General features: G+C 56.3%; 48 protein-coding genes and 1 pseudogene (2 of these 49 only partly in view). 14 read left to right on the plus strand and 35 right to left on the minus strand.

Going from position 1 to position 57,671, the window contains the following annotated elements; genetic code table 11:
- The 28 genes from K5I40_RS02235 to K5I40_RS02370 form a co-directional block, all read right to left on the minus strand.
- A protein-coding gene (locus tag K5I40_RS02235) for a hypothetical protein (protein WP_251929499.1) crosses the window boundary here: on the minus strand, positions 1 to 115 show its beginning. 662 nt of this gene lie to the left of the window's left edge; 115 of the gene's 777 nt are visible here — the first part of the coding sequence; it begins with the start codon at positions 113 to 115; its stop codon lies beyond the left edge, outside the window.
- A gap of 89 nt (positions 116 to 204) precedes the next feature.
- Complete coding sequence (locus K5I40_RS02240) at positions 205 to 462, minus strand: hypothetical protein (RefSeq protein WP_251929498.1); 258 nt, start codon at positions 460 to 462, stop codon at positions 205 to 207.
- Complete coding sequence (gene wzx / locus K5I40_RS02245; protein ID WP_223073791.1) at positions 449 to 1,792, minus strand: O-unit flippase-like protein; 1,344 nt, start codon at positions 1,790 to 1,792, stop codon at positions 449 to 451. The genes K5I40_RS02240 and wzx overlap by 14 nt, the downstream gene beginning before the upstream one ends.
- A gap of 82 nt (positions 1,793 to 1,874) precedes the next feature.
- Positions 1,875 to 2,618, minus strand: a complete 744-nt coding sequence (locus K5I40_RS02250) for an NAD(P)-dependent oxidoreductase (protein WP_251930994.1) — start codon at positions 2,616 to 2,618, stop codon at positions 1,875 to 1,877.
- The gene (gene rfbC / locus K5I40_RS02255) at positions 2,619 to 3,170 is read right to left on the minus strand and encodes a dTDP-4-dehydrorhamnose 3,5-epimerase (RefSeq protein WP_223073789.1); all 552 of its coding nucleotides are present in this window, start codon (positions 3,168 to 3,170) and stop codon (positions 2,619 to 2,621) included.
- A gap of 15 nt (positions 3,171 to 3,185) precedes the next feature.
- Positions 3,186 to 4,049 carry a glucose-1-phosphate thymidylyltransferase RfbA gene (gene rfbA, locus K5I40_RS02260; RefSeq protein ID WP_223073788.1) on the minus strand — a complete coding sequence of 288 codons (864 nt, stop codon included), beginning with the start codon at positions 4,047 to 4,049 and terminating at the stop codon, positions 3,186 to 3,188.
- A complete protein-coding gene (gene rfbB, locus K5I40_RS02265; RefSeq protein WP_223073787.1) occupies positions 4,046 to 5,134 on the minus strand; it encodes a dTDP-glucose 4,6-dehydratase in 1,089 nt (362 codons plus the stop codon). The genes rfbA and rfbB overlap by 4 nt, the downstream gene beginning before the upstream one ends.
- 370 nt (positions 5,135 to 5,504) lie before the next feature.
- Entirely contained in the window at positions 5,505 to 6,401 is an 897-nt protein-coding gene (galF, locus tag K5I40_RS02270; protein ID WP_039030253.1) for a UTP--glucose-1-phosphate uridylyltransferase GalF, read from the minus strand.
- A gap of 178 nt (positions 6,402 to 6,579) precedes the next feature.
- The gene (gene wcaM, locus K5I40_RS02275; protein WP_223073786.1) at positions 6,580 to 7,965 is read right to left on the minus strand and encodes a colanic acid biosynthesis protein WcaM; all 1,386 of its coding nucleotides are present in this window, start codon (positions 7,963 to 7,965) and stop codon (positions 6,580 to 6,582) included.
- Between the two features lie 11 nt (positions 7,966 to 7,976).
- Complete coding sequence (gene wcaL / locus K5I40_RS02280; RefSeq protein ID WP_223073785.1) at positions 7,977 to 9,197, minus strand: colanic acid biosynthesis glycosyltransferase WcaL; 1,221 nt, start codon at positions 9,195 to 9,197, stop codon at positions 7,977 to 7,979.
- Complete coding sequence (gene wcaK, locus K5I40_RS02285) at positions 9,194 to 10,474, minus strand: colanic acid biosynthesis pyruvyl transferase WcaK (RefSeq protein WP_223073784.1); 1,281 nt, start codon at positions 10,472 to 10,474, stop codon at positions 9,194 to 9,196. The genes wcaL and wcaK overlap by 4 nt, the downstream gene beginning before the upstream one ends.
- Positions 10,475 to 10,525: 51 nt before the next feature.
- Positions 10,526 to 12,004, minus strand: a complete 1,479-nt coding sequence (gene wzxC / locus K5I40_RS02290) for a colanic acid undecaprenyl disphosphate flippase WzxC (RefSeq protein WP_039030257.1) — start codon at positions 12,002 to 12,004, stop codon at positions 10,526 to 10,528.
- Between the two features lies 1 nt (position 12,005).
- Positions 12,006 to 13,400, minus strand: a complete 1,395-nt coding sequence (gene wcaJ, locus K5I40_RS02295) for an undecaprenyl-phosphate glucose phosphotransferase (RefSeq protein ID WP_039030258.1) — start codon at positions 13,398 to 13,400, stop codon at positions 12,006 to 12,008.
- Between the two features lie 49 nt (positions 13,401 to 13,449).
- A complete protein-coding gene (gene cpsG / locus K5I40_RS02300; RefSeq protein WP_223073783.1) occupies positions 13,450 to 14,820 on the minus strand; it encodes a colanic acid biosynthesis phosphomannomutase CpsG in 1,371 nt (456 codons plus the stop codon).
- A 109-nt stretch (positions 14,821 to 14,929) separates the two neighbouring features.
- Positions 14,930 to 16,366 carry a mannose-1-phosphate guanyltransferase gene (gene cpsB / locus K5I40_RS02305; RefSeq protein WP_223073782.1) on the minus strand — a complete coding sequence of 479 codons (1,437 nt, stop codon included), beginning with the start codon at positions 16,364 to 16,366 and terminating at the stop codon, positions 14,930 to 14,932.
- A gap of 3 nt (positions 16,367 to 16,369) precedes the next feature.
- Entirely contained in the window at positions 16,370 to 17,593 is a 1,224-nt protein-coding gene (gene wcaI / locus K5I40_RS02310) for a colanic acid biosynthesis fucosyltransferase WcaI (RefSeq protein ID WP_223073781.1), read from the minus strand.
- The gene (locus tag K5I40_RS02315) at positions 17,590 to 18,063 is read right to left on the minus strand and encodes a GDP-mannose mannosyl hydrolase (protein WP_223073780.1); all 474 of its coding nucleotides are present in this window, start codon (positions 18,061 to 18,063) and stop codon (positions 17,590 to 17,592) included. The genes wcaI and K5I40_RS02315 overlap by 4 nt, the downstream gene beginning before the upstream one ends.
- A 2-nt stretch (positions 18,064 to 18,065) precedes the next feature.
- Complete coding sequence (locus K5I40_RS02320) at positions 18,066 to 19,031, minus strand: GDP-L-fucose synthase (protein ID WP_138369961.1); 966 nt, start codon at positions 19,029 to 19,031, stop codon at positions 18,066 to 18,068.
- A 2-nt stretch (positions 19,032 to 19,033) separates the two neighbouring features.
- Positions 19,034 to 20,155 carry a GDP-mannose 4,6-dehydratase gene (gmd, locus tag K5I40_RS02325; protein WP_139563218.1) on the minus strand — a complete coding sequence of 374 codons (1,122 nt, stop codon included), beginning with the start codon at positions 20,153 to 20,155 and terminating at the stop codon, positions 19,034 to 19,036.
- Positions 20,156 to 20,182: 27 nt separating this feature from the next.
- Positions 20,183 to 20,731, minus strand: coding sequence for a colanic acid biosynthesis acetyltransferase WcaF (gene wcaF, locus K5I40_RS02330; protein ID WP_138369959.1), 549 nt, complete (start codon positions 20,729 to 20,731; stop codon positions 20,183 to 20,185).
- Between the two features lie 15 nt (positions 20,732 to 20,746).
- Complete coding sequence (gene wcaE, locus K5I40_RS02335; RefSeq protein ID WP_138369958.1) at positions 20,747 to 21,493, minus strand: colanic acid biosynthesis glycosyltransferase WcaE; 747 nt, start codon at positions 21,491 to 21,493, stop codon at positions 20,747 to 20,749.
- 11 nt (positions 21,494 to 21,504) lie between these two features.
- Complete coding sequence (wcaD, locus tag K5I40_RS02340; protein ID WP_138369957.1) at positions 21,505 to 22,725, minus strand: colanic acid polymerase WcaD; 1,221 nt, start codon at positions 22,723 to 22,725, stop codon at positions 21,505 to 21,507.
- Positions 22,700 to 23,917, minus strand: a complete 1,218-nt coding sequence (gene wcaC / locus K5I40_RS02345; protein WP_223073779.1) for a colanic acid biosynthesis glycosyltransferase WcaC — start codon at positions 23,915 to 23,917, stop codon at positions 22,700 to 22,702. Before wcaC ends, wcaD begins: the two co-directional genes overlap by 26 nt.
- Positions 23,914 to 24,402: a colanic acid biosynthesis acetyltransferase WcaB gene (wcaB, locus tag K5I40_RS02350; RefSeq protein ID WP_103792230.1), complete on the minus strand. Its 489-nt coding sequence runs from the start codon at positions 24,400 to 24,402 to the stop codon at positions 23,914 to 23,916. The genes wcaC and wcaB overlap by 4 nt, the downstream gene beginning before the upstream one ends.
- A gap of 2 nt (positions 24,403 to 24,404) precedes the next feature.
- Positions 24,405 to 25,244, minus strand: coding sequence for a colanic acid biosynthesis glycosyltransferase WcaA (gene wcaA, locus K5I40_RS02355; RefSeq protein ID WP_039030281.1), 840 nt, complete (start codon positions 25,242 to 25,244; stop codon positions 24,405 to 24,407).
- 20 nt (positions 25,245 to 25,264) lie between these two features.
- Positions 25,265 to 27,427, minus strand: coding sequence for a tyrosine-protein kinase Wzc (wzc, locus tag K5I40_RS02360; protein WP_039030269.1), 2,163 nt, complete (start codon positions 27,425 to 27,427; stop codon positions 25,265 to 25,267).
- A 2-nt stretch (positions 27,428 to 27,429) separates the two neighbouring features.
- Positions 27,430 to 27,873, minus strand: coding sequence for a low molecular weight protein-tyrosine-phosphatase Wzb (gene wzb / locus K5I40_RS02365; protein WP_039030270.1), 444 nt, complete (start codon positions 27,871 to 27,873; stop codon positions 27,430 to 27,432).
- Positions 27,874 to 27,878: 5 nt separating this feature from the next.
- On the minus strand, positions 27,879 to 29,015 hold the full coding sequence (locus tag K5I40_RS02370; RefSeq protein ID WP_138369955.1) for a polysaccharide export protein: 1,137 nt from the start codon (positions 29,013 to 29,015) through the stop codon (positions 27,879 to 27,881).
- A 690-nt stretch (positions 29,016 to 29,705) separates the two neighbouring features.
- Between K5I40_RS02370 and K5I40_RS02375 the strand changes: the two genes are divergently transcribed.
- Positions 29,706 to 31,289, plus strand: a complete 1,584-nt coding sequence (locus K5I40_RS02375) for a TerC family protein (protein WP_039030272.1) — start codon at positions 29,706 to 29,708, stop codon at positions 31,287 to 31,289.
- 153 nt (positions 31,290 to 31,442) lie between these two features.
- Here K5I40_RS02375 and asmA read toward each other — a convergent pair whose 3' ends face one another.
- The 3 genes from asmA to udk all read right to left on the minus strand — a co-directional run bounded on the left by asmA (position 31,443) and on the right by udk (position 34,635).
- Positions 31,443 to 33,296: an outer membrane assembly protein AsmA gene (asmA, locus tag K5I40_RS02380; RefSeq protein ID WP_138369954.1), complete on the minus strand. Its 1,854-nt coding sequence runs from the start codon at positions 33,294 to 33,296 to the stop codon at positions 31,443 to 31,445.
- Positions 33,297 to 33,322: 26 nt separating this feature from the next.
- On the minus strand, positions 33,323 to 33,904 hold the full coding sequence (gene dcd, locus K5I40_RS02385) for a dCTP deaminase (protein ID WP_039030274.1): 582 nt from the start codon (positions 33,902 to 33,904) through the stop codon (positions 33,323 to 33,325).
- An 89-nt stretch (positions 33,905 to 33,993) separates the two neighbouring features.
- A complete protein-coding gene (gene udk, locus K5I40_RS02390) occupies positions 33,994 to 34,635 on the minus strand; it encodes a uridine kinase (protein WP_032612454.1) in 642 nt (213 codons plus the stop codon).
- 344 nt (positions 34,636 to 34,979) lie between these two features.
- Here udk and K5I40_RS02395 point away from each other — a divergent pair, with 344 nt between their 5' ends.
- The gene (locus tag K5I40_RS02395; protein WP_223073991.1) at positions 34,980 to 38,309 is read left to right on the plus strand and encodes a diguanylate cyclase; all 3,330 of its coding nucleotides are present in this window, start codon (positions 34,980 to 34,982) and stop codon (positions 38,307 to 38,309) included.
- Here the strand turns inward: K5I40_RS02395 and alkA are convergent.
- Entirely contained in the window at positions 38,277 to 39,143 is an 867-nt protein-coding gene (alkA, locus tag K5I40_RS02400) for a DNA-3-methyladenine glycosylase 2 (RefSeq protein ID WP_223073778.1), read from the minus strand. The genes K5I40_RS02395 and alkA overlap by 33 nt on opposite strands.
- Before the next feature lie 133 nt (positions 39,144 to 39,276).
- Between alkA and yegD the strand changes: the two genes are divergently transcribed.
- The gene (gene yegD / locus K5I40_RS02405; RefSeq protein WP_223073777.1) at positions 39,277 to 40,629 is read left to right on the plus strand and encodes a molecular chaperone; all 1,353 of its coding nucleotides are present in this window, start codon (positions 39,277 to 39,279) and stop codon (positions 40,627 to 40,629) included.
- Here the strand turns inward: yegD and K5I40_RS02410 are convergent.
- Positions 40,622 to 40,774, minus strand: coding sequence for a hypothetical protein (locus tag K5I40_RS02410; RefSeq protein WP_223073776.1), 153 nt, complete (start codon positions 40,772 to 40,774; stop codon positions 40,622 to 40,624). The two genes, yegD and K5I40_RS02410, sit on opposite strands and share 8 nt — an antisense overlap.
- Before the next feature lie 80 nt (positions 40,775 to 40,854).
- On the opposite strand from K5I40_RS02410, the gene K5I40_RS02415 reads away from it, so the two are divergent.
- From K5I40_RS02415 to baeR, 6 genes and pseudogenes are all read left to right on the plus strand, one after another.
- A complete protein-coding gene (locus K5I40_RS02415) occupies positions 40,855 to 42,087 on the plus strand; it encodes an MdtA/MuxA family multidrug efflux RND transporter periplasmic adaptor subunit (RefSeq protein ID WP_139563223.1) in 1,233 nt (410 codons plus the stop codon).
- A pseudogene (locus K5I40_RS02420) lies at positions 42,087 to 45,211 on the plus strand (MdtB/MuxB family multidrug efflux RND transporter permease subunit). The gene K5I40_RS02415 and the pseudogene K5I40_RS02420 overlap by 1 nt, the downstream one beginning before the upstream one ends.
- Entirely contained in the window at positions 45,212 to 48,292 is a 3,081-nt protein-coding gene (gene mdtC, locus K5I40_RS02425) for a multidrug efflux RND transporter permease subunit MdtC (protein ID WP_223073775.1), read from the plus strand.
- The gene (locus tag K5I40_RS02430) at positions 48,289 to 49,704 is read left to right on the plus strand and encodes an MFS transporter (RefSeq protein ID WP_223073774.1); all 1,416 of its coding nucleotides are present in this window, start codon (positions 48,289 to 48,291) and stop codon (positions 49,702 to 49,704) included. The genes mdtC and K5I40_RS02430 overlap by 4 nt, the downstream gene beginning before the upstream one ends.
- Positions 49,701 to 51,104 (plus strand): two-component system sensor histidine kinase BaeS, encoded by a 1,404-nt coding sequence (gene baeS / locus K5I40_RS02435; protein ID WP_039031111.1) that lies wholly within the window; start codon positions 49,701 to 49,703, stop codon positions 51,102 to 51,104. The genes K5I40_RS02430 and baeS overlap by 4 nt, the downstream gene beginning before the upstream one ends.
- Positions 51,101 to 51,826, plus strand: a complete 726-nt coding sequence (baeR, locus tag K5I40_RS02440) for a two-component system response regulator BaeR (RefSeq protein WP_039031110.1) — start codon at positions 51,101 to 51,103, stop codon at positions 51,824 to 51,826. Before baeS ends, baeR begins: the two co-directional genes overlap by 4 nt.
- 36 nt (positions 51,827 to 51,862) lie before the next feature.
- Here the strand turns inward: baeR and K5I40_RS02445 are convergent, their stop codons facing one another.
- Both K5I40_RS02445 and K5I40_RS02450 read right to left on the minus strand, forming a co-directional pair.
- A complete protein-coding gene (locus K5I40_RS02445; RefSeq protein ID WP_223073773.1) occupies positions 51,863 to 52,606 on the minus strand; it encodes a MerR family transcriptional regulator in 744 nt (247 codons plus the stop codon).
- Between the two features lie 108 nt (positions 52,607 to 52,714).
- Positions 52,715 to 53,941, minus strand: a complete 1,227-nt coding sequence (locus K5I40_RS02450; protein ID WP_223073772.1) for a diguanylate phosphodiesterase — start codon at positions 53,939 to 53,941, stop codon at positions 52,715 to 52,717.
- Between the two features lie 303 nt (positions 53,942 to 54,244).
- Here K5I40_RS02450 and ycgZ point away from each other — a divergent pair, with 303 nt between their 5' ends.
- The 5 genes from ycgZ to yegS all read left to right on the plus strand — a co-directional run.
- A complete protein-coding gene (gene ycgZ, locus K5I40_RS02455) occupies positions 54,245 to 54,484 on the plus strand; it encodes a regulatory protein YcgZ (RefSeq protein ID WP_223073771.1) in 240 nt (79 codons plus the stop codon).
- A gap of 136 nt (positions 54,485 to 54,620) precedes the next feature.
- Positions 54,621 to 54,971: a hypothetical protein gene (locus K5I40_RS02460; RefSeq protein ID WP_251930995.1), complete on the plus strand. Its 351-nt coding sequence runs from the start codon at positions 54,621 to 54,623 to the stop codon at positions 54,969 to 54,971.
- A gap of 4 nt (positions 54,972 to 54,975) precedes the next feature.
- Positions 54,976 to 55,254, plus strand: a complete 279-nt coding sequence (locus K5I40_RS02465) for a biofilm development regulator YmgB/AriR family protein (RefSeq protein WP_072036700.1) — start codon at positions 54,976 to 54,978, stop codon at positions 55,252 to 55,254.
- Between the two features lie 173 nt (positions 55,255 to 55,427).
- Positions 55,428 to 56,789, plus strand: coding sequence for a tRNA 5-hydroxyuridine modification protein YegQ (gene yegQ / locus K5I40_RS02470; protein ID WP_139563228.1), 1,362 nt, complete (start codon positions 55,428 to 55,430; stop codon positions 56,787 to 56,789).
- Between the two features lie 830 nt (positions 56,790 to 57,619).
- On the plus strand, positions 57,620 to 57,671 hold the 5' end (the start) of the coding sequence (gene yegS / locus K5I40_RS02475; protein ID WP_138369942.1) for a lipid kinase YegS. The gene runs 848 nt beyond the window's last position; the window shows 52 of its 900 coding nt (coding positions 1-52); the start codon lies at positions 57,620 to 57,622; the stop codon falls past the right edge of the window.

Raw genomic sequence — 57,671 nt, forward strand, 5'->3', positions numbered from 1 at the left:
AACTAATACAAATAAATTTTACATTACCAAAGCTAAAACCCAATTTAATAAAAAGCCTTCCTAATTTCTGTCCATAGCCAAATGGTGTTTTTAAATAACCAAGCTCTCCGTGCATATAAAGAAAAATCTTTGGCCTTATAATTAAGCTCAAAACACTTAATATAGTGTATTGAAGAGGCGTAGCAGACAATATAAAAACTGAACTTATTTTTTAGGCAACTTAAATAAAATGATTGCCAGATGAAAAGTTGAATATAGCCAGAAGTATAATTTAGTTCTCATGACGTTAATTTTATTGACTTTAACATCTGATTTTAATTCGTCAATTAATGTTGCATCATCAGATAACCAAACAGTAGTCTTATTTACTTCACTAATAGCTTTAATTGTTAAAGAGTTAAAAACATAATGCTCTTCATTCTTTCTAAGCAAATCAATAATTGCAACTTCAGCTGTTGACATTTCTTAGGTCCTGATAAACAGTTAGAGGCCATTTCCAGTTATTATAAAGTGACTGCACAAATAATTGTGATAATATCACGCCTAACAACCCCGCCTTTACATAATAAGTAGCCACAAAAGAAAGCAAAATAATTGATATTCCAGTTATTATCATGCTTTTAACAAATGGAATCTGGTTTTTTGTTGTTAAATATGAAGTACATAGGGAGTAATTCATTTCTAGTAAACCGCAAACCAAATATAATACCAGCATTTCTGTAGGCAAAAACTGTGTTTGCTGTGTTATATATTTTAAAAGAAAATTACCAAGTAAAACCAGTGAAAAAGCTGAAATGATATAAATAACATTAGCTGTCAATAATGATTTTTTAAATAAACGCTTAACAGATGAATACTTCTGTAATGCCTGTTCAGAAGTCATGCGAGGTAAATTAAGACCAAACAACATAGAGGCGACAATGACTATTACCATTGTTACTTGTACCGTCAATCCATAAGCGGCAGCAGCTTTCAATCCAATGAAGCTTGAGACAATGAGGACACTACCTCTGACACACAGGAAGTTGCCTAATTGAACTATTCCCATGTCTTTGGCACTTTGCCAGACAATTTTTTTTAATTCTTTTGATACTTCAATAGGAATATAATTTTTAACAATGTAATGATCATTGTTGTAGACACACTTGGTTATAATCCATCTATCGATGATTACTGCGAAGACCGACCCTATTGCAAGGGATATCAATCCCTGACCACTTATTAACAAGGGGATGCTGACAGCCAGAAGTACAGACTTCGTTAATACTATAACTTTATTTAAAACTGTTTGATCGCCTCTTCCTTTTAAAATTGAATTATAATATCCAAAATATAATTGAATACATATACTTATACCATATAGAGTCCAACAACTCATTACGTAGATATAATCAAGAGTTGTGTGCAAGGTATACAAATATATATTCCCAAATAGCAAAATCCCAACAAGCGCGAGACCTGTTATTTTAAAATAAATTTGTCTCGCCGCTATTATTAAATTATTTAGAAGCTCAGGATTTATCTGTTCATCTGTGCATTTTGGTGTTTTATTATAACTTATATCTTTGGCACCAGAATATACATAAGAGATAAATCTTGAAACAGTAGGTAATAGACCGAACTCTAAAAGCTGCACGAGACCCGCAAGAGCAACAAAAACATACCATAGTCCTATTTCTTCTTGCCCCAAAAACCTAAGAATAAATGGTAGCAGCAGTAAACTAGATGCAATACTTAAAAATTGAGAGAGGTACCCCCATAGTACATCCTTTTTTCTAACCACATGTTTCATGATTTAATTTGTAGTTCACTTTTGAATAATTGAATCATGTCTGCCAAATCAGACAGGACAGAACGAGGGTTATATTCGGGGGCTATTTTTTTAGCATTGTAATATCTGTAACAGGGAATATTTCTTTTGACGCACCATTTTCATTCCAATACACGACGCAGTTAGTGTAATGAATAAGCATGCTGGCAATCTGTTCTGATGATATATTTACCCCTGAGGCAATATTAATTATTTTCCCTTGAGCTTCTTTATTATTACATAATTTAATTATAATTTCTGCCACATCAGAAACTGAGACATAATCCTTTTCATAGTTTTTATCAACGAACATATCAACGCGCCCATTGACTATCGCATTGCGGGTTATTGAGGGTAAAAACAAGGAGCTTTTTAGTGCTACCCCATAAACATTACTTGGGCGCACAATAGTAAAAGGCTTACCACTTTTAAAACATAGTTCTTCCGCAACTAATTTCGTTAGATTAAACAAACGACGGTTATCATCATGCCTGATAATCAAATCGCTCGTTTCATCACTTCCATCCCCATTCATATATAATCTCGAGGAAGAAACATATATTAAGTGGTCAAAGTCAGCATGTTGAAGAATTTCAGACAGATATAAACAATTGGCCGTCAAGACTTCGAACGGTTTAAGTTGACAATCACCACTACCTGCGCAATAAATTAAAGTGCCTAATTTTTTTGAAAAAATATTTGGTTCGTTCCTTTCAGGAATCCATACATCTTTTTTCAAAGAATGGAGATGTTTTACGATTTCGCTTCCAATGAAGCCATTTCCGCCAACTACAGTATATAGACTCATTTACTGTCCAATTTTCAATTGATTACAAACATCTTCGAATGAAGGAAGTTCCTTATCTTTTAAAGACAAATTTGGTTTCGTAACCGGCCAATCAATATTTATAGAATTATCATTCCAAATAATTCCTCCTTCGTCATTAGGATCATAAAAATCCGTGCACTTATACTGAAAATCAGCGATGTCACTCAAAACGCAAAACCCATGGGCAAAACCAGGCGGGATATAAAACTGGAGCTTATTATCGCCCGAAAGAATAATTGATTCATACTGACCAAAAGTTGGAGAGTTTTCACGTAGATCTACCGCTACATCGAAAACTGTACCAGCAGTGACCGTTACTAATTTACCTTGCGGCTTTCGTTTTTGAAAATGCAAACCACGTAGCACTTTACCTGTGGAACGGGAGCGATTGTCCTGAACAAAACTATCTTTAATTCCAGCGTCTTTATAGCGTTGTTCGTGATATGTCTCATAAAAGAAACCACGTTCATCACCAAACACTTTTGGTTCAATTATTAAAAGACCATTTAATTTTGTTTTTATGATATTCATTTATTCAAAATACTCTTACTTGATAAGGCTTAATAAATAATTTCCGTAACCTGTTTTAGAAAATGAATTCCCAATCGATTTGATATCTTCTTTACTCAACCAGCCTTGATTATAAGCAATCTCTTCGAGACAAGCGATTTTGAACCCCTGGCGCTTCTCAACAGTTTGTACAAATTGCGATGCTTCAAGAAGAGAATCATGTGTGCCCGTATCAAGCCATGCAAATCCACGTCCTAATTGCTCAACCTTTAAAGAGCCCTGGTTGAGATATTCTTGGTTAATACTCGTTATTTCTAACTCACCTCTATCAGATGGTTTCACTCTTTTTGCTATTTCAACCACCTGGTTATCATAAAAATATAGGCCAGTTACAGCCCAATTTGATTTAGGACATTTCGGTTTTTCTTCGATGGAAATAGCATTGAAGTTATCATCAAATTCGACAACGCCAAATCTTTCAGGATCCATTACTTTATACCCGAATACGGTAGCTCCACTCAAATTATCTACTGCATGCTGCAATTGCTTACCAAATGCTTGTCCAAAAAAGATATTGTCCCCCAAGACTAAACATACTTTATCATTTGCAATAAACTCTTCTCCGAGGATAAACGCTTGTGCGAGGCCATCTGGTGAAGGTTGAACTTGATAACTGAGATTAATGCCTAAACGATTACCATCGCCTAGAAGACGTTTGAAGCTATCACAATCCTCGGGAGTTGTGATTATAAGGATATCCCTAATACCAGCTAACATAAGTACTGAAAGCGGATAATAAATCATTGGCTTGTCATAAATCGGTAATAACTGTTTCGAGGTCCCCAATGTAATCGGATGCAAGCGTGAACCTGAACCTCCGGCTAAAATAACGCCTTTCATTTATTGTTATCTCCATACTGTGTTGAAAGCCATGAAGCATATGCTCCACTTTTAACATTACTCACCCAATCCTCATTGGATATATACCATTCCACCGTCTTTCTAATGCCGCTTTCGAATGTTTCCTCAGGCTTCCACCCCAACTCAGCACCAATTTTATGTGCATCGATGGCATAACGACGGTCATGGCCCGGGCGGTCAGTCACATAGGTGATCTGGTCGCGATATGAACCCTCTTTCGGCACGATCTCATCCAGCAGATCGCAGATGGTATGCACCACATCCAGGTTCTGCTTCTCGTTATGGCCGCCGATATTGTAGGTCTCGCCAGGCTTACCCTGGGTCACAACGGTGTAGAGCGCACGGGCGTGATCTTCAACATACAGCCAGTCGCGGATCTGATCGCCTTTGCCATAAATCGGCAGCGCTTTCCCGTCCAGCGCGTTGAGGATTACCAGCGGGATCAGTTTTTCCGGGAAGTGATAAGGGCCGTAGTTATTGGAGCAGTTAGTCACGATAGTCGGGAACCCGTAGGTACGTAACCATGCGCGGACCAGGTGATCGCTCGAGGCCTTCGAAGCAGAGTAAGGGCTGCTTGGCGCATATGCCGTCGTTTCAGTGAACAGCGGCAAATCACTAGAGGCAGGATGTTCGTCCGGGTGCGGCAGATCGCCGTACACTTCATCGGTAGAGATGTGGTGGAAACGGAAGGCTTTTTTCGCAGTTTCATCCAGCGTTGACCAGTACGCGCGAGCCGCTTCAAGCAGGACGTAGGTGCCGACGATGTTGGTTTCAATAAACGCCGCCGGACCGGTAATAGAGCGGTCAACGTGGCTTTCTGCCGCCAGATGCATCACTGCATCAGGCTTATGCTCGGCAAAAATACGGTCCATCGCCGCTTTATCACAAATATCCGCATGTTCAAAAATATAACGCTGGCTGTCGCTCACTTCAGCCAGAGATTCCAGGTTACCGGCGTAGGTCAATTTATCGACATTAACCACTGTATCCTGGGTGTTTTGAATAATATGTCGTACAACCGCAGAGCCGATAAAACCTGCACCGCCAGTAACAAGAATTTTCACGCGTTATTTTCCGTTAAATGAATACATCGGGATGGTGGCATTCTGAATAATAAATGAACTAAATATCCAGAAACCGGACACGCTACCGCCCCTGGCTTAACAGCTACCAGTGCACTGAACGTGATCGTAATAGAGGTATTATGCCGTCTATTCCCGTCAACATGGCGACAGGATAGCGCGCAAATCAATTAATAATTGTCGTCTTAAATGCCAGCAGAAACAAGGGAAAAATCTGACTAACGAGACAAAAAGCAAGCAATTAACTTACTGATATTTAAGAATATATTAAAAAAAGAAAACGGCAGCGTCATTCTCATGGCCCTGATAGCCCGGAATGATCCACTGCCGTTAGACAACGACGAACCAATCGTTAATCGTTGGTTAAGAGCTTCGTCATGCTTTCGCGGAACTTCTGCCCTTCTTTATGGTTACGCAGCCCGTACTGTACAAACGCCTGCATATACCCCAGTTTCTTACCACAGTCGTAGCTGTCACCGGTCATCAGCATTGCATCAACGGACTGCTTCTTCGCCAGTTGCGCAATGGCATCCGTCAGCTGAATACGATCCCACGCGCCTGGCTCGGTACGTTCCAGCTCGGCCCAGATTTCTGCATTCAGCACATAGCGGCCGACGGCCATCAGATCGGAATCCAGCGTCTGCGGCTGATCCGGTTTCTCGATAAACTCAACGATACGGCTGACTTTACCTTCTGAATCCAGCGGCTCTTTGGTCTGAATAACGGAGTACTCAGAGAGATCGCCCTTCATGCGCTTCGCCAGCACCTGGCTCCGTCCCGTCTCGTTGAAACGCGCCACCATAGCTGCCAGGTTGTAACGCAGCGGATCGGCAGAGGCGTTATCCAGAATGATATCCGGCAGGACAACCACAAATGGGTTATCGCCGACCACAGGACGCGCGCACAGAATAGAGTGGCCCAGCCCCAGCGGCTGCGCCTGACGCACGTTCATAATGGTCACGCCCGGCGGGCAGATGGACTGCACTTCCGCCAGCAGCTGTCGTTTTACGCGCTGCTCCAGAAGGGCTTCAAGTTCGTAGGAGGTGTCGAAGTGGTTTTCCACCGCATTCTTGGAGGAATGAGTAACCAGAACGATTTCTTTGATCCCTGCAGCAACAATCTCGTCGACGATGTACTGAATCATCGGCTTGTCAACGATCGGCAGCATCTCTTTAGGAATGGCTTTTGTGGCCGGGAGCAAATGCATGCCCAGACCGGCTACCGGAATGACCGCTTTCAAATTAATCATATATCTTCCACCTTAAAATGGTTGCCGAATTATAGCCCTTTAGCCTGGTTTCGCCAGCACGAATTGCTACAAATCTGGAGATGATGTTACGCAATTACAGCGTAAATTCCAGTGGATGCAATCCGAATACCGGCGCTTTAATTCCAGGAATCCTCGCAAAATGCCGGCTGGCTAATATTTAACGCTTCGGCAGTTTAAAATTCAGCCGTTCCGTGTTGATTGTATGATGGTCAATTCGGTCGATATCGACAGAACTTTGCCCCTTCTCATTAACGGCGTTAATGTTCGCCAGCGAGAGCAGCGTCTCGTCACGCGCCATAAACTTACCGCGCACGTCTTTGCGCAGATCGAAATTCAGCTTCAGGGCTGGCCCTCGCTCTGCGTCCTGCATCACGTTGATATTGCGCAGGAAAAGATGCTGAGGCTTATTGTGCAGCTCAAGCGTTGCCCGTTTCATGTCCATATTGGTGAGCGCCACGAAGGAAGTTTTATTGCCGGAGGAGATCTGTATTCCGCGCAATTTTCGCGCAAGGTTCCGGTTGTCCATCTGGATATTGTTGAGGCGAAAATTCTGCGGTATTGACAAATAATCGCCCTTGATCACCCCGTAGCCAATTAACATCCCGGCGCTGTCGATCATCTCAACATTATCGATGACAAAATTATCGCAGCCGTATATCGCTACCGTTGCGTTATCAATGCCCGCTTTCTTGCTGAAGTCCGGGGTGATATTCCGGGCCTTAACATTACGAATGATAAAGTGTTTGCCGTTTTCAACATGTACCAGCTGGCGGCAGTTGCTGCCGGTAATGTTCGCCACCACGAAGTTCTTAACCGCCTGGTCTTCGGGGTAATTATTGTCGTACGTGCTGCCCGCCAGACCGATGCCAATCCCCCAGTTAATCTTGCCGTTGGTACAGTCGATATGGTCGATGACGTGGTCTGAAATCAGGATGTTCTTGTCGTTGATCGCCACGTTCCACTCGATGGCGTCGCCCTGCAGGTAGCTGAAATGACAGTTGGTGATCTTCACCCCGTCCAGCTGATTATGAAATCCCTGACGCAGGATCGCATAGTTGGCTTTGGTGACCCGCAGGTTGTCGATCAGCAGATTGCGCATCACCCGCTTCTGTTTGCCGCCGATATAAATCTGGGTCACCGGGCCATAGCCGCTCATCGCCAGGCCCTGGATCACGCAGTCGGAACCGCGCACGTCGAGGGTAATATTTTCGCTGCGTCCCTCCCCTTCGCCAATCACCTTGCTGCCATCCTGCAGCACCAGGCGGCCCCGGCCGTTGCCGGTCAGCGCCCCGCGAATGCGCAGGGTTTTGCCTTCGGGGATAAAAATGGCGGCGTTGATATTTTCACAGGTGAGCCCCGCGGGCACCACCACGGTATCACCCTCAGCAAAGGCCTTTTTGAAAGCGGCGATCCCGTCACGAAGGTCATACCGGCTGATGTCTACCGTGGCGCTGTTCGTGGCGGCCCGTACCCCTACCAGCGGCGCGGCCGCCAGTACGGAACAGGTGGTGACAAACGCGCGTCGCGTCATCTCTTTCGGCATATCGCCTCCGTTTAAAGCGTGTGTAGCAGAGTGGCTAACTGTCGATTGATAAGATGCTGGTTGAAATCGGTCTCCACCTTTTTGCGCGCGTTATGCAGCACGGGGGAGAGCTCCTGATGGGCGATGGCGGCAAACCGTTCCAGCTGGTTGGCCAGCGCCTCCGGGTTGTTCTCTTCCACCAGCCAGCCGGAATGGCCGGGTTCGATAAGCTCAGGAATGCCGCTGTGTACCGTGGAGACCACCGGAATGCCCACCGCCATCGCCTCCATCAGGGCTACAGGAATGCCTTCCATATCGCCGTCCGTACCGGTGACGGACGGGAGTAAAAAGACGTCGGCAGCATCAAGCATCGCCTTAACTTCATGGCTGGGCTTGAAGCCTGGCATCTCGACATAGGACTCCAGCTGATACTGCTCGATCAGGGTACGCAGGCGGCGCTCCCAGGGGCCAATCCCCAGAATGCGGTAGTGGAAATCTACCCCGCGCGCTTTCAGCTGGCGGCAGGCTTCGATCGCCACGTGGAGCCCTTTTTTCTCGGTCAGGCGCGCAACAGAGATAATTTGCAGTGGACTACCGGGCGCTTTAACCGGCCGTTGGGTAAAGCGCTGCATGTCCACGCCCATGCGCGAAACGGTGATTTTCTCCGGCGGACAGCCCATGGTTTTGAGTCGCCCGGCCCAAAGCTCGCTGATTGGCAGCATCATGTCGCCGCGCTGAAAGAGCCGCTGGTATTCAGGCGTATAGTGGTTCAGCACCTCGCGGCTGGAGATATCAATCCCGTGAAACACCGTCGCGATTTTCCCCTCGATCACCCCCAGCTCGCGCAGCTTGGCCGCCGTCACCCCGGCCGGTCCAAAGTGGGCGATAAATACATCCGCACGCCAGGGGCGCTGCGTCTGGCCACAAATGGCGGAGAGGATCAGATTGCGCGACTCGGCGCCGTAGCGGGAGACATTCAGCGCCTTCCATGTGCCGGGGCGATGCAGCCCGCGCAGGGTCTGGCGGGCGCGGTAGCGCAGTTTCGCCAGCTTGCCCTGGGGCTCATCCTGCAGCCAGCGGGTCTTGCTGGCCAGGTCATACTGGGTCCAGGCGGCGTGGGTGTTCTGGGTATCGCCCTTTTGCAGGGCGATAATCTCCACGTCATATCCCATATCAATAAAGGCGGTGATCTGGTTAAGCACAAAGGTCTCAGACGAGAGCGGGAATTTCAGTAAGAAGAAACCAACCTTCATTTGCCCTCCCCGACCCGATCCAGCACCGATTTCACCATTTTGATGCCGTTTTCACGTTCGGCCTTCACCGCCACCGCCAGACGTTCGTTGATAGCCGGAAGCTGGCCGAGCGTGTCCCCAACCATCGCCCCCAGGGAGCCGTCCAGCAGATGGCGAATATCCACCGCCATCTCCGGCATACCCAGCTGCTGCATGATCCCGGCTGACTTGTGCTCGTAGTTAATGGCAATGGCTGGCGTGCCGAAGTTCATGGAGATAATGGCCGAATGCAGGCGGGTGCCCACGGTCAGGTCGCAGGCGCCCAGCAGCTTGCCCATCTCAAGATCGTTAAGTTCGTCCATCACCACGTGATAGCGCGACGGATCGCTGACGTGCTGGCGCAGGTTCAGCGCCACCATGCGGTCATCTTTGTTGTAGCTGTCGATCCCGGTACAGGTGGAGAGCGCCAGCACCTGGTAGCCGCTGTCCAGCACCCGGTTGACCACCTCGGCAAAGGCCTTTTCGTAGGCCGCCTGGGTGGTGCCCAGACGCTTATCAAACGGCGCCAGCTCGCGCAGGGTGATGGCAACGGTCTTCTGCTGCGCGGCCACGTTCAGCCAGTGCTGCACGGCATAGCTCGGGGTAAATTTCGCTTCCTGATGATCCACCAGCCAGGCGGTATCCACCCCCTGCTCCACTTTGGTGGTGTCGATTTCGCTGCGCTGCATCAGATTCAGGCTCACCGACTCGCGCAGGATCAGCGCGTCACAGTGGCCAAACACATAGTTTGCCAGCTGGTTGAACTGTGGATCCTGGAATGGCCCGACGCTGTGGCCGACCATATACAGCGGCTTTTTCGCCATAAAGGTGCAGAGCGCATGCTCGAACTGCGGCACGCCGTAGAGGTCGACAAAAAACGAACCGCCCACCTGAATGATGGCGTCGTAGCCGGAGAGCAGACGGACAAAATCGGTAAAACCCTGGGCGATGGCGATATTGCGCAGCTTGCCGGTGTCGGTCACGCGGGACAGCAGCACCTGATGCTGATAACGGCGGCGCAGCACCTTCTTCACGCGGCCCATCATGCCGGCGGCGCTGTTATGCTGCTTCATCTGGCTGTAGAGCGGATCGCCCATCACCGGGCGGTTCAGCAGCCAGGAGGAGCTCACCGGGTAGCGGCTCATCACATCCACTTCTGTCTCAGGCGACAGGGCGTAAATAGCATCCAGCAGGCCGCGCAGGATGGCGCTGTCACCACGGTTACCACAGGTATGGTTGCCCAGAATCAATAATTTCATAATAACCTCTTAAAAGATTCCCCTCCCCAAAGGGTGAGGGGGAGGAAATAATTAACCTGCGCGAAGCAGCGTTTTCATCTTTTCGTTGCGGCAGAACTGGCGTTTGATCTCCACCACCAGCGCGTTGCGCGACAGCACAATCATTACCGCGAAGGCCAGCGCCCCGGCGGCGACCTGGACCGCCAGCAGTGCGGCCAGCGGCAGATGGCCGTTAAGGGCGACGCCTAAGCCATAGCTCACCGCCAGCGTCGGCAGCGAGAGGTAAAACGGCAGCCACAGGCTCAGGATGTACTGGCGGTAGCTGGAGCCCAGCACCGGCTTAATCATCACGAAGTAGCTCAGGACGGTATTGATAATCTGCACCAGCAGGAAGCCCAGCGTGACGCCCATCGCGCCCGCCAGGTGGCCGCCGATAACGATCGCCGGAATAAACAGGAACGTTTTGAATACGTTGAACTTAAAGCTGATATCGACGCGGGCTTTGGCCATCAGCAGCGAACCAATCGGGTTACCGACGGAGCGCAGCAGCCCCACCACGCACAGCAGCTGCAGGATCGGCACAATGCTGATCCACTTCTCGCCAAACACCAGCGGCACCAGATTGCCGGAAACCACCATCAGCCCCAGCAGGGTCGGGAAGTTAATGATCCCTACCACCGACAGCAGCTTGTAGAAGTTGATGCGCAGCTTGTCGGTATCGTCCTGAATTTTGGCGAACGCCGGGAACAGCACGCGGGTGATGATCGGGTTGAGCTTCATCGGCGGTACCACCGCCACGTTGTACGCCAGGTTATAGCCCCCGGCGACGCTGGCACCCAGAATACGGGCCAGCACCAGGGTGGAGAGGTTGGTATTCACGTAGTTGATGATGCTGTCGGCGGTCAGCCACGCGCCGAAGCGCAGGTTGGAAGCCACCGACGCGAGGGAGAAATGAAAACCTGGACGGTAGATTTTACGACCGAAGTAGCCGAACAGCAGGGTGCGCACGGCAGAGTTCACCAGATAACCGAGGATGGCGGTCATCGCCAGCGGCCAGAAGTGGGCGCTGACCACGGTGAAGGTAAACCCGGCCAGCACCGAGCTGGTTTCAATCATGCCGATTTTGCTGAACTCCAGCTCCTTTTGCATCAGCGCGCGGAACTGCTGGCCGTGGGGGATCACCACAAACGCAAACGACAGCGCACGCATCAGGGGGCCAAGTTCAGGGTTGTTCAGGGCGTCAGCAATAAGATCGCTCAGCAGAAACAGCACCACGAACACCAGGATACCCAAGCCGACGTTTAACCAGTAGAGGGTGGTCAGCTCCAGCTGGCTAATCTCTTTGCGCTGAATAATCGAGTTGGCGATGCCAAAGTCCGACAGCGTATCGGCCAGGGCGATGATCACCAGCGAGACGGTCAACAGGCCAAACTGATGGCTATCGATAATACGCGCCAGCACCGTCATCTGCACCAGCCCAAGGCCGATGATGATCACCGTGGCGATAGCCGACCACTTTGCCCCGCTGAGGGTTTTTTCACGTAAGCTCATGTTAGTACGCCGCTTTGTTCACAAAGCCCTTAAAGACGGTGAGAAAAACGATTTTGATATCAAACCAGAGGCTCCACTCGCGGATGTACTCCAGGTCAAACTCAATGCGTTTCTCCATCTTCTCCAGGGTGTCGGTCTCGCCGCGCCAGCCGTTGATCTGCGCCCAGCCGGTGATCCCCGGTTTCACTTTGTGGCGCAGCATGTAGCCTTCGATCAGCTGACGATACTGTTCGTTATGCGCCACCGCGTGCGGGCGTGGACCAACGATGGACATGCCCCCGGTAAACACGTTGATAAACTGCGGGAGTTCATCCAGCGAGGTGCGGCGCAGGAAGTTACCGACGCGGGTTACGCGCGGGTCGTTTTGCGTCGCCTGGGTCACCACCGCGTCGTTCTCCATCACCTTCATGGAGCGGAATTTCCACACCATGATCGGCTTACCGTCCATGCCGTAGCGGGTCTGGCGGAAGATCACCGGCCCCTTCGAGGTGAGCTTCACCGCCAGGGCAATGGCGCACAGCACCGGGGAGATCAGCAGCAGGATCAGAGAGGAGAGGACGATGTCCTCCACGCGCTTCAGCACCCGGTTGAGGCCGGAGAGCGGCGTGTCATACAGCGGCACCACCGGCACGCCGTTCACCTCTTCGATACGGGAGTGCAGAATGTTAAAGGTGAACACATCCGGAATGAGGATCACCGAGCAGGTGGTGTCCGCCAGCTTGCGCATCAGGGTTTTAATTCGGGCCTCGTCGCTCATCGGCATGGCGATGTAGACGTTGTGGATCTTGCCCGCTTTGGCATCGTCCACCAGCTGGGAGTAATTACCGGCCCAGTCAGCAGGCACGCCGCCGGGCTGCGCGTCGTGATAGACCCCGACCACATCAAACCCCAGCCACGGCTCTTTGCGAAAACCGTCCAGCAGTGCCAGCCCGGCCGGCATGCTTCCGGCCACCGCCACCCGACGGGTGTTGTAGCCACGGTTACGCAGCCAGCCCGCGCCAAAGCGGATAAGGGATCGGCAGACCAGCATGCCCACGCTGGTCAGCAGATACCAGGCAAAATAGGTGGCAAAGCGATTATCAAAGTCGTTATTAAAGGCCACCAGCCCGAAGCTGAAGACCAGGCTTAAGGTCCAGTTCTGCAGCAGCAGCTGCAGCTCGGTGGTGATTTTGACGCCGCGCCATGAGCGGTAAAAGTCGGTCATCCCGCCGATCATCTGGAAGACGACCAGGGCGATCAGCGCCATCAGCAGGTGCATGTAGAGGAACGGCAGCCCGCTGAGTTTACACACCATCCACAGCCCACCGAACATGATGGTGATATCAGAAAAACGCTGCACCATAGAGATTAACGATGCATTCGTTTTGGCTCGCTCGCGCTTTTTTAGATTTGTCATCGTTGTTCCTGTTTCTGGATCCCCTCCCCCATCGGGGGAGGGGCAAGGATTACTGATTCAGCAGCGCCATAATGTCCTGCGTTCGCGCCGCCATCAGCGCCGCATCGGCGCGGGATTCCACGTTCAGGCGCACCACCGGCTCGGTGTTTGACGAGCGCAGGTTGAAGCGCCACTGCGGGAAGGTCATGCTGATGCCGTCGGTACGGTCGATCTCCAGCGCGTGCAGGGCAAAGTGATGCTCCACGCGGGCAATCGCCTCGGCAGGGGCCGCAAGGGTGCTGTTGATCTCCCCGCTCGCCGGGAAGGCCGCCATGCGGTCACGCACCAGCTCACCCAGCGACTGGCCCTTCAGACACAGAAGCTCGGTCACCAGCAGCCACGGGATCATCCCGCTGTCGCAGTAGGCAAAATCGCGGAAGTAGTGGTGGGCGCTCATCTCGCCGCCGTAAATGGCGTCTTCCTGGCGCATGCGTTCTTTGATGAAGGCATGCCCGGTTTTGGACATCACCGGGGTGCCGCCCGCTGCGGCGACCACGTCCACCGTGTTCCAGGAGAGACGCGGGTCATGGATGATGCGCGAACCGGGGTTTTTCTCGAGGAATGCTTCCGCCAGCAGGCCGACAATGTAGTAGCCCTCGATAAACTGCCCTTTTTCGTCGAACAGGAAGCAGCGGTCAAAGTCGCCGTCAAAGGCGATACCCATGTCGGCGCCGTGTTCGATAACGGCGTTGCGGGTATCGGCCCGGCACTCCGGCAGCAGCGGGTTCGGTATACCGTTCGGGAAGTTGCCGTCCGGGGTGTTGTGAACCTTCACGAAGGTGACCGGCACGTTGAGCGCTTTGAAGCGGGCTTCGAGAGCATCCACCACCGGGCCTGCCGCGCCGTTTCCGGAGTTAATGACCAGCTTAAGCGGCTTGAGGTTTGCCAGGTTGATGTAACCCAGCAGGTGGTCAATGTAGGCCCCGCGCAGATCGATTTTTTGATAGCTGCCGCGTTTCGCCTCATTCACCGGCGGGAAGTCGTTGGCTTCCGCCAGACGCTGCACGTCGCGCAGGCCGGTATCGCCGCTGATCGGGCGAGCCCCCTCGCGCACCAGCTTCATGCCGTTGTAGTCCATCGGGTTATGGCTGGCGGTCACTTCGATCCCGCCGTCGACGCCCAGGTGGAAGGTGGCGAAGTAGATCTCTTCGGTGCCGGAAAGGCCGATATCCAGCACGTCGACGCCCGCGTCCTGCAGCCCTTTCGCCAGCGCCAGCTTCAGCGCTTCGCTGGTCAGGCGCACGTCGCCGCCCAGCACGATGGTTTTTGGTTTTAAGTATTCGCCGTACGCGCGGCCAATGCGCCACGCAATGTCTTCATTCAGCTCTTCACCGAGCTTGCCGCGAATGTCGTAGGCTTTAAAACAGGTTAATTTTTGCATCATTACCCCTTTTTCAGGCAACAGTTGGCCCGACCCGGACAGGGCCAATTTAATTTTGTTGTTTTGTAGGCCCGGTAAGCGCAGCGCCACCGGGCAAAATGCGTGAGCGCTAGACCCGCCCGTATCTGTCCTCAAAGCGGACGATATCATCCTCTTCCAGGTACGAGCCGGAGCGCACTTCAATCAGATCGAGGGGGATTTTCCCCGGATTTTCCAGGCAGTGGGTCGCCCCCAGCGGGATGTAAATCGACTCGTTTTCACCGAGCAGGGTCTCGACGTTGTCGATGGTGACTTTGGCGGTACCCGCCACCACCACCCAGTGCTCCGCGCGGTGGTGATGCATCTGCACCGACAGCCCCTCGCCCGGCTTAACGGTGATGCGTTTCACCTGGTAGCGGTCGCCCTCGTCGATGGAGTCATATTTGCCCCACGGACGGTAAACTTCGCGGTGAATGTGGTGCTCATGACGGCCATCGGCCTTGATCTGCTCCACCACTTTTTTGACGTCCTGCACCGCGTTGCGATCGGCAATCAGCACCGCGTCTTTGGTCTGCACCACCACCAGGTCCTTCACCCCGACGGTAGTGACCAGGCCAGACTCGGCGTACACATAGCTGTTTTCGGTTTTATGGCTGATCACGTCCCCGTGGTGGACGTTACCTTCCGGCGACTGGGCGCTGATCTCCCACAGAGAGGACCAGGAGCCGACGTCGCTCCAGCCCGCATTCATCGGCACCACCACCGCATCGGCGGTTTTTTCCATCACCGCGTAATCCACCGACTCCTCGGGGCAGGCGAGGAACGCAGCTTCGTCCACGCGGATAAAGTCCAGATCCGGGTCGACGGTAGCCATTGCGCGTTCGCAGGCTTCGAGGATGTCCGGGCGATATTTTTGCAGCTCTTCCAGATAGCGTCCGGCGCGGAACAGGAACATGCCGCTGTTCCAGTAGTACTCGCCGCTGGCGACGTAGGCCTGAGCGGTTTCCATATTGGGTTTTTCGACGAACTGCGCCACGTCAAAGGCCAGGCTGTCGCCCTCGCCCGGCGTGACGTTGCCGCGACGGATATAGCCATAGCCGGTTTCGGGCAGATCCGGCACGATGCCGAAGGTCACCAGCTTGCCGCTGTCGGCATACGGGATCGCGGCGCGCACCGCTTCGCGGAACGCCTCTTCCTGCTGGATGACGTGGTCTGCCGCCAGCACCAGCATCAGCGGATCGCAATCCGGGCTGCTGCGCTTCGCCGCCAGGGCCGCCAGGGCGATGGCCGGGGCGGTGTTGCGTCCGGCCGGTTCAAGAATGATGTTTTCGGTGAGCTTGTTCAGCTGACGCAGCTGCTCGGCGACGATAAAGCGGTGCTGTTCGTTACAGATCACTACCGGGCTTTCGCAGTCCACGCCGTTAAGACGGTTCACCGTGGTCTGCAGCATGGTGAGCTCCCCTTTCAGGCAAAGGAACTGTTTTGGATAGAGCACGCGGGAGAGTGGCCATAACCGGCTACCTGAGCCACCCGCCATCACAACCGGGTACAACGTATTCTTATTCATGATTTATCCCCGAATATCTGCAATAAACTGGTTCAGCACGTTCTCTTTCTCGAGCGTGCGTTCGGCATAGTCACGCGCTATCGCGTTCTCTTTGGGCATAGATAAGGCTTGTTCGATCCCGCTTACCAGCGCGGGCACCGATTCAGGCTCGACGCACACCGCGATCCCCGGCAGGCTGTCGCACAGCTGGCCCAGCTCGGTGTGGGCCTCGGCGGTGATCACCGCGTTGCCGCCCACCGCCAGAATGTTGGTCAGCTTGGAGGGCAGAACGGCATCCGCCGCGCCGCGCTTTTGCACCACCAGATGGCAATCGGCCATCTTCAGCAGCGCCGGTAAAGCGTCGTAAGACTGTAGCGGCAGGAAGCTGACGTTCTGCAGGCTGCGCTCCTGGGCCATTTTTTCCAGCCTTGCCTTGCCGCCGCCCTGGCCGACAATCACAAACTGCCAGGGTTGGTCGCTGACCTGTTCGGCGGCCTCAATCACACTTTCGAGTCCTTGCTTCAGGTTGATGTTGCCCGAATAAAGAATGAGTTTTTTTGCTTCTGGCAGACCCAACTGCTCGCGCAGGGCTGCGGCATCCGCCGGTGTTACATCGCGAAAACGCGCCACTTCTGACCAGTTGGGAAAGAAGATCACTTTCTCCGCCGCCACGCCCTTCTCCTGCGCCTTGTTCATCATTGAGCGCGAGATAGTGGAGACGTAGTCGACGTTGTGCAGGCCGCTGCGCTCGAAGGCGCTGGCCATTTTCGCCACCTTGCCGCCCTTGCCTTTCCCGGCCATTCCCAGGCCCAGCATGGCGTCCACTTCGTAATCCTGAATGTGTAGCAGGGTGCGCGCGCCCGAGAGTTTGCCCAGCAGGCGCATGCCCGGGGTGCAAAACAGGGTTGGCACCACGCCGATAATGCGATCCGGCTTCCAGCGACGTTGCGCCATCAGCGGGAAGAAACTGCTCAGGGCAAAGCTGCCCAGATGAATCAAACGTTTTAAGGTCGATGGCTGCTTCGGCACGTACAGCGGGCAGCGCCAGACGGTGGCGGCGCCCTCTTCACGACGGTAGCGCCAGCTGGAGTAGGACTCGCCCACCTGCCACTCCGGGTAGTAAGGCGGTGCGGTAATAACCCGCACCTCATGGCCCTGGCGGGCCATCCATTCGACCATCTCGCCGGTGTACTTACCGATACCGGTCAGTTCGGGGGAATAGTTAATTCCGTATACGAGGATCTTCATAGTCCCGGCACTCCGGCCTGCTGCAGAAAATAGGCCCGGCTGTTGTCATGCACGTTATCGCTTGCAAGCAGCTGTTCTGCCGTCTGCCAGCGGTAGTCGTCATGCTGTGCATCAGGCAGACGCAGGTCCGCCCGATCCACCTTCAGGCGAAAACCGAGCACCACGTAGTGGGTGGTGAAATCGGTGCCGGAAAAGTTGTCGTCATAGAAGTGCTGCCAGACACCGTAGAACTGCCCCGCCGTCATCGGCAGACGGAGCCCCAGCTCCGCCTCCGTCAGACGCGCAAAGGCAATTTCCAGCGTCTCGTCTTTCTGCACCCGCCCGCCCGGTACGAACCAGTAGCCCTGCGCCGGGCGGTTGGTACGCTGCCCGAGCAGGAACTCACCGCGCTCGTTCTCCACAATCAGATCGATGGAGATAAGCGGGGTGGAACGCACCACAGTGGCAAAATCTTCCTGACTCAAAAACATAGTTACCCCCGGAAGCGGTGCTGGTTTTCCAGGAACCACTGGTACGTGCTGGCCAGCCCCTGGGCCAGCGTCACCTCGTGGAACCAGCCCAGCTGGTGCAGACGGGTCACGTCCAGCAGCTTGCGCGGGGTGCCGTCCGGTTTGGTGGCATCGAACACCACGCGCCCCTTGTACCCCACCACCTGGCTGATGGTGAGCGCCAGCTCGCGGATGGTGCAGTCCACGCCGGTGCCGACGTTGATGTGCGACAGCATCGGCTCGGTGTTCTCCTGCCACACCTCCTGGGCCAGCTCCATCACGTGGATGCTGGCAGCCGCCATATCGTCCACGTGCAGGAACTCGCGCATCGGCGTGCCGCTGCCCCAGACCACCACTTCCGGCGCGTTACCGACCTTCGCCTCATGGAACCGGCGCAGCAGCGCCGGGATCACATGGGAGTTGCTCGGGTGGAAGTTATCGTTCGGGCCGTACAGGTTAGTCGGCATTACCGAGCGATAGTCGCGGCCATACTGGCGGTTATAGGATTCGCACAGCTTGATCCCGGCAATCTTGGCGATGGCGTACGGCTCGTTGGTGGCTTCAAGCGTGCCCTGCAGCAGCTCGCTCTCGGCAATCGGCTGCTTCGCCATCTTCGGATAGATACAGGATGAGCCGAGGAACAGCAGCTTGTTCACGTTGTGCAGGTGCGCCGCGTGAATGATGTTGCTCTCGATCATCATGTTCTCGTAGATGAAGTCCGCCGGGTAGGTATTGTTGGCAACAATACCCCCCACTTTTGCCGCCGCCAGATAGACCTGGTCGATGCGCTGTTCGGCAAAGAAGGCCTCTACCGCTTGCGCATCCAGCAGGTTAAGCTCGTCACGACCGCGCAGCACCAGTTCGACGTTGCCACGCTGTTCCAGCTGGCGGACGATCGCCGAACCCACCATCCCGCGATGTCCGGCAACAAAAATACGTTGTTTGGTCATTCTCAGGACTCCAGCGCGATGGCAACCTCGTAGCCGTGGGATTTGAGCAGGGAGTGTTTTTTCGCCGCTTCGAGATCTTTAGCCACCATTTCGGAGACCATCTCCTGCAGCGTGGTTTCTGGTTTCCAGCCCAGTTTTTCGTGCGCTTTGGTCGGGTCGCCCAGCAGGGTTTCAACCTCGGCAGGACGGAAGTAGCGCGGATCAACTTCCACAATCACGTCGCCCGGCTGTACGCCCGGTGCGTCGTGGCCGGTTACGGAAACCACAATGCCCTTCTCTTCCACGCCGGTGCCTTCGAAGCGCAGTTTGATGCCCAGCTGAGCCGCGGCCATCTCAACGAACTGACGCACGGAGTACTGCACGCCGGTGGCGATAACGAAGTCTTCCGGTTTTTCCTGCTGCAGCATCATCCACTGCATCTTGACGTAGTCTTTGGCATGGCCCCAGTCACGCAGGGAGTCCATGTTGCCGAGGTGCAGCTTCTTCTCGAGGCCCTGGGCGATATTGGCGATAGCGCGGGTGATTTTGCGGGTCACGAAGGTCTCGCCGCGGCGCGGGGATTCGTGGTTGAACAGAATGCCGTTACAGGCGTACATGCCGTAGGATTCACGGTAGTTAACGGTGATCCAGTAGGCGTACATTTTTGCCACCGCATACGGGGAGCGCGGGTAGAACGGGGTGGTCTCTTTCTGCGGGATCTCCTGCACCAGACCGTACAGCTCGGAGGTAGACGCCTGATAGAAACGGGTCTTCTTCTCGAGGCCGAGGAAACGAATCGCTTCCAGCAGACGCAGGGTACCGATGGCGTCTACGTCAGCGGTGTATTCCGGGGACTCGAAGGAGACCGCAACGTGGCTCATGGCGCCCAGGTTATAGACCTCGTCCGGCTGCACTTCCTGCAGAATACGGGTCAGGTTGGAGGTATCGGTCAGATCGCCGTAGTGCAGGTGGAATTTCGGGTTCGTTGCGTGTGGATCCTGGTAGATATGATCCACGCGCTCGGTATTGAAAGAGGAGGCACGACGTTTGATTCCGTGCACTTCGTAGCCTTTTTCCAGCAGGAGTTCCGCCAGATAAGAACCATCCTGTCCGGTTACGCCGGTGATGAGAGCGACTTTAGACATGTTTATTTTCTCCAGACTTATCAGAAGTTATTCAGTTTCAACGCGTTCGCGTATCACCACTGCGGGATTGCCACGGCAAAGCCTGTTTGCCGGTAGCGACTTAAAAACACTGCTGCGCGCGCCAATAACGGTACCGTTACCAATTGAGACGCCGGGGGCGACAAATACGTCGGTCGCCAGCCAGCATTTCTCGCCAATGGTTATTGGCTGCGCGTTAATATCAAAATGTTGACTCATATAATCGTGGCTGCCGGTGCACAGGTAGCATTTCTGTGATACCACCGCATTCGCACCAATCGAAATATCGCCGAGGGTGTATAACACCGCGTCATCGCCAACCCAGGCGTTATCCCCTAAGGTTAATTTCCACGGGTAAGTAATTTTTACCGAGGGGCGAATCACTACGTTTTTTCCGATTTTGGCGCCGAAGCAGCGTAATAAAAATGCGCGCCAGCGATACATAATTTGCGGTGACCAGGCAAATAACGTTGCCTGAACGGCCCACCATAACTGCACCTTAATGCCGCCTGCGCCGCGAAACCCTTTTGGCACAGAGAAGCCGCTTAATTCCTGCATACTCTTTCCTTATATTCAGACTTTGTTATATAAGGCTTTGGTTTTACCCGTCGTTTTCAGACGTAATAAATAAGATAATTCCGCGAGCGCGCCCGGCATGCGCAATATTTCGCGCTGAACTTTTTTGGCGTCCTGACATAATTCCAGATTATTCGAGGTTGACACCCCGCCCATCGAAAATTCAGATACCAGACCCGGCAGGCGTTTAAACGGATAACCGGCTTTATACAGTCGCGCAGTCAGGGCGTAATCCGATGAGACGCGATATTGCAGATCGTACGGGTAGGTTTTTAACCCACTCAGCGGAAAGAAAATCGCCTGATGGCTGGCCGGCAGGCTGTGATAAATATACCAGCCCGGTTTCGCCGCACGGCGCACTTTATTTCCGTCACCAAAATCGAGTAAGGCGTCGCCCATGTACATGGCATTGTCGTTCGCCCGGCTGAGCTGACGCACAAACTGCGCCACGTCGTCATGAAAAATATCGCCGGAGTTCAGGAAAATGGCGTAACGCCCCTGCGCCATATCGATGCCCTTATTCATGGCATCATAGATACCGCGATCCTTCTCGCTGATATAACGTAAGTTATACTCACCGTTGAGTTTTTCGAGAAACTCCGCGGTGCCGTCGTTCGAACCGCCATCCACCACAATCCATTCAAAGCTGAGGCTGGGATCGCCTGCCAGATTGCGCAGCGACCGCCAGGTTTTTACCACACCCTCGTAGTTACGAAAGGCAACAGTAATAACGCTGAGTAACATAAACCACCTCGTTATGAATGCGTAATATTCAGCGCCTTGCGCAAAATAAACGGGCAAACAATTAAGAATGCGTACTCCGGGCTAAATATTGACCCGGTAAAAAACAGCGACACCGGCGTAAAAAGATAAAGCTGTACGCGAAAATTCTGATTATCACCAAAGGCGCTGATCGTCATTTTGAAAACTTTAAACAGATACCACGCCGTTAATAATACTGCGAACCATGAGAAATAAATAATCAGCAGATACAAGCCATTGTCTATTGTTTTTCCGACGTCCGCACCGTTAAAGATTCCGAATGATGCGACATATTCATAAAGTGAGCCGAATCTGACAACGCCGTCAATATGGGTTAAAGAGTACCCAACCATCACCAGCGGACCGATAATACGATAATAAGATGACGACCCTTCGGTACCTAAATCACCCAGACGTTCGGAAATATACGGGAAGGCAAAGACCACCCCGACTAAAAACACCGACAATGAAATGATCGCTAACGGTAACTTTTTCTTGATCGCCTCTTTATTCAGGTACTGAAACGCCCACTCAAGGAGGTAAAACAGAATAAAGGTCATTACCCCGGAGAACGAACCTGACAGAACAATTCCTGCAAGAATCATAGCATCGCTCTTGGGCGTTTTGATACCAAACTGTTTGATGCTGAGCCAAATTGAGATTAACGCCAGAGCGAAAAATGCCGGTTCGAAATAGAGTGCCGTGGTGCGCTTTCCGCCAAATTTAATGAAATTCAGTACATAGCTATTACTGTAAATAAGATATTTCGAAATTATTTCCATCAGGCTACTGCCGCCGGTGAGAATAATTTGCGCCATCTCCAGGGCAGCAATAGAAACGATGATGCCAATGACCAGATAAAAGAACCTGAGGATCTTCCGATAATTGTGCGGCGATATCGTTTTAAAGCGAATACTCCACACCATGCCGATGATGATCACGATATAGACAAACAGCATGGTGGAGGTGACATATTTGCTGGCATCCAGCGACTGACCAAAGATGTAGTTGAAGGCTGTCAGCCCCACGCCCAATCCCAGGGCTATCATCAGCTTCTTCACGCTGATTTTGTCGACAAACAGCAACAGCAGCAGCGGTAAGAAGGTGACGATGGTGATGGGGAAACTTTCCCCCAGCTGGGCAATTTTGACGTTGACCAACAGGTAGACCAGCGGCAGCAGCAGATAGCTACAGATTCTGATAGAACGAGACATACTCCTCCAGCATCTGTTGTCCACTGTAGGCCTGGCGGCTGCGGGCGCGGAACGCCTCAAGGGTGGTGCCAAACACCGCCTGGGCGATCTCCGCCTTCGCCAGCTGCACCAGCGGCAGCACTTCGTTTTCGCTGAAGGTTTTGCCCCCGGATTTCTCCAGCACTTCCCGCGCGGCGTCGCTGTGGGTGGCGATCACCGGCACCCCAATCGAGAGCGCTTCGCACAGGATCAGCGGGTAGTTATCGACCCGGGAGCTGAACACCAGCGCATCCATGCCGTTCAGGGCGCTCATCAGCTTGCGCTTGTCGGTTTCGAAGCCGTGATTCACCACGTTCGGCCCCTCAAACGGCGAGAATTTGCCGAAGGTGTGCAGTTCGATTTTGTCGCCGAGCGCCATCATGTCACGCACCAGCTGCTGGTTGGTTTTGCCGTCGTAGCGCAGATCGTGGGCGACCACGGCGATTTTCGGCTTGCCGGCGGTCACCGCGACCGGGGTCAGCTCGGCCAGAATGGCCTCCGTCGCCACGTCGATGCCGTTGTTGATGATCCGGCAGCGCCCTGCTCCGTACAGGCTGTTAAAGGCATCGGCCACGTGCTGGCTGGGAGAGATAAACTGGCAGCCCAGCGCCAGCATGTCGCGGAACAGCTGGCGTTTGCCGTCCACCAGCTGGTGGGCGCGATCCACCTTCACCGGCGGGTAGTTGCTGAGGGTCGGGCATTTCTGGCAGTTGTCTTTCCACCCTTCGCAGCCGTCGGTAAAGGCGCAGCGGCCGGTCACGCTCCAGTGATCGTGCAGGGTCCAGACGAACGTGGTGTCCGGCTTATGGGCCTGAACGTTCTCGCAGAACGCCACCACCTCTGCAAGCCGAAGCCAGTAGCTGTGCAGCACGTGGAAATGCAGCACCACCGGGCCCGGCGTGCGGGTGACGGTGCGGTACAGGCTGTTGAGATTGCCAAACAGGTCGCGGTTAAACAGGCGGAACAGCGCGATGTTGGCCACCGAGGTCAGCCGCGGAGTGTGTTTCACCACATGGGGATAGCGATCGTGGCTGACGCTTTTCTTGCCGCCCTTGCCGTAACCGTAGACAAAGCGCGACTGAAGTCCTTTTTGCAGCGCGCGCTGGTGCAGATCCAGCGCCACCCCTGCCGCCCCGCCCTCGGCGAGACGCACGTTAAATTGCAGAATGTTCATTTGATCACCTTCACGCGGGCCTTCTCGCCCACCACCAGCGCGTTGTCCGGGATGCTGTCGAGCACCACGCTCCCCGCCCCAATAGTGACGTTATTGCCGACGGTGATATCACCGATCATCACCACGTTGGCGCCCAGCTCAACGTTATTGCCGATCACCGGACAGGCCAGGCTGTCCGGGCCGCGGTTGCCAAGGGTCACCCCGTGGCGAATGGTGAAATCATCCCCGGCGACCACGAATTTATTGATCACCACGGCATAACCGTGATGAATGGTGAAGCGACGACCGATGGTGGCCGCGGCCTGGATCTCGTAGCCGAAGAAGCACTCGGTGATGATGCGATAAAGCACCAGCACCGGCGCCGCCCACAGATTGTTAAGGACGTTCTTTTTGCGCCACACCGAGCAAAAATGGGCCACCCGGTAGGCCAGCACCATGCAGCAGGGGCGCAGGCTCCAGCTGTTTGCGCGACAATCTTCCAGCACCATTATTTCCCCCGCAGTCCATCAGCCAGACGCTTACCGTTACGCACTGAAATCAGGGTCAGCAGCGTGCGCCAGTTCATGCGCTTGTTGCGGATCTGATAGAGCGTAAACAGCTGATATTTGCGGCTGGCGCGGTCGAACTTGTCCCGGTGCTTGCGATAGAAGTGGAAGTAGCCGGAGAACTTTTTCGGCGACGAGGTGATCTGCATTTCGCCATGATTGATGTGCAGAATTTGCGTGGCTTCTTCCACCTTCCACGGCTCGCCGTACTCCACTACCATCCGCAGGAAGATGTCGTAATCCTGGGCGGCGGCAAGGGTCGTATCGAACAGGCACTCCTTGAAGCGCCATGCCCAGGTAAAGACCTGATTGCCGATGATATTGCGCTTGTAGAACAGGTGGCGCGAGTACGGCGATTTTGGATACAACGGCAGGCTGGCGGGCTGGGAGTAGACCTCCCCCTCGCAGACGTAGTCGTTGGCGTATAAAAACGCGTGGGTCACCAGGTGATGCTGATGGGACAGGAAGGTCGACAGCCGGTTCGGCGTCCACTCATCGTCATCGTCGATGCCGGTCAGGTACTGGCCTTTGGCCTGCAAAATGGCCTGGTTGCGGACCGCACAGGCACCGGAGTTGATGGCGTTGTGGGTGTAGATCACCCGCGGATCGTTCAGGTCAGCGACAAACTTTTGCAGCTGCTCGTACGAGGAGGAGCAGTCATCAACGATGATCAATTCCCAGTGGTCATAATCCTGGCGCAATACCGATTTTATCGCACGGATCGCCAGCTGCTGACGGTTCCATGTCGGCATATAAATGGAAATCAAAGGACGTGGTGTCATGGTATTCCCCGAATGGCTCATTACTTGCTGTCCGATTTATATTCGTACTCGTAATACCCGTAATCCTGATACCCGCTGGCGCGGCGGAAGATGGAGTTGAGGATCACCCCTTTCACCGCGATGCCGTTCTGCTCGAAGCGGCTGAGGCTGGTTTCCACCTCTTTCAGGGTGTTCACCGCATAGCGCGCCACCATCAGGGTGGTGCCCGCATGGCGGCCGACAACCGCTGCATCCGTTACCGCGAGGATTGGCGGGGTGTCGATCAGCACCAGGTCATAGTTTTTGCTCGCCCACTCCACCAGCTGGGTAAAGCGCTCGCTCATCAGCAGCTCCGACGGGTTCGGCGGCACCTGCCCGCGCGTGACCAGGTCAAAATTAGGGATCGAGGTCGGCTTCGCGCACTGGCTGATATCGCCCTTGCCCAGCAGAATGTCCGACAGACCGTTCTCGTTGTTGGTGCCGAGCAGCTCGTGGGTGTAGCCCTTACGCATATCGCAGTCGATCAGCAGCACGCGCTTGTTGGTCTGGCTGACCACCGCCGCGAGGTTGGCACAGACGAAGGTTTTCCCGATGGACGGGCTGACACCGGTGAGCATCAGTACGTTGTTGCTGGCCTGCATCATGGCGAAGTGCAGGCTGGTGCGCAGGCTGCGGATGGCTTCGATAGCCAGATCCGTCGGGTTGCCCACTGCCAGCAGCTGGCTCTGTTTGTAGCGTTTGACGCCGTTGGTGGTTTTGACGCTGTCACGCGACTTCTGCCACTCCGACAGCGGGATGCTGGCGTAGACGTTGATGCCGTGCTCCTCCAGCACCTGCGGGCTTTCGATCCCACGGTTAAACAGGGAGCGCAGCAGCACGCCAACGATGGAGAGCATCAGGCCGAGAATAATGCTGCCGAGAATAATCAGCGCTTTCTTCGGCTTCAGCACGCCAGGCTGGGTGATGGCCGGGTCGACAATGCGCACGTCGCCCACGGTGCTCGCCTCGGTGATCTTCAGCTCCTGCTGTTTATTCAGCAGCTGCATATAGACCTGCTGGCCCGATTCAACGTCGCGGGTCAGACGCAGGATCTCCTGCTGGGTTTTTGGCATCGCGGTGACGCGATTATTCAGCTTCGCCTTTTCCTCTTCCAGGGTCTGGCGTTTTTCCAGCAGCGTGCGGTAGGCCGGGTGACGTTTGGTATAGAGCTTGGAGATTTCCGCCTCTTTAAAGGTCAGCTCGTTCAGCTGGGCGTCGATGTTGACCATCGAATCCAGCACCGACTTCGCCTCCAGCGGCAGGTCGACGGAGTCTTTATCCTGACGGAACGCGTTGAGCTTGTTCTCGGCCTGATCCAGATGGCCGCGCACTTCCGGGAGCTGTTTCGCAAGGAACTCGAGGCTTTTTGACGCCTCTTCCGACTTGCGCTTCACGTTCTGCGCCTGGTAGTTGCGGGTAATGCTGTTGAGGATGTCGCGGATCTTATCCTTGTCTTCCCCGGTAAAGTTCAGTCTCAGCACCCCGGTGTCTTTTCCGGTTTCCGTCACCGTCAGGTTGCCCTGCAGGTTATTGATCATCCCCAGCATTGAGAATTTGCTGACGGTAAATTCGCTGCCGGTCTGGGCATGAATGGCGCTGACCATCATGCTCACGCCGTCTTTTGTCAGCATCTCCCCCACCTTGCCCTCGGCGCTAAACCCGGCGTCGCTGGTGAGCTGATAGCGATCTTTTCCCAGCACCTCAAGGGTAAAGACCTGGCTGGCCCCCCCGGCAGGAAGCGTGAAGGTGGTCACTTTGACGGTGTCGTTCTGACGGCCCATCAACCGATCCCAGCCCGCGCCAAACACCGGGAAGCTGTTTTTGCTGACGCCGATATCGAGATCCAGATCGTCCACGGTTTTGCCCAATACCAGGCGGGACTGGATCAGCTCAATTTCCGCCTGCGAGGCGGGCGGCTTGTTCGCCAGCGCCGAACCAATGTCCTGCACCAGGGAACTGCCGCTGTTCTGCTCAATTTGCACCAGCGCATCGGCGCTGTAGATCGGCGTGGCGAAGAGGGTATAGATCACCGCCGCAACGGCGAACACGGCGGTAATGCCAATCACCCACCAGCGCGCCTCGACCACGGTGCCGATCAGGCGACCAATATCAATTTCATCACCGCCCGCACTCGGCGCGGCAGAAGGTTTTACGTTTGCTGTCATTATTATCCCTGCTGAACGTTCAGTGCCTGTGCCCACTGGCGGGCAGACTGGTCGAGTAAGGTGTAAACCGCCTCAAACGCTTCGTGGCTTTTGCGATAGGGGTCGGGGATCTCACGTTCGTTATCCCAGTGACCAAACAGCATCACCTTGCCGCGCATTTCCGGTGCGATATCGCACAGGGCGTGGATATGGCGTTTTTCCATCGCCAGGATCAGGTCATAATCGCGGCACAGGCTGGCCGACACCTGACGGGCGCAGTGCCCGTCGAGTGAAAGCTGATGCTCTGCGGCAACCTGACGCGCCCGCTCGTCGGCACCTTTGCCCACCAGCGCGCCCAGCCCGGCTGACGCCACGGTGAGCTGCGGTTGATACTGTTTCAAAAGCCGTTCAGCGGTAGGGGAACGGCAGATATTCCCCACACACACCACCAGAATCTTGTTAAACATCGCTATCACCAGTTGTGGTACTGATGCACCGTATCGGACATCGTGTGGATATTGTTGATGGTCGGCATCAGCTGGTTCATCACACGGTTCCAGCGCGTTATCGGCGCGGTAGTGACGTAGACCACGTCATACGGCTGGAGGCGGAAGCTGGTCGCCATCACCAGCGAGGTGGCATCAGACATATCCAGCTGGTAGACGTTGGCAATCTTGCCCTTCGCACCGTTTCCAGTAATCGGACGGATGACGAAGATGCCGCTGGCGTCGGAGGTGCTCATATCCAGTCCTTCCGCGTTGCCCAGCGCTTCGGTCAGGGTCATGCCGCTGAAGTCCATCTTGAGGGTGCTCTGTTTCTTCACTTCACCCATCACGAACACTTTCAGGTCGTCATTGCGCGGCACGAACAGAATGTCACTCGGATAGAGCAGACGGTTCTGACTCAGATCGCCGTTCTGCATCAGGGCCTGCAGGGAGATACGCTCCTCTTTGCCTTTATGCGTCAGCACCGCGTTGCGCCAGTCGGCGCCATCGGTGAGGCCGCCCGCGGCGTTGATGGCATCAAGCACCGTCAACGGTACGTTGGTGATTGGCTGCTGGCCGGATTTATTCACCTGGCCGGAGACGTAGGCTTTTTGCGAGCGGAATGCGGCGATATTAACGTCCACCTGCGGGTCAGCGATGTACTGCGCTAAACGGCCGGTAATATCACTGCGGATCTGGCTAAGGGTTTTGCCTGCAACACGGATCTTGCCGACATAGGGATAGAACATGGTGCCGTCCGACTGGACCCAGTTACCGGCATCGCTGGAGCTACGGTACTGCCCGGCGGGAGTGGTCAGTTCGGGGTGATCCCAGACGGTGACGTTAATCACATCGCCAGGCCCGACGCGGTACTGGTAGTTGGCGATCTCTTCATCAAGGCTGACGTTAGGTCGCGCGACAACCGGGCGGGGGCGTAATTGTTCAACCAGCTGCGGGGTCATGGGATAAACATTCACCATGCGGTTAATATCAAAGTCAGCGTCCTGCTGTTTAATCACATCCTTGCCCGAGGTTGACATATTGCTGCCGGGAAAGATCGTACAACCACTCATCAAGGTCACAGACACCAATAATGGCATCAATTTCATTTTGGATTTCATCATTGATTATTTATCACTATGGCAGAGTAATTATCCTGTGCATTTAAATAAGTGCGAAGGCGTATTACTTTTAGCATGCAGTCAATAAAAGAGAAATATAACTGGCATCAGTCCTAAAAGAAGCTTATTCGCTCTCAGGCTATTGACAGAATAATCGAGGCTGATTAACACGCTTTCAGGCACGCTACCGCCCTTGGCTTTCAGTTACCAATTCACTGCTTAAACAGCAAGTTAGGGATAAACACCCTCTTTGACAGGGTTTAATGGAAAAATATAAAGGACAGGATAATTCCGAACCCAATATAGATTTATCACGTCATTAAACCGATACAGAAATAGCATCAAAAATGACCGCTTTTTGATGCTGAAAGAATTGTTGCAGCTATCTGAAAAGCAGGCAAGGAAACATCACCAAAGGCGTGGCTTTTAAGATTAATATTAACGGTCGCATTTCTGTGTTTTTAGGAATAGCTTGATATTGACATTATTAAATACACTTATCGACCTGCGATATTTCTTATTTTACTTTATTCGGATTTATTCCACTATTAGCCCACAGAGTGAGGGGTTTATTTCATACGCGTTAAGGAAAATCTGTGCAGATAAATGCCCGGCTGGCATTGCATTTTTCTGGCGCAGTATCCATGATCGAAATGTGACAATTGTCATATAACGAAAGGTATTACTCTCACTATGGAATGGATAGCAGATCCATCAATATGGGCCGGCCTGGTCACCCTGGTGGTGCTGGAGCTTGTGCTCGGTATCGATAACCTGGTCTTTATCGCTATTCTCGCCGAAAAACTGCCCCCTGCTCAGCGCGACCGCGCCCGCATTACCGGTCTGTTAATGGCGATGATCATGCGCCTGCTGCTGTTGGCCTCTATCTCCTGGCTGGTGACCCTCACCCGCCCGCTGTTTACCGTCCACGGTTTTGGCTTCAGCGCTCGCGATCTGATTATGCTGTTTGGTGGTTTTTTCCTGATCTTCAAAGCCACTGTCGAACTCAACGAAAGGCTGGAAGGTAAGGACAGCGAAAACCCCACCCAACGCCGCGGCGCGAAATTCTGGGCGGTGGTGGCGCAAATTGTGGTGCTGGACGCCGTATTCTCACTGGATTCGGTGATCACCGCCGTGGGCATGGTCGATCACCTGCCCGTCATGATGGCCGCCGTGATCATCGCCATCGCGCTGATGGTGATGGCCAGCAAGGCGCTGACGCGCTTCGTCAATGATCACCCGACGATTGTCATTTTATGCCTGAGCTTCCTGCTGATGATCGGCTTCAGCCTGGTGGCAGACGGTTTTGGCTTCCATATTCCGAAAGGGTATCTCTACGCCGCGATTGGCTTCTCGGTGATTATCGAGGCGCTGAACCAGCTGGCGATCTTTAACCGCCGCCGTTTTCTCTCCGCCAATCAGACCCTGCGCCAGCGCACCGCTGACACGGTCATTCGCCTGCTGAGCGGGAAAAAGGAGGATGCCGAACTGGACGCGCAGTCTGCCTCGCTGCTGGCCGACCATGACGACAGCCCGATCTTTGCCCCGCAGGAGCGGCGGATGATTGAGCGGGTGCTGCACCTCAACCAGCGCTCCGTCAGCAGCATTATGACCTCGCGCCACGATATTGAGCATATCGACCTCAACGCGCCGGAAGAACATATCCGTGCCCTGCTGGATAAAAACCAGCACACCCGCATCGTGGTCACCGGCAGCGATCGGGAAGAGGAGCTGCTGGGTGTGGTGCATGTGATCGACCTGCTTAATCAGCAGCTGCGCGGCGAGCCGTTAAACCTGCGGGTGCTGATCCGCCAGCCGCTGGTGTTCCCGGAGGTGCTGCCGCTGCTGCAGGCCCTGGAGCAGTTCCGCAACGCGCGTACCCATTTTGCGTTTGTGGTGGATGAGTTTGGTTCCGTGGAGGGGATCGTGACGCTCAGCGACGTGATGGAGACCATTGCGGGCAATCTGCCGAACGAAGTGGAAGAGATCGACGCCCGGCATGATATCCAGAAGAATGCCGACGGCAGCTGGACCGCCAACGGCCATATGCCGCTGGAGGATCTGGTGCAGTATGTGCCCCTGCCGCTGGACGACAAGCGCGAATATCACACCATCGCGGGCCTGCTGATGGAGTACCTGCAGCGGATACCGCAGCCGGGCGAAGAGGTACAGGTGGGAGATTACGCCCTGAAAACGCTGGAGGTGGAGAACCACCGGGTGCAGAAAGTGCAGCTGATTCCGCTGATCACGCAGGAGGATGTGGATTACGAGGTTTGATGCTGTTCCCCTCACCCCTCACCCTAACCCTCTCCCCATAGGGGAGAGGGAACAGTCAGGTGCGGTCTTTAAGCATGAGCTCGTTCGGGTTTTCCCCCTCTCCCCTATGGGGAGAGGGCAGGGGTGAGGGGTGGGGTGTGAAGGTGTTTAAATCTACTGGATCTTCTCCAGCAGCTTCTTCACATCTTTACCGTTCTTCGACTCTTTATTCTTCTCGGCCCAGTCACTTAACCGGCGTTTCGCTTCATCCTGCAGATGCTTACGCATCAGCTGATCCACCTGCAGGCTGTAGTTCAGCGCCTGCCAGTTGCCGTATACGTTCAGCGGGATCGGCGTGGTTTTCAGGAAATCGATCAGCTTGCCTTCGCCAAGCCATCCTTCCAGCACGCGGACTTTAAAGCGGGTATCCGCCGTCTCTTTAACCAGATCCAGCGTGCCGTTTCCTTCAAGGGTCAGCATCGGCGACTCGCCCTGCATATCCTCCAGCGTCACCTGCCCTCTGTCGAGCGTCAGGTCGGTAACGAAGCTGTCCAGACGGGTGGCGTTGTCAAAGTTCTCTTTGACCTTCACGTTACTGCTGCGCTCTACCGCCTGCTGCACCAGCTGCTGGAAGTTAAGCCCTTCCATGCGGGTATTGTGCATTTCCAGATGCGCCTCGCCCTGCCAGTTGCGGCGGAAGGCTTCGGCGTCAATCTTGCTGCCGGAGAAGTCACCGGCCATGGTCAGGCTGCCGGTAAGGGCAATCGGATAGTTAAACGCTTTCAGGATGGTGCCGATCTCAATGTTATCAAGACGCGGCTGGAAGGCGGTCTGGGCAGCGGCTTTCCGCACATCGAGGGTACCGGGTAAAGACAGGCTCCCCTCCCCCAGTTTACCGCTCAGCTCCGCAATGGTCAGAAGGCCGTTCTTGTTGCTCAGCTGGCTGCTGACCTGGGTGAAGTCCATTCCGCGCCAGCGCACGCTGTTCGCTTTCAGCTGGACATCGGCGCTAAAGCCGCGCAGGCCGTTATAATCCGGTTCGTCCAGATTAGAGGCGATCACCGGACGTTGCGACCTGGCCTGGGTTTGTCCCTGCTGTACCGCCTCGCTGTTTGTCGCCGCGGCAGCCTGCGCCGGGAGCAGATTTTCCAGATTGAGCTTGTCGAACTGCAGGTTGATGTTCCACTGCGGGTCTGTGCCCAGCAGCACGCTGGCCTCACCGGTCAGGGCGCTGTCATTGGCCTGCAAATTAAGCTGATTGAGTTCGAGCTGCTTCTGCTCCTCATGCCACAGCGCCTGCAGCGTGCCCTGCCCGCTGATGCCCTGCGTCGGCAGATCGACGCCGGTCAGCTGCCAGCTGAGCTGCTGAATGTCGGCGCTCAGCAGGTGCGGATAATCGGAGGCGTTGACGTTGGCGGAGAAGGACAGGGTCAGATCGCGCTGATTGCGGTTCACCCGGGCGCTAAAGTCGATCTTGCCTTTATGATGCTCATCCTGGTCCATCTGCAGGTTGAGATTGCGCACAGTGACCTGCTCATCCCCTTCGTGCTGGAACACCAGCACGCTGTCGGCCACCTTCAGGCGGCCAATATCAAATGACCAGCCAGCGTCATCCGCTTTATCAGGCAGGGTATTTTCGCGCGGCGCCACGGGGGCTTCGGCATTACGAACGGCTTCGGTTTGCGGGGTGAGCTGGATCACCGCCCCTTTGAGCATCACCTGATTGACCTGGAGCTGATGCGAAAGCAGCGGCATCAACGCCACGTCGAGGCGCATATTGTCAGCAGACACCAGCGGCGCGGAGGCCCCCGGCGCGGTGAGCGACATGCGCCCGGAAAGGATGCTGAGCTGCGGCCAGACGTGCCAGCGCAGCGGGCCATCCAGCTTCAGAGCATAACCGCTGCGCGCCTCAACCTGACGCACCATGTAGGCGCGAAAGTCATTGGGATTGACCAGCAGAACCAACGCTGACAGGCCAGCAACCAGCACCACCAGCAAAATCATCAGCGTGGTCAGAACTCTTCTCATGGCTTCCTCAATGGACCGGTTCGGACTTAGTCTTTATCAATACGACTGGCGACAGCACCCTGCTGGTCGCGATATTTGGCATCCTGGCGGGCGTTATACGGACGTGCCGCCGGGCCGGTTAACGGCTCAAAGCTCAACGCGCCAATCATCATGCCCGGGCGCAGCGCCAGCGGCAGTTTGCCGGCGTTGAAAAACTCCAGCACGATACGTCCGGACCAGCCTGGATCGATACGGTGCGCTGTGACGTGCACCATCAGCCCCAGACGCGCCAGAGAAGATCGTCCGTCGAGCCAGCCGACCAGATCCGCAGGCAGGGTGATGGATTCAAAGGTTACGGCCAGCGCCAGCTCACCCGGATGCAGGTAGAACGCCTCGCCGTCGTCGAGCACGATTTCGTCGCTCATCACCCGGTCGAGTGCGGCGCTGACTTCATCTTTCGGCCCGCTCAGGTCGATAAATGGTGCGGTATGACCGCTAAAGGTACGAAACTTATTCCCCAGACGGACATCCACAGTCACGCCGTTAATGCGCTCGACGGGCGGGCGCGGGGTGATGCTCAGACGGCCTTCGTCCAGCCAGGCTTCAATATCACGGTCACAAAGACGCATCACTTTCTCCTTTCGTACAGCGCGCCTTCCGGCCTTGCGAGCCGGAGGGCGAACCCGGTTATCTTTGAACGGTACACAATTCGCGCGTGTTATTCAAAAAACTGGCTGATTTTCGCTTTCAGAATATCAATGGCGATGCGGTTTTTACCCCCGCGCGGCACGATAATATCGGCGTACTGTTTGGATGGTTCAATAAACTGCAGGAACATTGGGCGTACCGTTTTCTGGTACTGCGCCATCACGGAATCCATGGAGCGGCCGCGTTCGTTAACGTCGCGTTTGATACGGCGCATCAGGCAGATATCCAGCGGGGTATCAACGAAAATGGAGAAGTTCATCGATTCGCGCAGACGGGCGTCGGTGAGCAGCAGGATGCCTTCGAGGATAATGACCTTTTTCGGCGCAATGCGAACGGTTTCCTGCAGGCGGGTATGTTCAACGTAGCTATAGACAGGCAGCTCAATGGCGGTGCCGTTTTTCAGAGCCTGAAGATGCTGGAATAACAGGCTGTGATCCATCGCGCTTGGATGGTCATAGTTGGTCTTAACACGCTCTTCCATCGACAGATGGCTTTGATCTTTGTAATAGCTGTCTTCTGGAATAACGCCGATGTGCTCATCACCGACCTGTTCACGTAATTCACGGTAAAGCGTACTGGCAATGAGACTTTTACCTGAAGCCGATGCGCCGGCGATGCCTATAATGACGCACTGATGAGACTTATCAGTCATAAATTTTTGCGACCTGAGTAACCTGGATGTAAGGAAGGACGACGCCTGAGCGTCAAACGCGGCAATTATAGGGATTTCGTCGGTATGATACCAGCCGAATAGAAATGTTCTGCGAGAGACGTTCAAAGTCCATGCAGAATAATCCTGGCCACCATTAATCCGGTTACTTTTCCAGCACCTGAGATGAAATTATTGCAGGATAACTGTTTAATAACTCTGTGATGTCAATTTATGAGCGCATACCATATAAATTGTAAATTGTTTGTACTAGCATGAACCAAATTAAAAAATCAACGCGTCCGGAGATGACTCCTGGCGGCATGGCGTCTTCGGATAAAGCGGTAATGAATAAAAAATACCAGCGCGTTTTGGTAACTACGCCACATCCTTTACTACGGCTTGTCAGTCTTGGACTGGTTACCTTCATATTCACTCTTTTCTCGCTCGAATTAACGCGTTTCGGAACTTTTTTGGCGCCCTTATGGTTCCCGACCTCCATTATGATGGTGGCGTTTTACCGTCACGCCGGGAAGATGTGGCCCGGCATCGCCCTCGCCTGCAGCCTTGGTAACCTCTCTGCTTCCTGTCTGATCTACTCCTGGGATTCCATTAACCTCTGGTACACAGGTGTCAACGTCGTGGAGGCGTTTGTCGGCGCCCTGCTGCTGCGTAAACTGCTCCCCGGCTACAACCCGTTGCAGAATCTCGGGGACTGGATCCGTCTGGCGATCGGCAGCGCCCTGATCCCTCCTCTGCTGGGCGGGGTGCTGGTCTGGCTGGCGGTGCCGAGCGACGAGCCGCTGCGCAGTTTCATGGTCTGGGTGCTGTCGGAGTCCATCGGCTCGCTGGCGCTGGTGCCGTTAGGCCTGCTGTTTAAGCCGCACTACCTGCTGCGCCACCGCAACCCGCGCCTGCTGTTTGAAACCCTGCTGACCATGGCGGTAACGCTGCTGCTCAGCTGGATCTCCCTGCACTATTTGCCCTGGCCATTTACGGCCATCATTGTCCTGCTGATGTGGAGCGCCGTGCGCCTGCCGCGTCTGGAAGCCTTCCTGGTCTTCCTGGTGACGGTGATGATGGTATCGCTGATGATTGCCAGGGATCCCGACCCGCTGACCATGCAGAATTTCGGCGCGCTGATCAACGCCCCGTGGCTGCCGTTCCTGATGATGCTCCTGCCCGCTAACGTGATGACCATGGTGATGTACGCGTTTCGCGCCGAGCGTAAGCACATTACCGAGAGCGAAGAGCGTTTTCGCAATGCGATGGAGTATTCCGTTATCGGTATGGCGCTGGTCAGCACCGACGGTCAGTGGCTGCAGGCGAACAAGGCGCTGTGCCAGTTCCTCGGCTACTCCCAGTCCGAGCTGCGTTCCCTTAATTTCCAGCAGCTCACCTGGCCGGAAGATTTAGAGAACGATCTGGAGCAGCTGGACCAGCTCCTGCAGGGCAAAATCAACAGCTACTCGCTGGAGAAGCGCTACTACACCCGCAGCGGCGAGGTGGTCTGGGCGCTGCTGGCGGTGTCGCTGGTGCGTCACGCCGACGGTACTCCGCTCTACTTTATCGCCCAGGTCGAAGACATTAACGATCTCAAGCATACCGAATGGGTGAACAAGCGCCTGATGGAGCGTATTACCCTGGCGAACGAAGCGGGCGGCATCGGCATCTGGGAGTGGGATCTCAAACCCAACGTTATCAGCTGGGATAAGCGCATGTTCGAACTGTACGAAGTGCCTGCCCACGTCAAACCCACCTGGCAGCTCTGGCACGAGTGCATGCTGCCGGAAGATCGCGCCCAGGCGGAGCAGGTGGTGCGCGATTCTCTCGCAGCCCGCGTGCCGTTCAAGCTGGAGTTCCGCATCCGGGTGAAAGACGGGATTCGCCATATCCGCGCCCTCGCGAACCGGGTGCTGAATAAACAGGGCGAAGTGGAGCGCCTGCTCGGCATCAATATGGACATGACCGAGGTGAAAGAGCTGAACGAGGCACTGTTCCAGGAAAAAGAGCGTCTGCACATTACCCTCGACTCCATCGGCGAAGCGGTGCTTTGTACCGATATCAATATGAACGTCACCTTTATGAACCCGGTGGCTGAGAAGATGAGCGGCTGGCTGCAGCAGGAAGCGCTGGGGCAACCGATCCTCTCGGTCCTGCACATCACCTTCGGCGATAACGGCCCGCTGATGGAGAATATCCACAGCGGGGATATGTCCCGCAGCGACATCGAGCAGGATGTGGTGCTGCACAGCCGTAACGGCGGCAGCTACGATATTCACTACAGCATCACCCCGCTGAGCACCCTTGACGGGCAGAATATCGGCTCGGTGCTGGTTATTCAGGACGTTACCGAGTCGCGCAAAATGCTGCGCGAGCTGAGCTATAACGCCTCGCACGACGCCCTCACCCACCTGGCGAACCGCGTCAGCTTTGAGGCCTGCCTCAAGCGGATGCTGCATACCGTGCAGGAGACGCGCCAGCGTCATGCCCTGGTATTTATCGATCTGGACCGCTTCAAAGCCGTCAACGACACCGCAGGCCACGCGGCGGGGGATGCGCTGCTGCGGGAGCTCTCATCCTTGATGCTGAGCATGCTGCGCTCCACCGATATGCTGGCCCGCCTTGGCGGGGATGAGTTTGGCCTGCTGCTGCCGGACTGCAACACCGAAAGCGCGCGCTACATTGCCGGTCGCATTATCGACGCCATCAACGACTATCACTTTATGTGGGAAGGCCGCCTGCACCGCATCGGGGCCAGCGCCGGGATCACCCAGATCGACGAGCGCAATAACCAGGCCTCCGAGGTGATGTCGCAGGCCGATATCGCCTGCTACTCCTCGAAGAACAACGGCCGTGGCGTGGTGACGGTGTATGAACCGCAGCAGGAGCGGATGCTCAAGGCGCCGGGCACCATCTCGCTGGACGAGCAGTGGCATATGATTAAAGACAATCATCTGCTGATGATCGCCCGCAGCGTCGCTTCACCGCGCATCCCGGAAAGCAGCACCTTCTGGATGCTGGCCCTGCGCCTGTGGACCAACGACGGCGAGATGCTGGAAGAGCACGCCTTCCGGGCCGGACTGGCGGAGCCGGAGCTGATTCACGCCCTCGACAGACGCATTTTGCAGGAGTTTTTCCGCAATTTTGCCACGCCGCTGACCAACAAAGGCACCGGGGTCGCCCTGCCGCTCTCCACCGCCGGTCTTGCCAGCGCCACCCTGGTGGATGAACTGCTGGAGATGCTGCGCGCCTGTCCGCTGCAGCCGCGTCTGCTGCATCTGATCGTCCACGTCAGCGTCCTGACGCAGGAAGATGACGTTACCCACGCCAACCTGCAGAAGCTGCGCGAGGCCGGGTGCCGTATCATCCTGAGCCATGTAGGGCGCGATATGGAGGTGTTTAACCACCTGAGCGCGCAGATGGCCGACTACCTGCTGCTCGATCCTGAGCTGGTGGCAAACGTCCACGGGAATCTGATGGATGAGATGCTGGTGACCATTGTTCAGGGCCATGCCCAGCGTCTGGGGATCAAGACCATCGCCGGGCCGAGCAATCAGCCGATCATGATGGATACGCTCTCCGGCATTGGCATCGACTACATCTACGGCAACACCATTGGCGAGCCGCAGCCGCTGGAGCTGCTACTCAATGCCAGCTACTTCGCCATCAACTGACGGCGTCCAGCCGTCGGTGTACCAGATGTGCAGCAGGGCGTACGAGCGCCAGGGCTGCCAGCGTTCAGCATAGCGGCGTATTTGCGCCGGAGTCATTCCGGCAAAGCGCTGCTTGATCAGATAGTCATCCGCTAAAAAGACATCCTTTGCCTGCCAGCCTCGCAGGGCGAAGTAGTTCGCCGTCCAGCGGCCGATCCCGGGCCGGGTCTGCAGCGCTTTGATGGCGCTGTCGATATCATCCGGGGCCTCGGTCGGGAAATCTCCTGCCACCACCGACTGCGCCAGATGGATCAGCGATTCCGCGCGTTTCAACGGCATGCCCAGCGCCTTCAGCGCCAGCGGATCGGCCTGTGTCACCGCGTCAGGCGTTGGGAAACAGCGGTATTCCGGCGCTTCCGCCAGGGGCTCGCCGCAGAGCGCCACCAGCTTAGCGGTCAACTTCGCGGCCATCGCCACGCTCACCAGCTGTCCGAGAATGGCGCGCACGCCCTGCTCCCAGGTATCCATCGAACCCGGCAGGCGCAGGCCGGGGCGCGCGGCACCAAGCGAGCCCAGTGTCTGTTCAATCTGCTGCGGATCGCAGTGGAGATCGAACAGGCGGGTGATGCGCGCCAGGCAGAGATCGGCGATGGGCAGCAGCCCGTCGCTGAGTGCCACCTCCAGCGTGCCGTTGGGCTGCGGCGTCACGTGGATCAGCCCCCGATGCCCCTGGCAGGCGAAGCTGCGGGTGTAGTCGGTAGGAGTTACGGTTTCAATCCCGGCGACCGCACGATCGCCAAGAAATTTCAACATCCAGAGCCAGTCGTAGGGCGGCTGCCAGGTCAGGGTAAACATCGTCGCTCCTTATTTTGTCCTGTCACAGCATAAACGCAGATGGCTCCTTACGCCTTGCTTTCATATTCCTGTTGTCGCCAGCCGGACATTTCGCTAAAGTCTCGCCCCTTCTCAATGGCATGGGGACGCTGACGTGTTTATCGGATTTGACTATGGCACCGCCAACTGTTCAGTAGCGGTGATGCAAAACGGGCAGCCGCAGCTGCTGAAAATGGAAAACAACAGCACGCTGCTGCCGTCGATGCTCTGCGCGCCGACCCGCGAGGCGGTGAGCGAGTGGCTGTACCGCCACCATCAGGTTCCGGCCACCGGCACGGAAACCCAGGCGCTGCTGCGCCGGGCGGTCAGCTTTAACCGCGAAGAAGATATCGATGTGACGCCGGCCAGCGTGCAGTTTGGTCTGTCGTCGCTGGGTCACTACATTGAGGATCCGGAGGAGGTGTACTTCGTTAAGTCGCCGAAATCCTTCCTGGGTGCCAGCGGCCTGAAGCCGCAGCAGGTAGCGCTGTTTGAAGATCTGGTCTGCGCCATGATGCTGCATATTCGCCAGCAGGCCCAGACTCAGCTGACGGAGGAGATCACCCAGGCGGTGATTGGTCGCCCGATCAACTTCCAGGGGCTGGGCGGCGATGAGGCTAACCAGCAGGCGCAGGGGATTCTGGAGCGCGCCGCGCAGCGCGCGGGCTTTTGCGACGTGGTGTTCCAGTATGAGCCGGTTGCCGCCGGTCTGGATTTTGAAGCGACGCTTGAGCGCGAAAAACGGGTGCTGGTGGTGGATATCGGCGGCGGGACCACCGACTGTTCGCTGCTGCTGATGGGGCCACAGTGGCATCAGCGCCGGGATCGCGAGAGCAGCCTGCTGGGGCACAGCGGCTGTCGTATCGGCGGGAACGATCTGGACATCGCCCTGGCCTTCAGGAGCCTGATGCCGCTGCTCGGCATGGGCGGGCAGACAGAAAAAGGCACCGCCCTGCCGATCCTGCCGTGGTGGAACGCCGTGGCGATCAACGACGTGCCGGCGCAAAGCGATTTCTACAGCGTTGCCAACGGGCGTTTCCTTAACGATCTGGTGCGCGACGCCCAGGATGGCGACAAGGTGGCGCTGCTGCATAAAGTGTGGCGTCAGCGTCTGAGCTACCGGGTGGTACGCAGCGCGGAAGAGAGCAAAATTGCGCTTTCGGATGCCGCAGAACACGCCGTGACCCTGCCGTTCATCAGCGATGAGCTGGCGACGGCCATCAGCCAGCAGGGGCTGGAGGCGGCGCTGGCGCAGCCGTTACAGCGGATCCTTGAGCAGGTGCAGCTGGCGCTGGATAACGGCAACGAGAAGCCGGACGTCATCTACCTGACCGGCGGCAGCGCCCGCTCACCGCTGATCAAAAAAGCGCTGGCGCAGCAGCTGCCGGGCATCCCAATTGCCGGGGGCGATGATTTTGGTTCCGTCACCGCCGGGTTGGCCCGTTGGGCGCAGGTGGTATTCAGCTAAGGTGGCATTGCCGGGGGCGCTTCGCTTGCCCGGCCTGGAAAATCTGCACCGACACGTAGGCCGGGTAAGGCAACGCCGCCACCCGGCGTGCAGACCGCACCGCTCGCGCCCCGCGCCATTCAGACAAATCCAGACAGTCTTTCATATTTCCTCCATTTTTCCGCTCAATTGCCTCACTAAACTAGTATTATTTTCCGCACTGTTTCAGGACGAGAACATATAACGATGAAAGGCCGCAATAAATCCCGCTGGGTAATCGCCGCTGGCATCATTGTGGTGGCCCTTGCCGCCGCGTGGTACTGGCACCAAAAGAGTCCTGCACCTGCCGGTGCGTCGAGCCAGACGCAGCGCCCGGCGGGCGGTGGACGCCACGGGATGCGCAGCGGCCCGCTGGCGCCGGTACAGGCGGCGACCGCAGTCAGTAAATCCGTGCCGCGCTATCTCTCCGGCCTCGGCACCATTACCGCCGCCAACACCGTCACCGTGCGCAGCCGCGTCGACGGACAGCTGATCGCCCTGCACTTCCAGGAAGGGCAACAGGTGAAAGCCGGCGATCTGCTGGCCGAAGTCGATCCCAGCCAGTTCAAGGTTGCGCTGGCCCAGGCTCAGGGACAGCTGGCCAAAGATCAGGCCACCCTCGCCAATGCCCGCCGCGATCTGGCCCGTTTCCAGCAGCTGGTAAAAACCAACCTCGTCTCCCGTCAGGAGCTTGACGCCCAGCAGGCGCTGGTCAGCGAAAGCCTCGGCACCATCAAAGCCGATCAGGCCGCCGTCGCCAGCGCACAGCTGCAGCTCGACTGGAGCCGCATCACCGCCCCGATTGACGGGCGCGTGGGCTTAAAACAGGTGGATATTGGCAACCAGATCTCCAGCGGAGATACCACCGGGATTGTGGTGCTGACCCAGACCCACCCTATCGATCTGGTATTTACCCTGCCGGAAAGCGACATCGCGACCGTCATCCAGGCGCAGAAAGCGGGCCAGACCTTAACCGTTGAAGCCTGGGATCGCGCCAACAAGCAGAAGCTCAGCGACGGTACCCTGCTGAGCCTCGATAACCAGATCGACACCACCACCGGCACCATCAAGCTGAAAGCGCGCTTCAGCAATCAGGACGACGCCCTGTTCCCGAACCAGTTCGTTAACGCCCGCATGCTGGTGGCGACCGAGGAGAACGCGGTGGTGATCCCGACCGCGGCGCTGCAGATGGGTAACGAAGGCAACTTCGTCTGGGTGCTGAACAGCGACAACAAGGTCAGCAAACATCTGGTGAAACCGGGTATTCAGGACAGCCAGAACGTGGTGATTGCCGCCGGACTGTCGGCAGGCGACCGGGTGGTGACCGACGGTATTGACCGTCTGACCGAAGGGGCAAAAGTGGAAGTGGTGGAAGCCCACACCGACACCCCTGCTGAGCCTGCGAAACGCGAACATAAAAAACAGGGAGCGGACGCCTGATGCAGGTAATGCCTCCGAGCGCCACGGGCGGCCCGTCGCGCCTGTTTATCCTGCGCCCCGTCGCCACCACGCTGTTGATGGTGGCGATCCTGCTGGCGGGGATCATCGGCTACCGCTTCCTGCCGGTCTCTGCCCTGCCGGAAGTGGATTACCCCACCATTCAGGTGGTGACGCTCTACCCGGGCGCCAGCCCGGACGTGGTGACCTCGGCCATTACCGCCCCGCTGGAGCGCCAGTTCGGGCAGATGTCGGGCCTGAAGCAGATGTCCTCCCAGAGCTCCGGCGGCGCGTCGGTGGTGACGCTGCAGTTCCAGCTGAGCCTCTCCCTGGACGTCGCCGAGCAGGAGGTTCAGGCCGCGATCAATGCCGCCACCAACCTGCTGCCCTCTGACCTGCCTAACCCGCCGGTCTACAGCAAGGTTAACCCGGCGGATCCGCCGATCATGACCCTCGCCGTCACCTCCTCCGCCATGCCGATGACCCAGGTTGAAGACATGGTGGAAACCCGCGTGGCGCAGAAGATCTCCCAGGTCTCCGGCGTCGGGCTGGTGACCCTCTCCGGCGGCCAGCGCCCGGCGGTTCGCGTCAAGCTCAACGCCCAGGCCATTGCCTCTCTCGGGCTGACCAGCGAAACCATCCGCACCGCCATCAGCAACGCCAACGTTAACTCGGCGAAAGGCTCTCTTGATGGCCCGACCCGGGCAGTAACGCTTTCCGCCAACGATCAGATGCAGTCTGCCGATGAGTATCGCCAGCTGATTGTCGCGTACCAGAACGGCGCGCGATCCGCCTCGGCGATGTGGCAACCGTCGAGCAAGGGGCAGAAAACAGCTGGCTGGGAGCATGGGCTAACAAGCAGCAGGCGATCGTGATGAACGTCCAGCGTCAGCCGGGGGCGAACATCATTGATACCGCTGACAGCATCCGCACCATGCTGCCCACGCTCATCGACAGCCTGCCGAAATCGGTCAGCGTCAAGGTGCTGTCGGATCGCACCACCAATATTCGCGCCTCGGTCAGCGACACCCAGTTTGAGCTGATGCTGGCGATTGCGCTGGTGGTGATGATCATCTACCTGTTCCTGCGTAACGTCCCGGCGACCATTATCCCGGCGGTGGCGGTGCCCTTGTCGCTGGTCGGCACCTTCGCGGTGATGGTGTTTCTCGACTTCTCGATCAACAACCTGACGCTGATGGCCCTGACCATCGCCACCGGCTTCGTGGTGGATGACGCCATTGTGGTGATCGAGAACATCTCCCGCTATATCGAAAAAGGCGAAAAACCGCTGGCGGCGGCGCTGAAGGGGGCCGGTGAGATCGGCTTTACCATCATCTCCCTCACCTTCTCGCTGATTGCGGTGCTGATCCCGCTGCTGTTTATGGGCGATATCGTCGGGCGTCTGTTCCGCGAGTTTGCGGTGACGCTGGCGGTGGCAATTCTGATCTCGGCGGTGGTCTCCCTGACCCTGACGCCGATGATGTGCGCCCGGATGCTGAGCCATGAGTCCCTGCGCAAGCAGAACCGTTTCTCCCGCGCCTCGGAGCGGATGTTTGATCGCATCATCGCCGCCTACGGACGCATGCTTGCAAAAGTGCTCAACCATCCGTGGGCGACCCTCGGCGTGGCGCTGGGCACTCTCGCCCTGAGCGTGCTGCTGTGGGTGATGATCCCGAAAGGCTTCTTCCCGATCCAGGATAACGGCATTATTCAGGGCACCTTGCAGGCGCCGCAGTCGGTGTCGTTTGCCAGCATGGCCCAGCGCCAGCAGGCGGTGTCCGAGGTGATCATGAAAGATCCGGCGGTAGAGAGCCTGACCGCCTTTGTCGGCGTGGATGGTACTAATCCGTCCCTGAACAGCGCCCGCCTGCAGATCAACCTCAAGCCGCTGGACGATCGCGACGACAGGGTTAACACGGTGATTGAGCGACTGCAAAGCGCGGTGGCGAAAGTCCCTGGCGTGGAGTTGTACCTGCAGCCGACCCAGGATCTGACCATCGACACCACCGTGAGCCGCACCCAGTATCAGTTTACGCTGCAGGCCACCAGCCTCGATGCCCTCAGCACCTGGGTGCCGCAGCTGGTGGACGAGCTCCAGCAGCTGCCGCAGCTCTCCGACGTCAGCAGCGACTGGCAGGATAAAGGTCTGGCGGCGTATATCAACGTCGATCGTGACAGCGCCAGCCGCCTCGGCATTACCATGGCGGACGTCGATAACGCGCTCTACAACGCTTTCGGCCAGCGTCTGATCTCCACCATCTACACCCAGGCCAACCAGTACCGGGTGGTACTGGAGCACGACACCCGGCAGACGCCGGGGCTGGCAGGGCTGGATACCGTTCGCCTGACCAGCAGCAGCGGCGGGATTGTGCCGCTGAGCGCCATTGCCAAAGTGGAAGAGCGCTATACGCCGCTGGCGGTGAACCATCTGGATCAGTTCCCGTCTACCACCATTTCGTTTAACGTCCCGGACGACTACTCCCTGGGCGAGGCGGTGCAGGCGATTACCGATGCGGAGAAAAACCTCAGCTTCCCGACCGACATCCAGACCAAATTCCAGGGCAGTACCCTGGCGTTTCAGGCCGCGCTCGGGAGCACCATCTGGCTGATCGTCGCCGCGGTGGTGGCGATGTACATCGTGCTGGGCGTGCTGTATGAGAGCTTTATCCACCCGATCACCATTCTCTCGACCCTGCCCACCGCAGGCGTGGGGGCGCTGCTGGCGCTGATGCTGGCGGGCAGCGAACTGGATGTGATTGCCATTATCGGGATTATTCTGCTGATCGGTATCGTCAAGAAAAACGCCATCATGATGATCGACTTTGCTCTCGCCGCCGAGCGTGAGCAGGGGATGTCGCCGCGTGACGCGATTTTCCAGGCCTGTCTGCTGCGTTTCCGCCCGATCCTGATGACGACGCTTGCTGCCCTGTTAGGCGCGTTGCCGCTGATGCTCAGCACCGGCGTCGGCGCCGAACTGCGTCGTCCGTTAGGGATCGGCATGGTGGGCGGCCTGCTGGTGAGCCAGGTGTTAACCCTGTTCACCACGCCGGTGATCTATCTGCTGTTTGACCGCCTGGCCCTGTGGAGTAAAAGCCGCTTCCCGAAACGTGAAGAAGAGGAGGCGTAAGTGAAGTTTTTCGCCCTCTTCATTTACCGCCCGGTGGCGACGATTTTAATCTCGCTCGCCATTACGCTCTGCGGCGTGCTCGGCTTCCGGCTGCTGCCGGTGGCTCCGCTGCCGCAGGTGGATTTCCCGGTGATCATGATCAGCGCCTCCCTGCCGGGCGCGTCGCCGGAGACCATGGCCTCGTCGGTGGCTACGCCGCTGGAGCGCTCCCTCGGGCGCATCGCCGGGGTCAACGAGATGACCTCCAGCAGCTCGCTCGGCAGTACGCGCATCATCCTTGAGTTCAACTTTAACCGCGACATCAACGGCGCGGCGCGGGACGTGCAGGCGGCCATCAACGCCGCGCAGAGCCTGCTGCCAAGCGGCATGCCGAGCCGTCCGACCTACCGCAAAGCCAACCCGTCCGATGCGCCGATCATGATCCTGACGCTCACCTCGGACACCTACTCTCAGGGGCAGCTGTACGACTTCGCCTCCACCCAGCTGGCGCAGACCATCGCCCAGATCGACGGCGTGGGCGACGTGGACGTCGGCGGCAGCTCCCTGCCCGCGGTGCGCGTGGGGCTGAATCCGCAGGCGCTGTTTAATCAGGGCGTGTCGCTGGATGACGTGCGCAGCGCCATCAGCAACGCCAACGTGCGCAGGCCGCAGGGGTCGGTGGAGGATGGCAGCCGCCGCTGGCAGATCCAGACCAACGACGAGCTAAAAACCGCGGCGGAGTACCAGCCGCTAATCATTCACTACAACAACGGCGCGGCGGTGCGCCTGAGCGACGTGGCCAGCGTCACCGACTCGGTGCAGGACGTGCGTAACGCCGGGATGACCAATGCTAAACCGGCCATTTTGCTGATGATCCGCAAGCTGCCGGAAGCCAATATCATTGAGACGGTGAACAGCATCCGCGCCCGTCTGCCGGAGTTACAGGAGACTATTCCGGCGGCCATCGATCTGCAGATTGCCCAGGATCGCTCCCCCACCATTCGCGCCTCGCTGGAGGAGGTGGAGCAGTCGCTGATCATCTCGGTAGCGCTGGTGATCCTGGTGGTGTTCCTGTTCCTGCGCTCCGGGCGCGCGACGCTGATCCCGGCAGTGGCCGTGCCGGTGTCGCTGATTGGTACCTTCGCCGCCATGTACCTGTGCGGCTTTAGCCTCAACAACCTGTCGCTGATGGCCCTGACCATCGCCACCGGCTTTGTGGTGGATGACGCCATCGTGGTGCTGGAGAACATCTCGCGCCATCTCGAAGCGGGGATGAAGCCGCTGCAGGCGGCGTTACAGGGCTCACGGGAAGTGGGCTTTACGGTGCTCTCCATGAGCCTGTCGCTGGTGGCGGTGTTCCTGCCCCTGCTGCTGATGGACGGCCTGCCGGGGCGTCTGCTGCGGGAATTTGCGGTGACGCTGTCGGTGGCGATTGGCATCTCGCTGTTGGTGTCCCTGACCCTGACGCCGATGATGTGCGGCTGGATGCTCAAACGTAGTCCGCCGCAGTCGCAGCCGCGCAAAAAAGGCTTTGGCCGGATGCTGATGGCGCTGCAGGCGGGCTACGGGAAATCACTGAAATGGGTGCTGAACCATACCCGGGTCGTCGGGCTGGTGCTGGTGGGCACTATCGCCCTCAACGTCTGGATGTACATCTCCATCCCGAAAACCTTCTTCCCGGAGCAGGACACCGGGGTGCTGATGGGCGGGATCCAGGCTGACCAGAGCATCTCCTTCCAGGCGATGCGCGGCAAGCTGCAGGACTTTATGAAGATCATCCGCGAAGACCCGGCGGTGGATAACGTTACCGGCTTCACCGGCGGCTCGCGGGTAAACAGCGGGATGATGTTTATCACCCTGAAGTCCCGCGACGCGCGTAACGAAACCGCGCAGCAGGTGATCGACCGCCTCAGGGGTAAGCTCGCCAAAGAGCCAGGGGCGAATATGTTCCTGGTGGCGGTGCAGGATATCCGCGTCGGCGGGCGTCAGTCTAACGCCAGCTATCAGTACACCCTGCTGTCGGACGATCTCGCCGCGCTGCGGGAGTGGGAGCCGAAGATCCGCAAGGCGCTGGCGGCGTTACCGCAGCTGGCGGACGTCAACTCCGACAGCCAGAACAACGGCGCGGAGATGGCCTTAACCTACGATCGTGAAACCATGTCGCGGCTGGGCATTGACGTGAGCGCCGCCAACAGCCTGCTGAATAACGCCTTCGGCCAGCGGCAGATCTCGACCATCTACCAGCCGATGAACCAGTACAAGGTGGTGATGGAGGTCGATCCGCGCTATACCCAGGACATCAGCGCGCTGGATAAGATGTTTGTGATTAATAACGACGGCAAGGCGATCCCCCTCTCCTACTTTGCCCACTGGCAGCCCGCTAACGCGCCGCTGTCGGTGAACCACCAGGGGCTGTCGGCGGCGTCGACCGTGTCGTTTAACCTGCCGACCGGCTCGTCCCTGTCGGAGGCCAGCGAGGCCATCACCCGCACCATGACCCAGCTTGGCGTGCCGTCCTCGGTGCGCGGCAGCTTCGCCGGTACCGCCCAGGTGTTCCAGGAGACCATGAAATCGCAGGTGATCCTGATCCTGGCGGCTATTGCCACGGTCTATATCGTGCTCGGGGTGCTGTATGAGAGCTATATTCATCCCCTGACCATTCTCTCCACCCTGCCGTCGGCGGGGGTGGGCGCGCTGCTGGCGCTGGAGCTGTTTGGCGCGCCGTTCAGCCTGATTGCGCTGATCGGCATTATGCTGTTAATCGGCATCGTGAAGAAAAACGCCATCATGATGGTCGACTTTGCCCTCGAGGCCCAGCGCAACGGCAACATGACGCCGCAGAACGCCATTTTCCAGGCCTGCCTGCTGCGTTTTCGCCCGATCATGATGACCACCCTGGCGGCGCTGTTTGGCGCCCTGCCGCTGGTGATCTCCAGCGGTGATGGCGCGGAGCTGCGCCAGCCGCTCGGGATCACTATTGTCGGCGGGCTGGTGATGAGCCAGCTGCTGACGCTGTACACCACCCCGGTGGTCTATCTGTTCTTCGACCGCCTGCGGGTGCGTTTTTCCCGTAAACCCAACGAGACGGTAACAGGCCCATGACCGATCTTCCCGCTAACGTTCGCTGGCAGCTGTGGATTGTCGCCTTCGGCTTCTTTATGCAGTCGCTGGATACGACCATCGTCAATACCGCCCTCCCCTCCATGGCGAAAAGCCTCGGGGAGAGCCCGCTGCATATGCACATGGTAATTGTCGCCTACGTGCTGACGGTGGCGGTGATGCTGCCCGCCAGCGGCTGGCTGGCGGACAAAGTGGGGGTGCGCAATATCTTCTTTACCGCCATCGTGCTGTTTACCGCCGGATCGCTGTTCTGCGCCCGGGCGGAGACGCTGAACGAGCTGGTCATGGCCCGGGTGCTGCAGGGCGTCGGCGGGGCAATGATGGTGCCGGTGGGCAGGCTGACGGTGATGAAGATTGTGCCGCGCGAGCAGTATATGGCGGCAATGACCTTCGTCACCCTGCCCGGCCAGGTGGGGCCGCTGCTGGGCCCGGCCCTTGGCGGCGTGCTGGTGGAGTATGCCTCCTGGCACTGGATCTTCCTGATTAACCTGCCGGTGGGCATCATCGGGGCCATCGCCACGTTGTGCCTGATGCCGAACTACAAAATGCAGACCCGGCGCTTTGACCTGGTGGGCTTTTTCCTGCTTGCGGCGGGGATGGCGACTCTGACCCTGGCGCTGGACGGGCAAAAGGGGCTCGGGATCTCTCCGCTGGCGCTGGCCGGGCTGGTGGCTATCGGGGTGGTGTCGATTCTGTGGTATCTGTGGCACGCCAGGGGCAACGACCGGGCGCTGTTCAGCCTGACGCTGTTCCAGAACACCACCTACCGCCTGGGGCTGCTCGGCAGCCTGGCAGGGCGCATCGGCAGCGGCATGCTGCCGTTTATGACCCCGGTCTTTTTGCAGATTGGCCTCGGCTTTTCGCCGTTCCACGCCGGGCTGATGATGATCCCGATGGTGCTCGGCAGCATGGGGATGAAGCGCATTGTGGTGCAGGTGGTGAACTACTTTGGCTATCGCCGGGTGCTGGTATCCGCCACGCTGGGACTGGCGCTGGTGAGCCTGCTGTTCATGGCCGTCGCGCTGCTGGGCTGGTACTACGTCCTGCCGCTGGTGCTCTTCTGCCAGGGGATGATCAACTCCATCCGCTTCTCCTCCATGAATACCCTGACGCTGAAAGACCTGCCCGATGAGCAGGCGAGCAGCGGCAACAGCCTGCTGTCGATGATCATGCAGCTGTCGATGAGCGTCGGGGTCACCATCGCCGGGCTGCTGCTGGGCATGTACGGGCAGCACCAGCTCACCGCCGACAGCGCCGTCGTCCATCAGGTGTTCCTCTACACCTACCTGAGCATGGCGCTGATCATCGCCCTGCCGGCCTTTATTTTCGCCCGGGTTCCGGATGATACCAGCAAGAATGTCGTCATCAGGCGGCGCAAAAGGAGTGAACCATGAAGTTCTGGCGACCGGGCATTACCGGCAAGCTGTTTCTGGCCATTTTCGCCACCTGTATTGTCCTGCTGATCACCATGCACTGGGCGGTGCGGGTCAGCTTTGAGCGCGGCTTTATCGACTACATCAAACACGGCAACGAGCAGCGGCTGCAGGGGTTGAGCGATGCCCTCGCCGAGCAGTACGCCCTGCACGGCAACTGGCGCTTTTTACGCAACAACGACCGCTTTGTCTTTCAGATCCTGCGCTCGCTGGAGCACGACACCGACGACGATCGCCCCGGCCCCGGCATGCCGCCACACGGCTGGCGCACCCAGTTCTGGGTAATCGACCAGGATATGCGGGTGCTGGTCGGCCCGCGCGCCCCGGTGCCGCCGGACGGCACCAGGCGGGCCATCACGGTGAACGGCAATGCCGTCGGCTGGGTGATCGCCTCCCCCGTGGAACGGCTGACGCGCAATACCGACATCAACTTTGACCGCCAGCAGCGCCAGACCAGCTGGCTGATTGTGGCCCTGTCCACCCTGCTGGCGGCGCTGGCCACCTTCCCGCTGGCGCGCGGTCTGCTGGCGCCGGTCAAGCGGCTGGTGGACGGCACCCACCGGCTGGCGGCGGGGGATTTTTCCACCCGCGTCGATACCCGCAGCCAGGACGAACTGGGCAAGCTGGCGCAGGACTTTAACCAGCTCGCCAGCACCCTTGAGAAGAATCAGCAGATGCGCCGGGACTTTATGGCCGATATCTCCCACGAGCTGCGCACCCCGCTGGCGGTGCTGCGCGGCGAGCTGGAGGCGATCCAGGACGGGGTGCGTAAGTTTACGCCGGAATCGGTGACCTCATTGCAGGCGGAAGTGGGCACCCTGACCAAGCTGGTGGACGATCTGCATCAGCTGTCGATGTCCGACGAAGGCGCTCTGGCCTATCAGAAAGCGCCGGTGGATGTGATTAATATTCTGGAGATGGCCAGCGGTGTCTTCCGGGAGCGCTTTGCCAGCCGGGATCTGCGCATTGAGCTGTCGCTGCCGGAACACGCGGTGGTGTTCGGCGATCGCGACCGGCTGATGCAGCTGTTCAACAATCTGCTGGAAAACTGCCTGCGCTACACCGACGCGGGCGGCGCGCTGCGCATCTCCGGCAAATGTGAAGAGCAACGCTTCGCCCTGACCTTTGCCGACACCGCGCCCGGCGTCTCTGACGAGCAGCTCAACAAGCTGTTTGAGCGTTTCTACCGCACCGAAGGCTCCCGCAACCGCGCCAGCGGCGGCTCCGGGCTGGGGCTGGCGATCTGCGTGAACATCGTTGAAGCCCACGGCGGCACCCTCCGTGCCGCCCATTCGCCTTTTGGCGGGGTTAGCATTACAGTAGAGCTACCGCTGGAACGCGATTTATCGAGAGAAGCATGACTGAGTTACCCATTGACGAAAACACACCCCGCATCCTGATTGTGGAGGACGAGCCTAAGCTTGGGCAGTTATTAATCGACTATCTGCGGGCGGCGAGCTATGCCCCGTCGCTTATCAGCCATGGCGATCAGGTGCTCTCTTACGTGCGCCAGACCCCGCCGGATCTGATCCTGCTCGACCTGATGCTGCCTGGCACCGATGGCCTGACCCTGTGCCGGGAGATCCGCCGCTTCTCCGAGGTGCCGATTGTGATGGTGACCGCCAAAATCGAAGAGATCGACCGCCTGCTGGGGCTGGAGATCGGCGCCGATGATTACATCTGCAAACCCTACAGCCCGCGCGAAGTGGTGGCCCGGGTGAAGACCATTCTGCGCCGCTGCAAGCCGCACCGTGAGCTACAGGCGCTGGATGCGGAAAGTCCGCTTATTATCGACGAAGGCCGTTTCCAGGCGAGCTGGCGCAGCAAGCTGCTGGACCTGACGCCAGCGGAATTCCGCCTGCTGAAAACCTTGTCCAGCGAGCCGGGGAAAGTGTTCTCCCGCGAGCAGCTGCTGAACCATCTGTATGATGATTACCGGGTGGTGACGGATCGCACCATCGACAGCCATATCAAAAATCTGCGCCGCAAGCTGGAAGCGCTGGATGCCGAGCAGTCGTTTATTCGCGCGGTATACGGTGTGGGGTATCGCTGGGAAGCGGATGCCTGCCGGATCGGCGGGTGAAGGAAGAAAAATTACCCGCTGCGGCGGGTAATGGCATCAGAGGACGTCAGCCGCCCCGTGCGCCGTAATGACATAACCCTGCTTTTGCCAGTGCACCAGCTGCTGGCGCTGTTCATCCGACAGGGTTTTACCTGCCCAGACGAGAATATGCTGGCCCGGGAAGAACTCCGGATGGGGTAACTCCAGCGGTTCAGCAAAGACGTTGATGCGCCACCCCCGGTGCGACAGACGCCACGCCTCCATCCACAGGCGGGTACGATCCTCAACCCCCCAGCCAATGAGCAACGCATCCCTGCCCGCTTTGGTACGCGAATCGGTCAGGCTGGTGATCGCCTGTTCGATCAGAATGCCGTCCAGCATGCTGCCCATAATGCGCGCGGTAGCGTGGTCAAGGCTTAAGGTCTCTCGCACGGGAATAAACACGTTGTCGATCAGGACGTCCACAGGATGGTGCTGACAGAAAATCGCGATCTGCGCCCGCGATTTAGCCGGGTTCACCTGGCGCAGCGTGCCCATCATCTCTTCCTGCAGCACACCCCAGTTCCCTGGCTCAGGGGCTTTGTCCCCATCCAGCAGGGCTTTTACCTTACCCACCGGTACGCCACGCTCAATCCAGCGCTTGATCTCTTCAATGCGCTGTAGATCGTCGTCATCAAATTGCCGATGTCCGCCTTCACTACGCTGCGGCTTTAGCAGGCCATACCGGCGCTGCCACGCACGCAGAGTGACGGGGTTGATGCCGCAACGTTCTGCCACATCGCCAATACTGTAAAAGGCCATCAATTCCTCATGGCTGATCAATATATTCATCGTTCAAGGTAACGAATCTCACCGGGCTGTACAACTCGTTATATTGTACAACAGAATTGTATCACTGCCCGGTGAAGGTTAAAGAAGAACCTCCTCGCGCGGCTCAGGCCACGAAACTGGCGGGATCCCGGCCAGTTCAGGGTGGGCAAACAGGTGCCCCTGGAACTGAGAAACGCCTGCAGATTCGAGCCACATCCACTCTTCCGGCTGCTCGATACCCACTGCGGAGATCAGAATTTCTAAAGCTGTACAACATTTTATGATCGCGAGCACAATCGCCTGCCGCGGTCCGCTCTTGTGAACGTCGCGAATCAGATCGCGATTAATCTTAATTCTGTCTGGCTGGAACTGCGCCAGCAACAGCAGACCGGCAAAACCACCGCCAAAGTGGTCAATCGCCACGCCAATACCTGCGGCTTTTAACTCGCGTACCGCACCGGTGAATTCATCCAGACGGGAGATCACTTCGTGCTCGGTAAACTCCACCACAATCTGCTCTGCCACCAGTCCGTTGGCCTCTATCTCACGAATCAGATAGTCGACCGCGTTGGGAATATTGACCAGCGTCATCGGTAAAAGGTTCACTGACAGGCTCTGTTCACCCAGCCCCAGCTCCTTTGCCATCGCAAAGGCAACGCTCTTGCTTTTGAGGTCGGCTTCATAAACAGCATCCCCTTCCAGCCCCTCAAACCAGCGCTGGGAAGGCTCCCCTTCCGGGGTGCGGATCAGGGCTTCGAGAGAGACAACTTCGCGGGCCAGCGGGTCGATAATCGGCTGGAACGCGAAGCTGCACGACTCGCTGTAACGCCCCGGCAGGGTGCGTACGCTGGGATCGTCGCTGTCAGGAACAAATACCCAGTGGTCCCCTGACGGCAGCTCAAAGTAGTTCTCTTTTTCACTCTCCTCGACGAAGGTTCTGAAGAAGTGCAGCGCCCTGTCGTTATAAAACATCTGGTACTTTGTGGTGCCCTTGTCCAGCACGTTTTGCAGTACTTCGTGACGGTCATAGTGGCGTAAATCAAACAGTTCCATGCCGTACTTGCCGAAGCGCCGGGCGCGGGAATAATCGCACAACAGTTCCACCACGTTGTGGTGACGCGGGTCTTCACAGATCGCGCGGTAAATGGCTCTTACATTCTCCTCAGGTCCTTCGAGCAGCTGAAAAAAGAGCTTGCCAGTAAACAGAAGAATGCCGCTAACCCCGGCTTCTTTGTTTTTTTCATTTGCTGCAACAACCATGTCTTCCAGCACGGTAACCGGTACGTCGTCACGAAAATGACTACGGTAAATGATGGTAGTGAGCATAGGGTTTCCAATAGAGGAGGTGAATGAAAGTCCACAGTATCAGATGGTTCGCTTAACTTCTTATAAGCTTCCCCGGACGAAGTAAATTCCGTCACCTGTACCCGCCATAACGACAAAAATCGTCGACAATGTACAATCTTTTTAGCTTGTTTTACAAATTTTATCTATTTTAACTTACTGAATAATATGGGTTAGCACGTAATGGTAAAAATATATTTGTTAACTTGTACAATTGGTGTGTACAGTATTTACAAGTTAACAAGATATTAACCTTCTAAATACAGCGGATTTCAGGAGTGACATATGCGCGAGAACGGGTACTCACCGAACACAGCCAATGCCATTGCCCAGTACTTTAACAAAGCAAACCAACCCTCCCAGCAGGAGACGCTGGGTCAAATTGTGGTTGAAATTCTACAGGAAGGAAAAATCCTCAATCGAAAAGCCATTTGTACCCGTCTGCTTTACCGGATGGACCAGGCTTCGGTTCGGGAAGAGGAGAGCCGTTATCAGACGCTGGTTGGCCTGCTGTTTGATCGATAAACGATACGCCACAGCATATGATTACCTTGTTTTTTGAGTCAGTTTTTTCTTTGCGACAGATTTTTTATACTGTCACGACAGACTGACTTTATGCCGCATCTCTTCTGCAGGAAGATGCGGCGACAGAGACGTAGTTATGAACAGAAGTGACCATGAACGATTAACTGACGAACTTATTGGCGAAGCTACTCTTTCTTTGCTCAAAGATAACGGCCCCATAAGCATGAAGCTGTTGCTGGAGAGGCTGCAACAGATGTTATCGATTGAGCGGGACGGGCAGCGGCGGAACGTGCTATCCCAAATTATTCTGGAAATTTCAACGATGGTAAGGGTGGCGCCCGGCGTAATACCAAAAGTGAGCAGCAGGAGTGGGACACGGATGGTCGACACAGCAGCAGCAATGTGTATCCCCTGTTTGGCAATAGCCCGCAAGCCAACAGGAATAAGCATTAACTGCACCATTAACTTATTAACTGAACCGGTGTGACACTATGAGCCAGGCTATGCTCCAGAAAAATGACTTTTACGATGAACTGCCCAATGCTGCATTGTCCAACTACTTTCGTAGTGCCGGTGGTTTGCTGGCCGAAGAGTGGGCGCTGCTTCAAACTGTGACAGGCGCCATTCTGGATGCGAAGGAACCGCTGACTAATAAAGCGATTATTTTACGTTTGATCCATGAGATCGAGTCTACGCGCGACGTTGTCCGCGCCGATATCATTCGTAAGACCCTGGAAATTATTGTCGATCATACCCAGGACGACCTCTGATTGCCCCACCCCTGAGCTAAACGCCGACGGTACTGTCCTGCCGTCGGCCTTTACTCACTCAATGGTTTACCTCCCCTTCCCGCAGCGCTACAATGCCCGCCCTTAATGTATGGGATCTCCTCCCGGCGCCCACCCGTGTGCGCATCTGACCTGTCATCAGAACGAGAACAAACATGTTTAAACCGGAACTCCTCTCACCGGCGGGAACGCTGAAAAATATGCGTTACGCTTTCGCCTACGGCGCCGATGCCGTTTATGCGGGCCAGCCGCGCTACTCCCTGCGCGTGCGTAATAACGAATTCAACCACGAGAATCTGCAGCTCGGCATCAACGAAGCCCACGCGCAGGGTAAAAAATTCTACGTGGTGGTGAATATCGCCCCGCATAACGCCAAGCTGAAAACCTTTATCCGCGACCTGAAACCAGTGGTAGAGATGGGCCCTGACGCGCTGATTATGTCGGACCCGGGTTTGATCATGCTGGTGCGGGAGCATTTCCCGGAGATGGACATTCACCTCTCGGTGCAGGCTAATGCCGTGAACTGGGCGACGGTAAAATTCTGGAAACAGATGGGGCTGACCCGGGTGATTCTGTCCCGCGAACTGTCACTGGAAGAGATCGAAGAGATCCGCACCCAGGTGCCGGACATGGAGCTGGAAATTTTCGTCCACGGCGCACTGTGCATGGCCTACTCCGGCCGTTGCCTGCTCTCCGGCTACATCAACAAGCGTGACCCGAACCAGGGCACCTGTACCAACGCCTGCCGCTGGGAATATAACGTCCAGGAAGGCAAGCAGGATGAGGTGGGCAATATCGTGCACAAGCACGAGCCTATTCCGGTGCAGAACATTGAGCCGACGCTGGGCATCGGGGCGCCTACCGACAGCGTGTTTATGATTGAAGAGGCCCAGCGCCCGGGTGAATACATGACCGCGTTCGAAGACGAGCACGGCACCTACATCATGAACTCCAAAGATCTGCGCGCCATCGCCCACGTAGAGCGCCTGACCCAGATGGGCGTGCACTCCCTGAAGATCGAAGGCCGCACCAAGTCCTACTACTATTGCGCGCGTACCGCCCAGGTCTATCGCCAGGCGATTGACGACGCGGCGGCAGGCAAACCCTTCGACAGCACCCTGCTGCAAACTCTGGAAGGGCTGGCGCATCGCGGCTACACCGAGGGCTTCCTGCGTCGCCACACCCATGACGACTACCAGAACTACGAATACGGCCACTCCGTTTCCGATCGCCAGCAGTTTGTCGGCGAGTTCACCGGCGAGCGCAAGGGCAACCTCGCGGCGGTGGCGGTTAAAAACAAGTTTCTCGTGGGCAACAGCCTGGAGTTGATGACCCCACAGGGCAACATCAACTTTACTCTGGAGCATATGGTGAACGGCAAAGGCGAGTCGGTCTCCGTCGCGCCGGGCGACGGTCATACCGTCTGGCTGCCGGTACCGGAAGAGATCAACCTGGAATACGCGCTGCTGATGCGTAACTTTGACGGCGAAAACACCCAAGCGCCGCACGCTAAGTAGTGAAAAGGGGTTATTTTTTGGTATGAGATGATTCTTAGAATTCGATCACATACCGCTGCGTTTGATGCGGGTATTATTGCAGGCGCTGAAAAACATAACCCATAAATGCTAGCTGTACCAGGAACCACCTCCTTAGCCTGAGTAATCTCCCTTACGCAGGCTAATTTTTTTTGTCTGAAATTCCCCCTCTCCTCTCTTTCTGCGCATCTGACGTACTATTGCCCCCCCTTAACGTAAATTTGTTTCTATTTACGACGAGAAGCCCCTTTAATTATCAATTTATTAAAGGCAGGGTATTCATACACATATCAGATGCTATTCTTCTTACGAATGAAATTTCACTTAAGGAGAAGGAGGAGATATATGTACTGGGTGGTTGAAAACAGGATGGTTTGCCCTCGTACTGGAACAATTTTTATACACGTACTCACCGTTAAAAATCTCAGGCTGATAATCTGGTATAAAGGAGATTACTTTATCAGCACCGGATCGGTTCTTGTCACCAGCCCCTTCGGAATTGCTATAGATGGCAAAATCAGAGCGTTACACATCCTTCGAACATTCCCCTATACATCAAAACTTTGGTCCTCATTTGTTGAAAGCTCAGGCTGCCCCGGCAACGAGGGTGGGCTGATTATCCGCTGTCCATATCGCCAGCACTGTATGTTCGCGTTATGTCCTTATGGCGCACTACCGACCTAAACCGTCTGGACCGAGTGGCGTAAACCCGAGCTCGCCACTCATTTAATTTCTCGCCTTTCATCCTCTTCTTACCCGCTTTTTCCCGCGCTGCGATACACTTCTTGAAGATCAGCACAGGAGCAACGTGGATGGCGACCTATCCGGCAAGTTTATTAATTCTCAATGGTAAAAGCGCGGGCA

Source organism: Leclercia sp. LTM14, from assembly GCF_023736175.1.
GTDB lineage: Bacteria > Pseudomonadota > Gammaproteobacteria > Enterobacterales > Enterobacteriaceae > Enterobacter > Enterobacter barmai.

Coding starts and splice junctions, on each gene's coding strand:
- wcaF (WP_138369959.1), bottom strand. CDS start 20,731: ATGCAGGAATTAAGCGGCTTCTCTGTGCCAAAAGGGTTTCGCGGCGCA.
- K5I40_RS02315 (WP_223073780.1), bottom strand. CDS start 18,063: ATGTTTTTGAGTCAGGAAGATTTTGCCACTGTGGTGCGTTCCACCCCG.
- K5I40_RS02240 (WP_251929498.1), bottom strand. CDS start 462: ATGTCAACAGCTGAAGTTGCAATTATTGATTTGCTTAGAAAGAATGAA.
- rfbA (WP_223073788.1), bottom strand. CDS start 4,049: ATGAAAGGCGTTATTTTAGCCGGAGGTTCAGGTTCACGCTTGCATCCG.
- baeS (WP_039031111.1), top strand. CDS start 49,701: ATGAAGTTCTGGCGACCGGGCATTACCGGCAAGCTGTTTCTGGCCATT.
- K5I40_RS02460 (WP_251930995.1), top strand. CDS start 54,621: ATGAACAGAAGTGACCATGAACGATTAACTGACGAACTTATTGGCGAA.
- cpsB (WP_223073782.1), bottom strand. CDS start 16,366: ATGAATAAGAATACGTTGTACCCGGTTGTGATGGCGGGTGGCTCAGGT.
- wcaL (WP_223073785.1), bottom strand. CDS start 9,197: ATGAAGGTTGGTTTCTTCTTACTGAAATTCCCGCTCTCGTCTGAGACC.
- cpsG (WP_223073783.1), bottom strand. CDS start 14,820: ATGCAAAAATTAACCTGTTTTAAAGCCTACGACATTCGCGGCAAGCTC.
- dcd (WP_039030274.1), bottom strand. CDS start 33,904: ATGCGTCTTTGTGACCGTGATATTGAAGCCTGGCTGGACGAAGGCCGT.
- yegQ (WP_139563228.1), top strand. CDS start 55,428: ATGTTTAAACCGGAACTCCTCTCACCGGCGGGAACGCTGAAAAATATG.
- wcaD (WP_138369957.1), bottom strand. CDS start 22,725: ATGTCTCGTTCTATCAGAATCTGTAGCTATCTGCTGCTGCCGCTGGTC.
- K5I40_RS02410 (WP_223073776.1), bottom strand. CDS start 40,774: ATGAAAGACTGTCTGGATTTGTCTGAATGGCGCGGGGCGCGAGCGGTG.
- udk (WP_032612454.1), bottom strand. CDS start 34,635: ATGACTGATAAGTCTCATCAGTGCGTCATTATAGGCATCGCCGGCGCA.
- ycgZ (WP_223073771.1), top strand. CDS start 54,245: ATGCGCGAGAACGGGTACTCACCGAACACAGCCAATGCCATTGCCCAG.
- gmd (WP_139563218.1), bottom strand. CDS start 20,155: ATGTCTAAAGTCGCTCTCATCACCGGCGTAACCGGACAGGATGGTTCT.
- wzxC (WP_039030257.1), bottom strand. CDS start 12,004: ATGAGCTTACGTGAAAAAACCCTCAGCGGGGCAAAGTGGTCGGCTATC.
- alkA (WP_223073778.1), bottom strand. CDS start 39,143: ATGTTTACCCTGACCTGGCAGCCGCCCTACGACTGGCTCTGGATGTTG.
- wzx (WP_223073791.1), bottom strand. CDS start 1,792: ATGAAACATGTGGTTAGAAAAAAGGATGTACTATGGGGGTACCTCTCT.
- K5I40_RS02395 (WP_223073991.1), top strand. CDS start 34,980: ATGAATAAAAAATACCAGCGCGTTTTGGTAACTACGCCACATCCTTTA.
- wzb (WP_039030270.1), bottom strand. CDS start 27,873: ATGTTTAACAAGATTCTGGTGGTGTGTGTGGGGAATATCTGCCGTTCC.
- wcaE (WP_138369958.1), bottom strand. CDS start 21,493: ATGTTACTCAGCGTTATTACTGTTGCCTTTCGTAACTACGAGGGTGTG.
- wcaC (WP_223073779.1), bottom strand. CDS start 23,917: ATGAACATTCTGCAATTTAACGTGCGTCTCGCCGAGGGCGGGGCGGCA.
- galF (WP_039030253.1), bottom strand. CDS start 6,401: ATGATTAATTTGAAAGCGGTCATTCCGGTAGCCGGTCTGGGCATGCAT.
- baeR (WP_039031110.1), top strand. CDS start 51,101: ATGACTGAGTTACCCATTGACGAAAACACACCCCGCATCCTGATTGTG.
- wzc (WP_039030269.1), bottom strand. CDS start 27,427: ATGACAGCAAACGTAAAACCTTCTGCCGCGCCGAGTGCGGGCGGTGAT.
- K5I40_RS02250 (WP_251930994.1), bottom strand. CDS start 2,618: ATGAGTCTATATACTGTAGTTGGCGGAAATGGCTTCATTGGAAGCGAA.
- K5I40_RS02370 (WP_138369955.1), bottom strand. CDS start 29,015: ATGATGAAATCCAAAATGAAATTGATGCCATTATTGGTGTCTGTGACC.
- asmA (WP_138369954.1), bottom strand. CDS start 33,296: ATGAGAAGAGTTCTGACCACGCTGATGATTTTGCTGGTGGTGCTGGTT.
- K5I40_RS02465 (WP_072036700.1), top strand. CDS start 54,976: ATGAGCCAGGCTATGCTCCAGAAAAATGACTTTTACGATGAACTGCCC.
- K5I40_RS02445 (WP_223073773.1), bottom strand. CDS start 52,606: ATGGCCTTTTACAGTATTGGCGATGTGGCAGAACGTTGCGGCATCAAC.
- wcaM (WP_223073786.1), bottom strand. CDS start 7,965: ATGCCGAAAGAGATGACGCGACGCGCGTTTGTCACCACCTGTTCCGTA.
- rfbC (WP_223073789.1), bottom strand. CDS start 3,170: ATGAATATCATAAAAACAAAATTAAATGGTCTTTTAATAATTGAACCA.
- wcaK (WP_223073784.1), bottom strand. CDS start 10,474: ATGAAATTATTGATTCTGGGCAACCATACCTGTGGTAACCGTGGTGAC.
- K5I40_RS02450 (WP_223073772.1), bottom strand. CDS start 53,941: ATGCTCACTACCATCATTTACCGTAGTCATTTTCGTGACGACGTACCG.
- K5I40_RS02415 (WP_139563223.1), top strand. CDS start 40,855: ATGAAAGGCCGCAATAAATCCCGCTGGGTAATCGCCGCTGGCATCATT.
- K5I40_RS02375 (WP_039030272.1), top strand. CDS start 29,706: ATGGAATGGATAGCAGATCCATCAATATGGGCCGGCCTGGTCACCCTG.
- K5I40_RS02430 (WP_223073774.1), top strand. CDS start 48,289: ATGACCGATCTTCCCGCTAACGTTCGCTGGCAGCTGTGGATTGTCGCC.
- K5I40_RS02320 (WP_138369961.1), bottom strand. CDS start 19,031: ATGACCAAACAACGTATTTTTGTTGCCGGACATCGCGGGATGGTGGGT.
- wcaI (WP_223073781.1), bottom strand. CDS start 17,593: ATGAAGATCCTCGTATACGGAATTAACTATTCCCCCGAACTGACCGGT.
- wcaA (WP_039030281.1), bottom strand. CDS start 25,244: ATGACACCACGTCCTTTGATTTCCATTTATATGCCGACATGGAACCGT.
- wcaJ (WP_039030258.1), bottom strand. CDS start 13,400: ATGACAAATCTAAAAAAGCGCGAGCGAGCCAAAACGAATGCATCGTTA.